General features: G+C 46.0%; 53 protein-coding genes (2 of these 53 running past the window's edge). 18 read left to right on the forward strand and 35 right to left on the reverse strand.

Features of this window, described 5'->3' with window-relative positions; all coding sequences use genetic code 11:
- The 11 genes from D104_RS32950 to nac all read right to left on the reverse strand — a co-directional run.
- Positions 1-589, reverse strand: partial view of an amino acid ABC transporter ATP-binding protein gene (locus D104_RS32950; protein ID WP_031215176.1) — the 5' portion only. Its footprint begins 137 nt before the window's first position; only the first 589 of its 726 coding nucleotides appear in the window; the start codon lies at positions 587-589; its stop codon lies beyond the left edge, outside the window.
- Positions 590-645: 56 nt separating this feature from the next.
- Complete coding sequence (locus D104_RS0119030) at positions 646-1,362, reverse strand: amino acid ABC transporter permease (protein ID WP_031215177.1); 717 nt, start codon at positions 1,360-1,362, stop codon at positions 646-648.
- Between the two features lie 6 nt (positions 1,363-1,368).
- The gene (locus D104_RS0119035; RefSeq protein WP_031215180.1) at positions 1,369-2,073 is read right to left on the reverse strand and encodes an amino acid ABC transporter permease; all 705 of its coding nucleotides are present in this window, start codon (positions 2,071-2,073) and stop codon (positions 1,369-1,371) included.
- An 82-nt stretch (positions 2,074-2,155) separates the two neighbouring features.
- On the reverse strand, positions 2,156-2,902 hold the full coding sequence (locus D104_RS32955; RefSeq protein WP_024024936.1) for an SDR family oxidoreductase: 747 nt from the start codon (positions 2,900-2,902) through the stop codon (positions 2,156-2,158).
- Between the two features lie 162 nt (positions 2,903-3,064).
- Positions 3,065-3,832 (reverse strand): LamB/YcsF family protein, encoded by a 768-nt coding sequence (locus D104_RS32960; protein WP_024024937.1) that lies wholly within the window; start codon positions 3,830-3,832, stop codon positions 3,065-3,067.
- Positions 3,829-4,293 carry a hypothetical protein gene (locus tag D104_RS32965; RefSeq protein ID WP_024024938.1) on the reverse strand — a complete coding sequence of 155 codons (465 nt, stop codon included), beginning with the start codon at positions 4,291-4,293 and terminating at the stop codon, positions 3,829-3,831. The genes D104_RS32960 and D104_RS32965 overlap by 4 nt, the downstream gene beginning before the upstream one ends.
- Positions 4,290-5,255, reverse strand: a complete 966-nt coding sequence (locus tag D104_RS32970; RefSeq protein ID WP_024024939.1) for a 5-oxoprolinase subunit C family protein — start codon at positions 5,253-5,255, stop codon at positions 4,290-4,292. The genes D104_RS32965 and D104_RS32970 overlap by 4 nt, the downstream gene beginning before the upstream one ends.
- Complete coding sequence (gene pxpB / locus D104_RS32975) at positions 5,252-5,920, reverse strand: 5-oxoprolinase subunit PxpB (RefSeq protein ID WP_024024940.1); 669 nt, start codon at positions 5,918-5,920, stop codon at positions 5,252-5,254. The genes D104_RS32970 and pxpB overlap by 4 nt, the downstream gene beginning before the upstream one ends.
- The gene (accC, locus tag D104_RS32980; protein WP_024024941.1) at positions 5,917-7,284 is read right to left on the reverse strand and encodes an acetyl-CoA carboxylase biotin carboxylase subunit; all 1,368 of its coding nucleotides are present in this window, start codon (positions 7,282-7,284) and stop codon (positions 5,917-5,919) included. Before accC ends, pxpB begins: the two co-directional genes overlap by 4 nt.
- 23 nt (positions 7,285-7,307) lie before the next feature.
- Positions 7,308-7,784, reverse strand: coding sequence for an acetyl-CoA carboxylase biotin carboxyl carrier protein (accB, locus tag D104_RS32985; protein ID WP_024024942.1), 477 nt, complete (start codon positions 7,782-7,784; stop codon positions 7,308-7,310).
- 114 nt (positions 7,785-7,898) lie between these two features.
- Positions 7,899-8,831, reverse strand: a complete 933-nt coding sequence (nac, locus tag D104_RS32990; protein WP_024024943.1) for a nitrogen assimilation transcriptional regulator NAC — start codon at positions 8,829-8,831, stop codon at positions 7,899-7,901.
- Between the two features lie 372 nt (positions 8,832-9,203).
- Here nac and D104_RS32995 point away from each other — a divergent pair, with 372 nt between their 5' ends.
- The 3 genes from D104_RS32995 (at position 9,204) to fdhA (ending at position 13,320) form a co-directional block, all read left to right on the forward strand.
- Positions 9,204-10,418: an aspartate transaminase gene (locus D104_RS32995; protein ID WP_024024944.1), complete on the forward strand. Its 1,215-nt coding sequence runs from the start codon at positions 9,204-9,206 to the stop codon at positions 10,416-10,418.
- Positions 10,419-10,455: 37 nt separating this feature from the next.
- Entirely contained in the window at positions 10,456-11,976 is a 1,521-nt protein-coding gene (locus D104_RS33000) for an MFS transporter (RefSeq protein WP_024024945.1), read from the forward strand.
- A gap of 150 nt (positions 11,977-12,126) precedes the next feature.
- On the forward strand, positions 12,127-13,320 hold the full coding sequence (fdhA, locus tag D104_RS33005) for a formaldehyde dehydrogenase, glutathione-independent (RefSeq protein ID WP_024024946.1): 1,194 nt from the start codon (positions 12,127-12,129) through the stop codon (positions 13,318-13,320).
- A 90-nt stretch (positions 13,321-13,410) separates the two neighbouring features.
- On the opposite strand, the gene D104_RS33010 is transcribed toward fdhA, so the two are convergent.
- A complete protein-coding gene (locus D104_RS33010) occupies positions 13,411-14,964 on the reverse strand; it encodes an NAD(P)H-hydrate dehydratase (protein WP_235075945.1) in 1,554 nt (517 codons plus the stop codon).
- A gap of 175 nt (positions 14,965-15,139) precedes the next feature.
- Here D104_RS33010 and D104_RS33015 point away from each other — a divergent pair, with 175 nt between their 5' ends.
- Positions 15,140-15,565 carry a VF530 family protein gene (locus tag D104_RS33015; RefSeq protein ID WP_024024948.1) on the forward strand — a complete coding sequence of 142 codons (426 nt, stop codon included), beginning with the start codon at positions 15,140-15,142 and terminating at the stop codon, positions 15,563-15,565.
- A 171-nt stretch (positions 15,566-15,736) separates the two neighbouring features.
- On the opposite strand, the gene mdoH is transcribed toward D104_RS33015, so the two are convergent.
- Both mdoH and D104_RS33025 read right to left on the reverse strand, forming a co-directional pair.
- Complete coding sequence (gene mdoH, locus D104_RS33020; RefSeq protein WP_024024949.1) at positions 15,737-17,890, reverse strand: glucans biosynthesis glucosyltransferase MdoH; 2,154 nt, start codon at positions 17,888-17,890, stop codon at positions 15,737-15,739.
- Positions 17,891-17,892: 2 nt separating this feature from the next.
- Positions 17,893-19,509 (reverse strand): glucan biosynthesis protein G, encoded by a 1,617-nt coding sequence (locus D104_RS33025; protein WP_024024950.1) that lies wholly within the window; start codon positions 19,507-19,509, stop codon positions 17,893-17,895.
- A gap of 288 nt (positions 19,510-19,797) precedes the next feature.
- Between D104_RS33025 and D104_RS33030 the strand changes: the two genes are divergently transcribed.
- Positions 19,798-20,565 carry a M90 family metallopeptidase gene (locus tag D104_RS33030; protein ID WP_024024951.1) on the forward strand — a complete coding sequence of 256 codons (768 nt, stop codon included), beginning with the start codon at positions 19,798-19,800 and terminating at the stop codon, positions 20,563-20,565.
- Between the two features lie 49 nt (positions 20,566-20,614).
- Here D104_RS33030 and D104_RS33035 read toward each other — a convergent pair whose 3' ends face one another.
- Positions 20,615-21,538 (reverse strand): LysR family transcriptional regulator, encoded by a 924-nt coding sequence (locus D104_RS33035; RefSeq protein WP_024024952.1) that lies wholly within the window; start codon positions 21,536-21,538, stop codon positions 20,615-20,617.
- Positions 21,539-21,675: 137 nt separating this feature from the next.
- On the opposite strand from D104_RS33035, the gene D104_RS33040 reads away from it, so the two are divergent.
- Positions 21,676-23,589, forward strand: coding sequence for an FAD-binding monooxygenase (locus D104_RS33040; RefSeq protein WP_024024953.1), 1,914 nt, complete (start codon positions 21,676-21,678; stop codon positions 23,587-23,589).
- A 113-nt stretch (positions 23,590-23,702) separates the two neighbouring features.
- Here D104_RS33040 and corA read toward each other — a convergent pair whose 3' ends face one another.
- From corA to D104_RS33115, 15 genes are all read right to left on the reverse strand, one after another.
- The gene (gene corA, locus D104_RS33045) at positions 23,703-24,944 is read right to left on the reverse strand and encodes a magnesium/cobalt transporter CorA (RefSeq protein ID WP_024024954.1); all 1,242 of its coding nucleotides are present in this window, start codon (positions 24,942-24,944) and stop codon (positions 23,703-23,705) included.
- Positions 24,945-25,015: 71 nt separating this feature from the next.
- Positions 25,016-25,945, reverse strand: a complete 930-nt coding sequence (gene arcC / locus D104_RS33050) for a carbamate kinase (protein WP_024024955.1) — start codon at positions 25,943-25,945, stop codon at positions 25,016-25,018.
- A 50-nt stretch (positions 25,946-25,995) separates the two neighbouring features.
- Positions 25,996-26,997 (reverse strand): ornithine carbamoyltransferase, encoded by a 1,002-nt coding sequence (argF, locus tag D104_RS33055; RefSeq protein ID WP_024024956.1) that lies wholly within the window; start codon positions 26,995-26,997, stop codon positions 25,996-25,998.
- A gap of 58 nt (positions 26,998-27,055) precedes the next feature.
- Positions 27,056-28,297 carry an arginine deiminase gene (locus D104_RS33060; protein ID WP_024024957.1) on the reverse strand — a complete coding sequence of 414 codons (1,242 nt, stop codon included), beginning with the start codon at positions 28,295-28,297 and terminating at the stop codon, positions 27,056-27,058.
- A gap of 91 nt (positions 28,298-28,388) precedes the next feature.
- On the reverse strand, positions 28,389-29,795 hold the full coding sequence (locus D104_RS33065) for a YfcC family protein (protein ID WP_024024958.1): 1,407 nt from the start codon (positions 29,793-29,795) through the stop codon (positions 28,389-28,391).
- A gap of 303 nt (positions 29,796-30,098) precedes the next feature.
- Positions 30,099-31,004 (reverse strand): F0F1 ATP synthase subunit gamma, encoded by a 906-nt coding sequence (locus D104_RS33070; protein WP_024024959.1) that lies wholly within the window; start codon positions 31,002-31,004, stop codon positions 30,099-30,101.
- Positions 31,001-32,548, reverse strand: coding sequence for an alternate F1F0 ATPase, F1 subunit alpha (locus D104_RS33075; RefSeq protein ID WP_024024960.1), 1,548 nt, complete (start codon positions 32,546-32,548; stop codon positions 31,001-31,003). Before D104_RS33075 ends, D104_RS33070 begins: the two co-directional genes overlap by 4 nt.
- Positions 32,532-33,356 carry a F0F1 ATP synthase subunit delta gene (locus D104_RS33080; RefSeq protein ID WP_024024961.1) on the reverse strand — a complete coding sequence of 275 codons (825 nt, stop codon included), beginning with the start codon at positions 33,354-33,356 and terminating at the stop codon, positions 32,532-32,534. Before D104_RS33080 ends, D104_RS33075 begins: the two co-directional genes overlap by 17 nt.
- A gap of 3 nt (positions 33,357-33,359) precedes the next feature.
- Positions 33,360-33,641 carry a F0F1 ATP synthase subunit C gene (locus tag D104_RS33085; RefSeq protein WP_024024962.1) on the reverse strand — a complete coding sequence of 94 codons (282 nt, stop codon included), beginning with the start codon at positions 33,639-33,641 and terminating at the stop codon, positions 33,360-33,362.
- A 58-nt stretch (positions 33,642-33,699) separates the two neighbouring features.
- Entirely contained in the window at positions 33,700-34,389 is a 690-nt protein-coding gene (locus D104_RS33090; RefSeq protein ID WP_024024963.1) for a F0F1 ATP synthase subunit A, read from the reverse strand.
- On the reverse strand, positions 34,386-34,742 hold the full coding sequence (locus D104_RS33095; RefSeq protein ID WP_024024964.1) for an ATP synthase subunit I: 357 nt from the start codon (positions 34,740-34,742) through the stop codon (positions 34,386-34,388). Before D104_RS33095 ends, D104_RS33090 begins: the two co-directional genes overlap by 4 nt.
- Positions 34,732-35,097 (reverse strand): AtpZ/AtpI family protein, encoded by a 366-nt coding sequence (locus D104_RS33100; RefSeq protein ID WP_024024965.1) that lies wholly within the window; start codon positions 35,095-35,097, stop codon positions 34,732-34,734. The genes D104_RS33095 and D104_RS33100 overlap by 11 nt, the downstream gene beginning before the upstream one ends.
- A complete protein-coding gene (locus D104_RS33105) occupies positions 35,094-35,510 on the reverse strand; it encodes a F0F1 ATP synthase subunit epsilon (protein ID WP_024024966.1) in 417 nt (138 codons plus the stop codon). Before D104_RS33105 ends, D104_RS33100 begins: the two co-directional genes overlap by 4 nt.
- A gap of 2 nt (positions 35,511-35,512) precedes the next feature.
- Complete coding sequence (gene atpD, locus D104_RS33110) at positions 35,513-36,928, reverse strand: F0F1 ATP synthase subunit beta (RefSeq protein WP_031215194.1); 1,416 nt, start codon at positions 36,926-36,928, stop codon at positions 35,513-35,515.
- Between the two features lie 203 nt (positions 36,929-37,131).
- Positions 37,132-38,508, reverse strand: a complete 1,377-nt coding sequence (locus D104_RS33115; RefSeq protein WP_024024968.1) for a sigma-54 interaction domain-containing protein — start codon at positions 38,506-38,508, stop codon at positions 37,132-37,134.
- A gap of 232 nt (positions 38,509-38,740) precedes the next feature.
- On the opposite strand from D104_RS33115, the gene D104_RS33120 reads away from it, so the two are divergent.
- Genes D104_RS33120 through D104_RS33130 form a run of 3 tightly spaced genes read left to right on the forward strand, consistent with a single transcriptional unit; the run spans position 38,741 to position 42,976 of the window.
- Complete coding sequence (locus tag D104_RS33120; RefSeq protein WP_024024969.1) at positions 38,741-39,619, forward strand: MBL fold metallo-hydrolase; 879 nt, start codon at positions 38,741-38,743, stop codon at positions 39,617-39,619.
- Between the two features lie 50 nt (positions 39,620-39,669).
- Complete coding sequence (locus D104_RS33125) at positions 39,670-41,244, forward strand: bifunctional protein tyrosine phosphatase family protein/NAD(P)/FAD-dependent oxidoreductase (protein WP_024024970.1); 1,575 nt, start codon at positions 39,670-39,672, stop codon at positions 41,242-41,244.
- Between the two features lie 13 nt (positions 41,245-41,257).
- Positions 41,258-42,976: a SulP family inorganic anion transporter gene (locus D104_RS33130; protein ID WP_024024971.1), complete on the forward strand. Its 1,719-nt coding sequence runs from the start codon at positions 41,258-41,260 to the stop codon at positions 42,974-42,976.
- Here D104_RS33130 and nagA read toward each other — a convergent pair.
- Genes nagA through nagB form a run of 3 tightly spaced genes read right to left on the reverse strand, consistent with a single transcriptional unit; the run spans position 42,973 to position 45,784 of the window.
- A complete protein-coding gene (gene nagA, locus D104_RS33135) occupies positions 42,973-44,109 on the reverse strand; it encodes an N-acetylglucosamine-6-phosphate deacetylase (RefSeq protein ID WP_024024972.1) in 1,137 nt (378 codons plus the stop codon). The two genes, D104_RS33130 and nagA, sit on opposite strands and share 4 nt — an antisense overlap.
- Positions 44,106-44,987: a BadF/BadG/BcrA/BcrD ATPase family protein gene (locus D104_RS33140; RefSeq protein ID WP_024024973.1), complete on the reverse strand. Its 882-nt coding sequence runs from the start codon at positions 44,985-44,987 to the stop codon at positions 44,106-44,108. The genes nagA and D104_RS33140 overlap by 4 nt, the downstream gene beginning before the upstream one ends.
- Complete coding sequence (nagB, locus tag D104_RS33145) at positions 44,984-45,784, reverse strand: glucosamine-6-phosphate deaminase (RefSeq protein ID WP_024024974.1); 801 nt, start codon at positions 45,782-45,784, stop codon at positions 44,984-44,986. Before nagB ends, D104_RS33140 begins: the two co-directional genes overlap by 4 nt.
- 302 nt (positions 45,785-46,086) lie before the next feature.
- On the opposite strand from nagB, the gene D104_RS33150 reads away from it, so the two are divergent.
- The 9 genes from D104_RS33150 to D104_RS33190 all read left to right on the forward strand — a co-directional run bounded on the left by D104_RS33150 (position 46,087) and on the right by D104_RS33190 (position 54,945).
- The gene (locus D104_RS33150; RefSeq protein WP_031215199.1) at positions 46,087-47,283 is read left to right on the forward strand and encodes an ABC transporter substrate-binding protein; all 1,197 of its coding nucleotides are present in this window, start codon (positions 46,087-46,089) and stop codon (positions 47,281-47,283) included.
- 94 nt (positions 47,284-47,377) lie between these two features.
- Positions 47,378-48,313, forward strand: coding sequence for a carbohydrate ABC transporter permease (locus D104_RS33155; RefSeq protein ID WP_024024976.1), 936 nt, complete (start codon positions 47,378-47,380; stop codon positions 48,311-48,313).
- Positions 48,314-48,322: 9 nt separating this feature from the next.
- Positions 48,323-49,183, forward strand: a complete 861-nt coding sequence (locus D104_RS33160) for a carbohydrate ABC transporter permease (protein WP_024024977.1) — start codon at positions 48,323-48,325, stop codon at positions 49,181-49,183.
- Between the two features lie 37 nt (positions 49,184-49,220).
- The gene (locus D104_RS33165; protein ID WP_024024978.1) at positions 49,221-50,318 is read left to right on the forward strand and encodes an ABC transporter ATP-binding protein; all 1,098 of its coding nucleotides are present in this window, start codon (positions 49,221-49,223) and stop codon (positions 50,316-50,318) included.
- A 64-nt stretch (positions 50,319-50,382) separates the two neighbouring features.
- Positions 50,383-51,138: a GntR family transcriptional regulator gene (locus D104_RS33170; protein ID WP_024024979.1), complete on the forward strand. Its 756-nt coding sequence runs from the start codon at positions 50,383-50,385 to the stop codon at positions 51,136-51,138.
- Between the two features lie 715 nt (positions 51,139-51,853).
- Positions 51,854-52,378, forward strand: a complete 525-nt coding sequence (gene abiEi / locus D104_RS33175) for a type IV toxin-antitoxin system AbiEi family antitoxin (RefSeq protein ID WP_024024980.1) — start codon at positions 51,854-51,856, stop codon at positions 52,376-52,378.
- Between the two features lies 1 nt (position 52,379).
- Positions 52,380-53,270 carry a nucleotidyl transferase AbiEii/AbiGii toxin family protein gene (locus D104_RS33180; RefSeq protein WP_024024981.1) on the forward strand — a complete coding sequence of 297 codons (891 nt, stop codon included), beginning with the start codon at positions 52,380-52,382 and terminating at the stop codon, positions 53,268-53,270.
- Between the two features lie 90 nt (positions 53,271-53,360).
- On the forward strand, positions 53,361-53,708 hold the full coding sequence (locus D104_RS33185; RefSeq protein ID WP_031215201.1) for a helix-turn-helix transcriptional regulator: 348 nt from the start codon (positions 53,361-53,363) through the stop codon (positions 53,706-53,708).
- Positions 53,692-54,945, forward strand: a complete 1,254-nt coding sequence (locus tag D104_RS33190; RefSeq protein WP_024024983.1) for a type II toxin-antitoxin system HipA family toxin — start codon at positions 53,692-53,694, stop codon at positions 54,943-54,945. Before D104_RS33185 ends, D104_RS33190 begins: the two co-directional genes overlap by 17 nt.
- A 216-nt stretch (positions 54,946-55,161) precedes the next feature.
- Here the strand turns inward: D104_RS33190 and D104_RS33195 are convergent, their stop codons facing one another.
- A complete protein-coding gene (locus D104_RS33195) occupies positions 55,162-55,605 on the reverse strand; it encodes a DUF411 domain-containing protein (protein ID WP_024024984.1) in 444 nt (147 codons plus the stop codon).
- A gap of 23 nt (positions 55,606-55,628) precedes the next feature.
- On the reverse strand, positions 55,629-57,671 hold the 3' portion of the coding sequence (locus D104_RS33200; RefSeq protein WP_024024985.1) for a heavy metal translocating P-type ATPase. Its footprint extends 306 nt past the window's final position; only the last 2,043 of its 2,349 coding nucleotides appear in the window; its start codon lies off the right edge, out of view; it ends in the stop codon at positions 55,629-55,631.

Genomic DNA, 57,671 nt, shown 5'->3' on the forward strand with positions numbered 1-57,671 from the left:
TCATCTCATGGGTGACGCACATCATGGTCATGCCTTCTTTTGCTAGCGACTTCATGACACTCAATACTTCACCGACCATTTCTGGATCAAGTGCACTGGTTGGTTCATCGAACAACATCGCAGGCGGCTCCATAGCCAGCGCTCTCGCAATCGCCACACGCTGTTGTTGGCCGCCTGATAGTTGATTCGGGTAGGCATTGGCCTTGTGAGACATACCCACCATGTCTAATAGCTCAAGGGCTTTGTTTTTAACATAAGAGGTGTTTAAGCCTTTTAATTTCAGTGGCGCTAACATGATGTTGTCCAACACCGACATGTGCGGGAATAAATTAAAATTCTGAAAGACAAAACCCACTCGACTACGCAAGCTATTCAAGTTTGCATCAACACCATAAACATCATGGCCATTGTATAGAATTTGCCCACCTTGAATTTCTTCCAACCGATTTACGGTTCTAATTAACGTCGATTTACCTGAGCCTGATGGACCACAAACAACCACTACTTCGCCCTTTTTCACCTCAGCGTTTACATCTGCCAACGCTTGGTATTCGCCGTACCATTTATTTACTTTTGAAAAAACAATCATATCGTTCACCAATGTCTATTAATGTTAAGAAGTCGTTAGAAAGAAAGTGATTCATCTTAGGTTGCCAGCAAATCACTGCCTTGCCGTTTCTTTTCGATACGACGTTCAAACCACTGAGCTAACTGAGTCAGACCAAAACACAAGATGTAATAGGTCACCGCCAAAATGAAATACACTTCAAAGGGTTTTACTAATAGCTGGTTATTGACTTGATTCGCAGCAAAGGTCATTTCTTGAGCATTAATAATGTAACCAAGCGAGGTTTCTTTAATAATCGAAATGAATTGACTGATTAAACTAGGTATCGAGTTATACAAAGCCTGAGGCAACAAGATAAAAAACATGGTTCGGAAGTAACCCAAACCCAACGCTCTGGAAGCCTCCACTTGGCCAGCTGGCAAAGATTGCAAGCCGCCTCTAACGATTTCACATAAATACGCGCTTTGATAAAGCACTAAAGTGCATAACATAGTGGTAAAACCACCAATATTTCGGCCAATTAACGATGGCACTAAAAAATACGTCCAAAAGATAATCATGATCAGCGGAATACCACGCATCACATACACCCAAACCGTAACGGGATGACGAAATATGCCAAAGGGAGACGTTCGTGCAATCGCTAACAGTACACTCAATGGAAAGGCAATAATTAACGCCAAAGAAGCCAAAATTAAGGTGTTAACTAACCCACCTAAAGGACCATGCGGGTATTGACCAATCAGGAACAGCTCCCAATATTGACTTAAAATATCAATTACATTTGCAAACATAGTGGATTACCTCGCATAAACTTTATTTAGTTTCTTCGCAAAAAGAGCCCCTGCAAACATAAGCAACAGCGAGAAAAACAGGTAAACCAAAGTAGCCACTAAATAGGACTGAAATGTGAGAAAAGTATAATTTTCGACTTCTCTCGTCGCATACGTGAGCTCAACTACTCCAATAGCCATTGCCAAACTGGTATTTTTGAACAACAACACAGTGTGATTAATCAGAGAAGGCAGCGAATTACGAATTCCTTGCGGCAATATGATGTAATACATAGAGCGTAAGTAACCAAACCCTAGTGCCCTAGATGCTTCTGTCTGACCACTGGATATGGCACGCATACCACTACGAATGTCTTCTGAAAAGTACGCCGCTTGACACAACCCTAGTGCAACAGCGGCAAAAATAAATTCCGCATTTTGATCAACCAGCCACATCTGTAGTTCAAAAGGGAACAATGATGAGATACCGAAGTACCACAGCATCAATTGCACAAGCGTTGGAATATTTCGGTGGTAAGACACATAGGCTGCCACCAAAGCAACCGCCACTTTATTATTGGTTAACCTGATAACCACCAAACTTAATGCTATGACCATTGCCAGTACCCAAGATAAAGCGGCAAGTTCGAGTGTCATCTTGATGCCGCGAATAATGATATCTAGGTAATCACCTTGAAGAACTTTTTCGAGACCTTGTGTAAACTGACTCATGTAGAATCCCTAATTATGTTTATCATTCTGCTGCTTCTAAACCTCTTTACTCAGCGTTTAAAAGCAGCGACTTCAGAATTAATTAAACATCGGTTGGTCGCGTCGTTTGCAACCCGCCAGGTACCTGCATGGTCGGCGTAATTTCCATATGACCGACGTTAACGGCAATGGGAGCATCAATCGCAAAAGCAATCGCATCGGCGATGTCTTTCGCAACAGGCAATTCATAGCCTTCAATGTAGTTTTTATAGGTGGCTTCTGAATCACCATGAACGTGAGCAAAAATATCGGTTGCCACCCGTCCTGGACAGATTTCTGTCACCCGCACTCGTTTACCAAATGCGTCAATTCGTAGTTGGCGAGAAAGCATGCTCACAGCGGATTTCGTCGCATGGTAAGTCGAGTTGCCGCCAAAGTTATAAGCGCCTGCGATAGAGCTGATGTTAATAATATGGCCACAATCGCGGGCAACCATACCTGGTAGGGTTAATCGACAAAGCTGTAAAACAGCGCGCAGGTTCACATCAATCAGAGCATCAATTCCCTCCGCATCGGCTTTTAAGATAGAACCAGGGCGATCCACACCAGCACTGTTAACCAAAATATCAAACTCGTGTTCAAGACAAAGTGCCGTTAACTTCTCTAAATCCGTCACATCAAAAGCATGAGCAATACAGCCGGTTTTTTTTGATAATTCCGCAAGCTTCTCTGCACTACGAGCAAGCGCATGCACTTCGATTCCTTCCTGAGTTAAACGCTCAACGGTAGCAGCACCAATGCCCGAAGATGCACCAGTAATTAAGGCTTTTTTGTAAGTTGAAAATGGCATGAAATGTTCCTTTTAAAATAAAGTATGAGTTGGCTGATTTAGGATGAATAGCCCATAATCCGCTCTTGTTAAATTCAATTTATAGGTAATTCAAAAAAATGGATAAGATGAATTGCGTGTCTAGCAATAAGGTTGCCTTATGTTTAAAAAACACCTTATAAATCAAATTCCTAATTTCGATAATGGCGTAATCACCCCACCATTTTCTTCAATATAATGGCGTATTTTTCCGGCTAAATTGACGGCACCATCCGTATCACCATGCACCAAAATAGATCGTGCTGGCATGACGACTATTTCACCGTCATAGCAAGTGACTGTACCGTCGTTGAGTAGCTGATCAATTCGTTGCAGGACCTGTTTTTCATCCTTAATAACCGAGTTCGGCTTGCTCCTTGGCACTAATAAGCCCGATGCCTCATAAGCTCGATCCGCTAAAAAAGTAGTTTCAATTCTAAGGTTATGACGCTGAGCGGCACGCTCCATTGCCACACTAGAGGAAGAACTAATAATCAACTCAGAATCAAATTTTGCGACGATTTTAAGAAGCGCATCGGCCAGTTCATGATCGGAGGCGACTTGATTTCCCAACGCACCATGAAAACTCATATGCGTCAGCTTATGACCCTCCGTCCGAGCAAAACCCGCGAGTGCGCCAAGCTGGTAAATCACCAGACTCTCTAATACCTCAAGCGGCAATGCTATTTTATTGCGACCAAAACCCTGAACATCATCAAACCCAACATGTGCACCTAAATCTACGCCAGATACTTTTGTTGATCTGACAGTATTACGCATGATTAATGGATCTCCAGCATGGAACCCACAAGCCAGATTAGCGGATGACAAAATGGGGATAAGTGCCGCGTCATCGCCCATGGTATAAGAGCCAAAGCCCTCCCCTAGGTCTGCATTTAAATCAATTTTCATAACATAAAACCTAAATTTTGAGAGTCGTATTGAAAAAGTTCCGTGCCGTATTCCACAACTTGACCGTCTTGGATTTCTGCCAATTCAATGACCGATTTATTAACCGCACGTACCGGTAACTGCAGTAAACCAACATGAATCGTGGCCAATAATTCTTCTGCTTCAACTTGTCTGGGGAAGCCTAACTCGCTATTAAAAAAGTGCAGTATCCCAACGGTTGGCGACACGATGGTCTCTTTAGCACGTTGGGATTTAAGGAGGTTATCTTGCTCAAAAACGGACATTTGCAACTCGGCTGGCAGTGTTTTTTCTGCAGCCATACGTTCGTTCTGATCACGTTTTAAATGAATGGACGTTAAACCATTCTCTAGCCGCAACTCAGTCAGATCAGAGCGGTTTAATAATGAACTCAAGGTTGTGATGAATTCGACATCAAGTTCCGAGGTATTTTTATCCATCATACGAATGCCTCCTGTAGTGAAATCATCTGCTTAACATCATCAAGATATCGTTTGTTTTGTTGCATGGCTGCCGCCGCGTCTTTAAGCGAAACCTCTTTAAAAACAATATGTTTCCCTATCGCTGCTTGCCCTATTCGCCAAAGATCAGCTTCAATTACCGTGCCAAACTTCGGATAGCCGCCTGAAGGTTGAGCATCACGCAGCTGAATAATAGGCTGGCCTCCCGGCGGAATCTGAATCACCCCCGGAACGATACCGTGAGAAAGGGTTTCAATCGGCTTCTCAGGACGAATTTCCGTGCCGTGAAGACGATAGCCATAGCGGTTGCTCTGCGGCGTAACCTTCCAACGATTGTTCCAAAAGAGTTCTTTCGCTTCCGTAGCGTATTCGTCGTATTCTGCTGCAGTAACAACACGCAGCTCGATGGTATTTTCCTGTTCAAAAGCCAGCGCGGATAACGGAGATGTCATACCAAAATCTAATGGGCGATTATCCGTTGCTTGGATGGCGGGTAAGCAATCACCTTTTTGCAACATACGCCCTTCCAATCCACCAAATTCACCACGTAACTGCGTGCTTCTGGAACCTAAAACAATAGGTACATCAATCCCGCCACCTAATGCCAAATAGGCTCGACACCCTTTTTTTGGTTGATGAATGGTGAGCACTTGTCCGGCCTTAGCAGAGTACGCCCACCAAGTCGGTAACCTACTGTTATCTAGAGAAACCTCTCCTTCTGTTCCTGTAACGGAAAAGTCGCAGTCCTGCGTAAAACGCACTTTAAAAGGAAAAATAGGAATTTCAATGCTCGCTGAATTTTCAGGATTCCCCAACATGATATTAGCGGCGGCTAAGGAAAGCTGATCCATCGCACCAGCCGTACCCACGCCATACTGGCGCGACGTTAAGCGCCCAAAATCTTGCACAGTACAGAGTGCGGCAGAAGACATAATTTCAATCATTGAATGATCTCCTCGACACAAAAACGGATATAGTCACCAGGACGGCATAAAGCAGGCGGCATTTTATTGACATCAAAAAACTGCATTTTGGTACGACCTATGGTGTTCCAACCACTTGGCCCTTGTGACGCGGAAACCCCGGTCTGTACACCACCGATAGACACAGCCCCACCAGGAAGATCAGTAATCGGTACTTGCCTTCTTGGCGTGGCCAAGGTTGAGTCCATCCCACCGAGATAACAAAAGCCGGGGTGACTCCCTAACGCATAAACTGGGTATAACGGAGCGGTATGACGACGCACAATTTCTTCTATCGATAAACCGGTATGCGTCACCACATCTTGCATGTGTGGCCCACACTCAGTTCCGCCATAAATCACCGGCAAATCAATTACCTTGCCATCTTTTTGAATGCCTTCCACATGACGCCAAGCGTCAAGCAATTTGGCTTTTATCGGTTCAATGTCCTCTGGCAATTCAAGATAGGTAATCATGATGTTGTTCATACCGGGAATCGCTTCTAATACATTCGGCCAACTTTCGACTTGCTCCGCTAACCCCCAGATTTTTTGCTGGGTTTCAAGCTGCAATGGCGCAGGGGCTTGCAGCAAAATGCCAGACGTTCCTAACAAGCTAATGAAAGGCTGTTCTTCATTGGCAATCATGATGTGACCTCCTTGGCATCACCCGATGGGCTCAAAAGTTTTTCTAAATAATGGATATCCACACTACTCGACCGTATCGAAGGGTCATCCAACAATGTTTGGTGCAACGGAATATTGGATAGAATGCCACTTAAGTGTGTTTCTCTTAATGCTAAGCGCATTTTGGCAAACGCCTCGTCACGGTCTTTGCCATGGGTAATGATTTTCGCCACCATAGAATCGTAATAAGGTGAAATCACTGCACCGCTATGAATGTGTGTATCAACCCGCACACCCAAACCACCCGGCGCCTCCCAACCCGTAATCTTGCCAGGTGTTGGCACAAAGGAATCGGGATCTTCGGCGTTGATTCGACACTCCAGCGAGTGACCTTTGCATTCAACATCGGCTTGCTCTAATGGCAGTTTTTCACCTTGAGCGATTTGAATTTGTAATTGGACAATGTCTAGTCCTGTGGTCATTTCCGTCACCGGATGTTCAACCTGTATACGGGTATTCATTTCGATGAAATAGAACTCGTCATCTTCATAAAGAAATTCAAAGGTTCCCGCACCTTGATAACCGATTGCCATACAAGCCTGTGCACATCGGTCACCTACTCTTGCTAACAGTTCACTGTCTACATTCGGAGCAGGCGCTTCTTCTAACACCTTTTGATGACGACGCTGTAATGAACAATCACGACTTCCAAGCCAAATGGCGTTGCCATGAGAATCACTCACTACCTGAATTTCGATGTGCCTTGGGTGTTGTAAGAACTTTTCCAGATACACTTCCGGATTACCGAAGGTTTTACGGGCTTCTTCTTGTGTGAGCTTCACCGCTGACAGCAATTCACTAGAGTCATGAACGATTCGCATACCACGGCCACCACCACCTGCGGAGGCTTTTATAATGACAGGAAAGCCGATGTTTTCTGCGATTGTCTGTAAACTCGATTCGTCTGAGCCTAGTGCACCTTTTGAACCGGGTACACAGGGAACGTTGCTCGCCAACATGGCATTACGTGCGGCAATTTTGTCACCCATAACACGGATATTTTCTGGCGAAGGACCAATAAAAATCAGTCCGGCTTGCATCACTTTTTCTGCGAACCCTGCATTTTCGGACAAAAAACCATAACCAGGATGAATTGCTTGCGCGCCAGAAACCTTGGCAACACCCAATAAAGCCGCTTGATTCATGTAACTCTTGGTCGAATTCGCAGGACCAATACAATAAGCTTCATCTGCCAACGCCACGTAACTGGCGTCTTTATCGGCCGTTGAATACACAACCACCGTGGCTAGATCGAGCGCCTTACAAGCCCGCAAAACCCTTAACGCAATCTCGCCTCGGTTCGCTATTAGCACTTTGTTAAACATATAACCCCCTTAAAAATATCGACCTAACCAATCACAAATAGCACTTGACCGGATTCCACTTCATCACCTGATGCCACACGAATCTCTCGCACGGTACCGGACGCTTCCGCTTCAATAGGGTGAAACATCTTCATCGCTTCTAACAAACACAAAGTTTGACCTTCGATAACAGAATCACCGACCGATACATAAGCTTTTTCATCTTCTGATGGTGACAAATACACCACACCATAAAGCGGTGATTGCACTGATACATCGCTATTGTCATGAGTTGATAAAACGATTTCAGCTTGAGGTAGATGATGGTCAGACTCGGATACGTCAGTCGGTTCACTAACCGTGTCCGATGGCAAAGAGAAATTGCTTGAAGAGGTCACCCCAGCGGTATTTTGTTTACTGCGATGCAATGTCAAACTGACCTCACCCTCTTGGTAAGTCAGTTCTGACAATCCCGATGAGCTCATAAGCTCTACTAATGACGTAATTTTTTGAGAATCCATAGGCGTGCTTCCAGTCGCTAAAACATTGTCTAAATGCGTTAGCAACTACTCTAAACACCTAATTTGACGATGACTAAGAGGGTTTTTGATTGGTGAGATAAGAGACTCTTATGGTTACGAAGCAAGCGCCGTTTTATCGGTTAACACGTCCCCCGCTAACAACTCGCCAACTAATTCCAATAAAATATCTTTTACCGCTTGTGCAGGAATAGAAAGAGGCAAATGATCAGAAAGACACAACGCCAGTGGCGCTTCGACTATTGGTGATATAATTCGACACAATTTCGCCTCTGTTTGATCCGACAAAGCAATCGCGGCCGACTCAGGTAAAATCGTTACCCCAAGATCATTTTCGATCGCCGCCGTCAATGTGGTGGTGGATTCAATCTCGGCAATAATATTAGGGGTCACACCAATACTGAGGCACGCCTGATCCACCAATTTACGCACCACGTTGTACTTTCTTGGCATTAATAAATTCCATTGCGCTACCTCTTTTAAAGGCACGTCGGAGTGAGGTAAATCTCGGTTAGGAGAACTCACTAGATACAAGGGCTCTTTAACTAAAGGCACAAAACTCAATCCATGAATCACCTTATCACCGTATAAAACCCCCATATCCATACGACCGCTCATGATCAGCTCACTCAAGGTGGTGCCGAAATTTTCATTAAGATACAAAATAATGCCGGGATGCTTTTCTCTTACACGTTTTAACAAGGGCCAAGACAAAGTTGAGGCAGCGGTACCCGGTGCAAGGCCAACAGACACATTACCGGTCAAAGCTTTGCTAGAGGCCAACACATCGCCCATAGCTTGCTCGCATTGACGCAAAATCACCTGAGCATGGGCATACAAGATTTTGCCCGCTTCCGTCGGTGTCACGCCTCGTTTCGTGCGAATCAACAGTTGCTGTTTTAATTCACCTTCTAACGTGGCCAATTGCTGGCTTAACGCTGGTTGAGCGATAAAGAGCACTTCAGCGGCTTGAGTCAGACTGCCGATATCGACAATTTTTACAAAGTATTTTAATCGAGTCAGATTCATTGGTTTGACCTATCGTTTGTTATGACACATCACCACCAATACGCACAATTCGTACCAAAGCACCAAAATTAAATCTAAAATCTCACACAACGCTACAAAACCACAGGATTCATGCAGCCTTTTACGTAACAACCAACATAAGAAAAAGTGATAGCAACTTACAAAAATAAGAAAAAATGCACTGAAAAGGGACAAAACACACCAGTAAATTGATTTTACAATCATCATTCACACAACGCATAAGGCTTGCTTATATAACCAGAACAAAGTCGTTTTGTTCTTCTTTTCTGATCACCGTTAGGCTAGCTCTACTTTGACACTATTTACTTAATGTCTCTTTAACTCAGTACCAATTTATAATGGTGACCCTTCATGCAAACACAAAGAATTGCCTCTCGCGTAGCTAACATAAAACCATCCCCTAGCAGCAGCGCGGCAGATCGAGCCAATGAACTTCGCCAACAGGGTCGAGACATTATCAGTCTCGTGGTTGGGGAACCCGACTTCGATACGCCATCTAATGTTGGTAAAGCCGCTTGGGAAGCCATTCAACGAGGCGAAACACGCTACACCGCCAACAGCGGCAGCCAAGCCATGCGCCAAGCCATTAAATCGAAGCTAGAGCGCGAAAACAATTTGCACTATAACGAGAACGAAATCGTTGTCACCAATGGAGCTAAAGCCGCTATTTTCACCGCCTTTTTAGCCACCATTGAAGCCGGTGACGAAGTGGTTATACCAGCACCTTACTGGGTTTCCTATCCTGATATGGTGATTGCTTGTGAAGGCACACCAGTGATTGCACAATGTTCTGAAGCAGAGGGGTTCAAATTAACCGCTGAGCGATTGCGCTCTGTTCTTACCGATAAAACCCGCTGGTTAATCATCAATTCTCCTAGCAATCCAACAGGAGCAAGTTACCACCATGACGACTATGTTGCCTTAGCTGAGGTGTTAGCCGATTACCCTGATGTATTGATTATGACCGATGACATTTACGAGCATATCCGTTACGACAATCAGGAAAACGTCCATTTGCTAAATGCCGCTCCTCAATTGAAAGATCAAACTGTACTGATTAATGGCGTCTCTAAAACCTATGCCATGACGGGGTGGCGAATTGGTTTTGCAGTGGGTCCGTTTTATCTTATTGATGCCTTCCAAAAATTACAGTCCCAATCCGCTGGTAATGCTTGTTCAGTCAGCCAAGCCGCGGCGATTGAAGCCTATAACGGAGACCAATCTTTCGTCAAAACGAGCCAAGCAGTTTATCAACAGCGTCGTAACGACACCCTCGCTCTCATCAACAACATTGACGGTCTACATTGCTCGCCACCAGACGGCGCTTTTTATCTTTATGTTGGCTGTGAAAAATTGATTGGCATGCAAACGGAAGACGGCACTGTCCTTGAAACAGACAACGACCTTGTACTTTATCTATTGGAAAAAGCCAATGTCGCCGTGGTTGCTGGCAGCGCGTATGGTTTGTCGCCTTACTTCCGCATGTCGATTGCGACGTCACAAACACAATTACATACCGCCTGTGAACGTATTACGACCGCACTAGCAAAATTAAAACAGGGCTAACTTTTCTTCAATCGATCATTAAGAGACATCAATCAATATGGACCCTGTCCAAAACCCACAAGGGTTAACCACCAAACAAGCCATCCTTGCCATGATCGGCATTTCAGCTGGTCTGATGCTGTCCGCACTAGACCAGACGGTCATCGGCAATGCGTTACCCAGCATTGTCGCTGATTTGGGTGGTTTTAATCTTTATGCTTGGATTGCCACTGGCTACCTTTTAATGTCGATCGTCACCATTCCCATTTTTGGACGGTTGGGGGATTATTATGGCCGCAAGCCATTCATTGTCGCGGCTTGTGCCATTTTCACCCTTGCTTCTTTAGGCTGTGCTCTCGCCTCGAACATCTATGTCTTAATTATTGGTAGAGCACTGCAAGGGCTGGGTGGCGGCATGTTAATTGGGACAGCGTTTGCCAGCATTCCTGACTTATTCCCTGATAACAAAGAACGCTTGAAATGGCAGATTTTTCTGAGTACCGCCTTCAGTATTGTGAATGCATTGGGCGCCCCTTTGGGTGGTTTTTTAACCGACGCTTTTGGTTGGCGTTCCATCTTCTACTTAAATTTGCCACTTGGTTGTTTAGCAGTCTTCTGTGCTTGGAAATACATTCCTTGGGTTCGACATACGCAATCGAATGATGTCTCACTAGATTGGATCGGCGCACTGCTTATCGCCTTGGCACTGTCTTCTTTTCAACTCTTTGTTGAGCAATTTCCAAAAGACGGCTTGAGTTCATGGGTAATTTGGTTGGCCTCTATACTAATGGGTGCCATTGTCTTCTTGATTTACCGAGAGCGAAAAATCAAGCACCCTCTGCTACCACCAGCCCTGTTTGTTGCCGGTACCGTCAGAACGTTCTTTTTGCTTTCTACTCTAGCGGGCTCTGTGATGTTTTCTCTGCTCTATTACACACCACTTATGTTCCAAGGGGCGCTAGGGTTTTCTTCGCAACAAGCTGGCATTCTAATTACTCCCATGGTACTCAGCATTACCTTGGGCGCGATTATAAACAGTAAGGTAATCAGACACTTAGATAACCCAAACTGGTTGCCGAGGTGCGGTTTCCTACTGCTGGCCATCGCGTGTTTTTGCCTAGCTTGTAGTACGCTACATACCCACTTTTACCTACTGTTGTTTTTTATGCTGCTGTCTGGCTGCGGGTTGGGGTTCATTCTCATTAATTTGACGCTGTTTACCCAGAATTCCGTCACAAAAAACCACTTAGGCATTGCGACAGCCCTGCTGCAATCTCTTCGCTTGGTTGGTGGTATGTTGGGCACAGCAGTCACTGGATCATTTATTAATTTTCTCTATAAGCAGAACTTAGAAAAAACGCTAATAAATGTAGATCAACAGCAATATATCACTGAGTTAAGCAACCCAAATATTCTGATACAAACAAGTCACTCAGCGTCAAATGAATTACCAATAGGTCTGGCACAACAGGTTTTATTAGACACCTTGAGTTTAGGGCTTTTGGCTTCTGCTGGTATCTGCCTGATCGCTCTATTCATCCTTTGGAGAATTCCTCCAATACCTTTGTTTAAAAAATAACACTTTTCAGAACTTAAATAATTTATTCATATAAGTCGTTTTCAGCCCCTATTTCTGTCGTACCAAGACTTATCCTTTTTATTACTGGTGACAAAATAACCAGTCAGACGCAATAACAAAAACAACAATTGCAATAAAAAGGATGTCGTTATGAGTAATCATGCAAATCGCGGTGTTATTTACCAAGGCAATGGCACGGTAAAAGTCGAAGCCATTGCCTTTCCTGAGTTGGCCATTGGCAAACGCCGATGCGACCACGGCGTTATTCTGAAAGTTGTCACAACAAATATTTGTGGCAGTGATCAACACATGGTGCGTGGTCGAACGACAGCTCCAAGCGGCTTGGTGCTCGGTCATGAAATCACGGGCGAAGTCATTGAATGCGGCCGCGATGTGGAATTTATTAAGGTTGGCGATTTGGTGTCTGTGCCTTTTAACATTGCTTGCGGCCGTTGCCGTAATTGTAAAGAAGGCAAAACCGGCATTTGTTTAAACGTAAACCCTGCTCGTCCCGGCGCGGCGTATGGCTACGTGGACATGGGCGGTTGGGTTGGCGGACAAGCCGATTACGTTATGGTGCCTTACGCTGATTTTAACTTATTGAAATTCCCCGACGCCGACCAAGCCCGTGAAAAAATCCAAAGCCTCACGCTGCTGTCTGATATTTTCCCCACCGGTTTCCACGGCTGCGTAACCGCGGGCGTTGGGCCGGGTTCTACCGTTTACATCGCGGGCGCTGGCCCTGTTGGTTTGGCCGCCGCGGCGTCTGCGCATTTGCTTGGCGCCGCCTGTGTCATCGTTGGCGATATGGTCCAAGATCGACTTGATCAAGCACGCTCTTTCGGCTGCGAAACCATCGATTTAACACAAGACGGTGACATTCAAGACAAAATCGAAGCCATTTTGGGCGATCGAGAAGTCGATGCGTTTGTGGATTGCGTAGGTTTTGAAGCCCATGCATGCGGCTGCAATCATCATCAAGAATCCCCTGCAGTGGTTTTAAACTCAGCCATGCAAATGACACGAGCGGGCGGACAAATTGGTATTCCTGGTTTGTATGTAACTGAAGATCCTGGTGCAACCGATGAGGCAGCAAAACAAGGCAGCCTAAGCATGCGCTTTGGCCTTGGTTGGGCGAAATCACACTCGCTTCACACCGGCCAATGTCCAGTGATGAAATACCACAGACAACTCATGCAAGCCATTTTGTTTGATAAAATCGACATCGCCAAAGCGGTCAACGTACAGATGATTTCATTGGATGAAGCGCCACAAGGTTATGCAGATTTCGATGGCGGCGCGGCGAAGAAGTTCGTTATCGATCCACACAAAATGGTGAGTTGATAAATCAAAAAGCTGAATAACTAGACAAAAAAAGACCTTGCCCCGCGAACGCTTAAAATTCCGTTAGCAAGACAAGGTCTTTTATTTATTTTACTGATGTGATGAAAAATATTGCGCCTTAAATGCCGACAACACCTTAGGTAGATGATCTGGCAAATCTTCGGCAATCAGACCCGAACCAATCTCATTTCCCACTTCACCATGCATCCAAACAGCGGCTGATGCCGCATCAAATGGTGCCATACCTTGCGCGAGCAGACCGACAATAAACCCTGCCAACACATCACCCGAACCACCGGTTGCCAAATCCGCTGGGGCATTTGAATTGATGATGGCTCGGCCATCGGGAGACGCAATCACGGTATCCGCGCCTTTTAGCACCACAACAGCACCACTTTGTTTGGCAGCGAGCCGAGCACGCGTTAATTTGTCATCAAGGTGGCTTTTATTGATTTCTGGGCTTTTATTAATCTCTGGAAACAGACGCGCAAACTCGCCATCGTGAGGCGTCATCACACAAGGCCCATTAATCGCATCAAAAAGTATTTGAGGGTCGTCCGAAAACGCGCTGAGCGCATCCGCATCCAATACCGTTGCTCGACCGGTTGCCAGTGCTTTAAGAACAATCTTACGGGTGCGAATACGTTCAAAACCTGCCAAACCCGCGCCTGGCCCCACTACAATGGCATTGTGACGAGGGTCTAATAACAACACGTCAAAATCTTCTGACTCTTGGCTAACTTCTAACTTCGCCACCATCACGCCAGTCAATGCCGTAGCATACACAGCCCAAGCCTTAATAGGAGCCGCCAAAGTAACCAATCCTGCACCGACCCGCATTGCACCACGGGCGGTTAATCGGCTCGCGCCTGTCATCGTTTCGCCACCGTATACCACGGCATGCCCACGATGATATTTGTGTCCATCCAGTCGCGGCCAAGGATAATATTGACACCAAAGTTCAGGACGGTTTTCCCATGTTTGAAGTGTTAACTCGTCCAGCACCGACTCTGGAATACCGATGTCTGCAACGACCAAGTGACCGCACAAGCCTCGACCGGGGAATAATAAATGCCCCGGTTTTTTACGAAAGAACGTCACGGTCAATTCCGCTGGCGCCACTTTTCCTAGTGCTGCGCCCGTTGTGCCATCGACACCACTCGGCACATCAATGGCACACACAGTGATATTGCGAGTAATCATGGCGTCCACCATGTCGCGAGCGTTGCCTTCCAAAGGACGAGCCAAACCAGCGCCGAACATGGCATCGATGACCAATTTTGTTTGATCGAGTAAGTCTGTTGAAAAGGGTTCAATGTCGCCCTGCCAAGCCCGATAAAAATGCGCCGCCTCTGTTGATAGCCCATCAACAGAACCTAAAAAAGCGAGACGAACTGGCCAATCCATTGAACGCAAATGCTGAGCGACGACAAAACCATCGCCGCCATTATTGCCCGGACCGCACAACACCAAGGTAGGTCGTTCTGACCAGCGTTCCACCACCGCATCAGCGACTGCTTTGCCCGCCGCCGCCATCAAATCCATCGCCGGTACACCTGCAACCACTGCGGCTTGATCCGCTTTGCCCATTTCGTTTGCCGTCAAAAGAAATGGGGGATATTGCTTCCGAATGTGCTCCATCATCTTCCTACCTTTGTTTTTTTGGCTTTATCTCTCTACTTTATAAGGAATGCCGTCATTAGAAACAACCGATGTTAACCGCTGTACGGTGAGATCTCGTTTACTTTAAATACATCACAGGTATGATGACGCATTCAGAGACCTTTTCAACTTTTCGACTTATTTACCGGACATTTTTATGAACGACGAGATCAACTACACAAACAATCCCCTACACGGTCTGGGCTTACAAGAGCTACTCACCCAGATAGTTGATCATTACGGTTTTGAGCTTCTCTACGCCTACTTAAACATCAACTGTTTCAAGACGAATCCGAGCATTGAATCCAGTGTGAAATTTCTTAAGAAAACGGAGTGGGCTCGGGAAAAAGTGGAGGTTTTCTATCTGTATAAATTTAAGAACCTGCCGCGCGTTTCCTCTGAGCAGTTTGAACTGCCTCCCAGAAAGCGGATTGTTCCTGAAGGTCAAACACCCCGCGAACCAGTAGAGCTAAGTTTCGAAGACGCTGAACGCGTGCGAGAAAAGCAGGCCCAGAAAGCCGCGGAACATGGTAAGACGAAAAGATATGGCAACGGAAAATCTGACGGCTATTCCAGAAGGTAGCGATGTCTGACTGAAACGAAATTCGTGGGCGCAACAAGAAGCATGTAACCGTTTCTTATTGCGCCACAATCAAGCTCTATTCAATTCAAGCTTTATTCAATTCAAGCTCTATTCAATTCAAGCTCTATTCAATTCAAACTCTATACAATTCAAGCCCAATACAAGAGCAATCTAAACCAACGCGAAAGCCTCGGATTCTGTATTCACCCGCTCATCTTCCGGTAAATATTTCTGCATGGCCACCATGAGTGTTCGATGCTGCAAAATCGCAATGCATTCGTCTTCACGAAGATGACTCAGTAATCCCTCTATGCTCTCACTGTTTAGAATTTGCCATTCAGCACAGATCCACGCCCGACAAAATTCTTTATCCGACTGAGGCTCTGGCATTTGAGCAAGGTGCCAATAAAACAAAGCGGGATCCGCGATTAACCGAATTAAAGAGGGCAACGCGGCATCAAAGCGAGGTTGATTCGTGTCCGTACTGTAACGATGTTGCAAGGCCACAATCTCATGTGGACGCTTTTCTTCTGGCGCACGTAAAAGGCCAAAATGATGAATCACGTTGCCGCGCTTTGTGCCGCCACTCAGCCAAGACAGCGGAATAGACAAGACCAAACCAAAGCTAATGGGCAATGACCAGTAAAATAATTGTGGACTTAGAAAGAGCGCGCCGCCCGCAAGAGCGACACCAAACACCGTGTGGCTAAAATGCGCTCGTGCTGCCACTTTCCATGGTGTTGCACCATCGTCACGGGACTGAGGTTTCCAGCCGCTGTCGGCGCCTTTAAAAACGCTGTACACCACTTGAAACTGTGACAACATCAAAATGGGCGCGTACAAAGCCGACAGCAAGGTTTCCATCAAAATGCTCAACGTAAGCAAAATCGGGCCGCCAAATTGCATGCAACGACGAATGTTCAACATTGCCGCGAGCCAACCATACGCTTTCGGTGCCAACACAAGTATCATGGATAAAATAAACAAGGCTCGCGCTTTTTCAAAATCAAACACCGGCCATGTCGGAAACAACGACGGGTTAGAAAAATACTCAGGACGAACAAAATACGCCTGAACCGCCAAAGCAAAACCCACCACAATCAGCATCAACCAGAAGACCGCACTCAAATACGACATGATGCCGGAAAACAAATGCAGACGCGTCGCAAAGTGAAAACCTTTGGCAAATACGAACGCTTTATGCTGTAGGTTTCCCTGACACCAACGACGATCTCGGACAATTACATCCACCAGCGACGGTGGCGCTTCTTCATATGACGCTTTTAAATCCGTATCAAAGCGCACTCCCCAACCGGCACGACGCAGTAACGCGGCTTCCATAAAGTCATGGCTCATGACATGGCCACCGAACGGCGCTTTGCCCTCTAATACTGGCAAACCACAGGCTTGTGCAAAAGCCTTGGTACGAATAATGGCGTTGTGCCCCCAGAAGTTGGAAGCGCTCCCATGCCACGCCGCCAATCCAGACGCATAAATAGGACCAAAACAATGATTCGCAAATTGCTGAATGCGACTGTACAAGGTATCTGCACGGATAATGGTCGGTAACGTTTGGATCAAGCCAAGGCTTGAATCGGCGCTCATTCGACGCGTCAGTGACACCAAACACTCTGCGCCCATTAGGCTGTCGGCATCCAGCACAATCATGCACTCGTAATCACCACCAAAGTTCGTTACCCATTCGGCTATGTTTCCGGCTTTGCGCTCGACATTGTCATAACGTCGACGATAAAAAATAGGACACGCGTTCGCCTCATCGTTCAGCAAGGAAAGGAAAGCTTGCTCCTCGGCAATCCAAGCGTCGGCTTTATTGGTATCGCTCAGAATAAAAAAGGCGAACTTGCCTGCCGCTTGCTTCACGATGTCTGCGTGCATGGCTTGGATATTGGCTCGAATCCGCGCTGGGTCTTCGTTGTAAACGGGCAATAAGATCGCCGTAACGCCCTCGACGTCTCGTTCTTTTCGTCGGCCAGAAAATGGCCATAACTGATACAGCAAGCCAAGCGTCGCTTGTGAAAAAGCAAACGAAATCCACGTGAAGTTGATGCAGAATAAAACCAGAAACAGCCACTGTAAGCCTGCGATCGCATTGGTGCTTAGTACGCTGTACATTTCTGTAGCGCCATACCAAGACAAACCGCCGGTGCAGACCAAAACAAACACTCGCGCCAACCATGTGACAAAATCTTTAGGGATTAATTTGGCTTTGTTCGGGCGAGAGGCTTCATTCACCGCATGTCTTGGCATATCCAAGGGCGACGTGATGGGGAGCGCACGTTTTGCGACAATGTCTTCACTTAACATGATTATTCCTTTATCCAGCGGTACAACCATGTCGGCGCGACCGAGCTTTCACCTTGTTTAAGTTGCACTCTTAATTCGGCCAAATTCGCGTCTTGTGGGTCAAACGTCACGTAAACACGCACACCGTTATTGTGTGGGTTCTTCACCGCCAAGGTTTCCAGTATTTTACCTTTGCTAATACTCGCATCGACCGTCAAGTCATCCACATTCACGCCTGACATTTTATTGTAATCGATCACCACTTCAGGGCGATCGGTAAACAACTTCAGCCCTTTAGCGCTGCGAACAGTACGCGGTAAATCCATCGAAACTGGTGTGTTATTCGACCACGTCATCAAATATTGATAGGTATAAGATTGGTCTTTTTTCAGACCCTCTTTTGGCTGCCAAAACGTGACAATGTTGTCGTTGGTTTCTGAATCAGAAGGAATCTCGACCAACTCGACATGCCCTTCCCCCCAATCATTCAATGGTTTAATCCAAGCCGATGGACGCGTATGGTAGTTCGCTTCCAAATCCTGATAATCTTCAAAATTACGATGACGCTGAATCAAACCGAAGCCTTTTGGATAATTGTCGCTGAATGCACTGACTTGTAAGGTTTTTGGGTTATTCAAAGGACGCCAAATCATTTCGTCCTGACCCGTCAGTATTTGCAAACCATCCGAATCATGAACCGCTGGCCGATAATCAGGAAAGTCAGACGCATCCAGCGAACGGTTGTGCATAAACATGGACGTCAGTGGCGCGATACCAACGTGTTTTAAATCGACTCGGGGGAACAGTGTTTCTTTAACATCAATACGAGTTGGTTTACCCGGATAAATGCCAAAACGATACGCGCCCGTGATGCTTTTACTGTCCAACAAGGCATGAACAACAATGGCATCTTGGCTTGAAGAAGGTCGTTCAATCCAGAATTGCTTGAACATAGGAAACTCTTCGCCTTTTGGCTGTGCCACATCAACAGCTAAACCTCGTGCTGACAAGCCATAGGTCTGACCTTTCGAGACAGCGCGGAAATAGCTCGCGCCTTGAAAAACAACAAACTCATCACTGTGATCGGCTCGATTGATTGGGTAATGCAAACGCAATCCGGCGTATTTCCCAACTTTCGCGATCAGCTCGGCAATGTCAGCGTTTGGCGTCTTAAAAGAGTCGGCAGAGACATTAAGCGGATACGCTCGACCACTTTCGACCACATCAATGGTCACTAAATCTTTGAATAAAAAACCGGGCGCAAACAATTGCACAGAAAATTTAGTCGGGGTGTTTCCCCAAACCGCTTGGTTTTGCTGATAATTGATTTGTCGATACATGGAATAATCCATATCGATTAACGCCTTCGGCGCTTTTTCAGCGGGTTGCATTGGTGACTGAGCCAATGTTTTCGCTAGGTCTATTACGGTTTGATGGGAAAATACATACCCTTTCTCTGTCAAATTCTGTGCGGCTTCTTCTACCACTGGTGGCGTTTCTTGCGAGGTATTGTCAATTGCCACATCGGCATCAGCACCATGACTCGTGGAACTCATCAAGACGGAAGCCAATACCGATAATTTGATCAATAAAAATGACTGTGAACGAATGTGTAATCGGAAAATAGGTAATAATTTCAAAAAGAATTCTCTTGTAGCTCAATTAGTCTCAGCTGAGTGTCATCATATGAATGGCGCCATAATGTGGCCGCGTATGGTATATCATAAAGCCAATCAAAAATGAGATTAAGGCAGGAAAGTTGGAGGAATTCACAAACATTAAGGAGAGATTGTCTTTAAAGAAACGCTGCCTTTATTTTTGCTCTCCCTATCGCCATTTCTCCTCAACGTATACGATGACATACCGTGTTACGCGCTTTATATCGCACAACCTCTATAAAATCTACGTTTTAAATCGAGATAGATAATATGTTCAAAATACTTGATAACTGGCTAGAAAATCGACGCATCAAGAGCATGGGGTTCACGGTAGAACAATGGGAATCGGCGGTGGCCGATTGGTCGGTTATGGAACGCTTTCAAGGCATTGAACGCGATGCATTACGTGACATGAGTTTTCGTTTTATTGCTCGAAAAGGGATCGCCCCAGGCGCAGAATTTGAATTTACCAATGCCATGTGTCTAAAGCTTGCGACCATGGCGTGCGTGCCTATTTTGCACCTTGGTTTAGATTGGTACGACCATTGTCAGACCATTATTCTATACGAAGGGGATTTCATCGCCGATCACCCATATCAGAGTGAAGACGGTGTCGTTCATGCTGGCGGCCGAGGTTTAAGCGGGGAAGCATGGCAACGTGGTCCGTTGATCTTGTCGTGGGAATCCATACTAGCAACTGGCGCTCATGCGCGTCATGGCAAAGCCAGTAACGTGGTCATCCATGAATTCGCCCATAAATTAGACATGTTGCGTGATGGCGCCAATGGCGCGCCACCCATTCACCCTGATATGAAACCCGGAGAATGGCATGACGTTTTCACCGACACCTTTCTTCGCCTTGAAAACGACTGGCAACATCACAAACACCTTCCGCTGGATGAATACGCGCTCACCAATCCCGCCGAATTTTTCGCAGTATGCAGTGAAACCTTTTTTGAAGCGCCTAAAATGATGAAGCGAGAAATGCCCCAGATTTATCGGTTACTCAGTCAGTTTTACCGACAAGATCCGTCTTAGTTTGATGCAACGTGTGCTTTTCATTGCGCCTTTTTATCATGGCCAGCCATCATAATTCCAAGTCAAAAGTAGGCACAGTTTCATCCAGTGTCTGCATAAAATCATGAATAAATGCATGAACTTTCATGTATTCAAGTCGTTCCAAATTATCGATTTTTGACCAAAGCGCAATGTCTCGTCTTGGCCCGTTTTGACCGTCCACCTGAATCCTTTGTTCGACGTCGATTTCCCCCGTCATTAACGTCATGCGCGCGGGTAATCGAACCAACATATCGGTGGTGTTTAATAGATGCAGAACCGAACGAATACTGCCCGTAAACGCCATGCTGGCGGCTTTCAAGCCGATCAATTCACTAGGGCGATCTAAGAAACCCGCGTTCGCGCCCGCCACCATCCAATTTTGTTTTTCTAGGACGGTTTTCGAAATCGGTTTATCCGCTCCCAAAAGCGCGGACTTTTTACCGACAAACACACCAGATCGATCACGGAACAACAATTGACGATCCAATGAACCTTGTTTTACCGACAAATGCGCGGGCGCCAAGAGAAAGTCCAGTTCGCCTTTTTGCAATAGCGCAATCTGAGCCGCCGCCGACCCCGTTCTAAAATGAAAAACGTAGCGCTTTTCTTGCATAAAATACGCCGTCATTTGTTCCACCGTGGCGAACTCCCAAAGCGGATCAATGCCAATCACAAACTCATTGTGATAACCGCTGTGGAACTGGCGAATCACTTCTTCCCCCTGCTCTGTTTCCGCCAAAATTCGTTCGCCAATTTGCGCTAAGCGAGCGCCAATTTCTGTGGCTTCGACACCATAACGATGACGAACCAACACGGGCGCGCCAACCTTCATTTCCAGTTGCTGAATGCTGCGCGTTAATGTCGGCTGTGTGATGAACAACTGCTCACAGGCGCGACTCAGGGAACCTTGTTTGACGACGATGGCCAATTGCTTCAATACGTTAGGATTCATCTATGCGTTTTCTATTAGTCTGCCATTAAAAATCTATTTTTACTCATACCTTGAATGCATTAAAGTCATTTCTATTCCAGACAGCAAATTGCTTTCAAACCAGACAGACATCACTAACAAAAATAAGAGGATGAACCATGCAGTTTTATAATCAAGGCTTTCACCCAGGCGACCCAAGAATTACCGACCCAGCGGACCGCGTCATCGCGCCACCGCTCAAGCATCCTTTGCCAACCCAAGTCGATGTGATGATCGTCGGTTGCGGCCCCGCTGGGTTAAACCTTGCGGCGCAATTATCAAAATTCGCCTCTATTTCCACCTGTATTGTCGAGCAAAAAGACGACCGTTTACTCGTTGGCCAAGCCGATGGCATCGCTTGTCGAACCATGGAAATGTTTGAAGCTTACGACTTTGCGGACCAAATCAAACAAGAAGCTTATTGGGTTAACGAAACCGCTTTTTGGAAACCCGACGGAAAACAACCACAACACATTGCACGTAGTGGACGCATTCAAGACGTAGAAGACGATTTGTCTGAAATGCCCCACGTCATCATTAACCAAGCACGCGTTCACGATGCGTTTCTGGATGTCATGCGTCATGGCGCGGGAAAAATCGTCCCACATTATTCGCGTAAGCTGCTGAATCTTGAAGTAAGCCCAGAGAAAACAGACTACCCAGTGACGCTGACGTTTGAACGTTTGGATTCCCAGCACCTTGGTGTCATTGAAACGGTGGAAGCCAAATACGTGGTCGGCTGTGATGGCGCCCGCAGTACAGTGCGACAATCCATCGGCCGAGAATTGGTCGGCGATTCGATCAACCAAGCGTGGGGGGTCATGGATGTACTCGCGACAACCAACTTTCCTGATATTCGTCTGAAGTCAGCCATTCATTCGACTCACGAAGGCAACATGCTGATTATCCCGCGTGAAGGCGGTTACATGGTGCGTTTGTACATCGAATTGGACAAACTCAAAGACAATGAACGGCTGACGAAGCAGTCAATCACGACCGACTATTTAATCGCGGCGGCGAACCGCATCATGCAGCCTTACTCCATAGACGTGAAAGAAGTGGCGTGGTGGAGTGTTTATGAAATCGGCCAGCGCTTAACAACCGCTTTTGATGACGCCGAAGAAGGCCGATTGCCCCATGTGTTTCTCGCGGGTGATGCGTGCCACACTCACAGCCCAAAAGCCGGACAAGGGCTGAACACTTCGGTGAACGACACCTGGAATTTAGGCTGGAAATTGGCTCACGTTTTAACCGGAAGAGCGAACGCCGAACTGCTGCAAAGCTATTCTTTTGAACGACAAACCGTGGCGCAGCAACTCATCGATTTTGATCGTGAATTTTCCAAGATGTTCAGCGCCAAACCCAAATCTATCAGCAATCCAGACGGTGTCGACCCGGCCGCTTTCCAACAATATTTTGTGCAATTTGGTCGTTTCACTGCGGGCACAGCCATTCATTACCCTGAATCCGACTTAGTGAAATCTGGTCAGCACCAATTTCTCGCCACCGGACAAACCATCGGCATGCGTTTTCATTCCGCGAAAGTCACTCGCCTTGCCGACGCCAAACCCGTCCACCTTGGTCACAGCATGAAAGCCGATGGTCGCTGGCACATTCTCGCCTTTGCAGGAAAACACCCTTTTATGGGAGATGATTGCCAAGTAAACGCCCTATGTGACTTTTTGCAGAATGACATGGCATCACCCATCGCTCGCTTTACGCCAAAAGACGCAGACATCGATGCGATCATCAATCTACAAGCTGTTTTTCAAGTCTCTCATCGCGAGGTGGAAATGACCGACGTTCATTCGCTTTTGCAGCCTGCAAAAGGCCGCTACGGGCTACGAGACTATGAAAAAGTCTACAGCGCACTGTCTGCAGACGGCTGTTTCTATGAAAAACGTGGTATCAATAAAGACCAAGGCGGCATCCTTATTGTTCGACCTGATCAATACGTCGCGGAGGTGTTGCCGCTCAATGATCACCAAGGCATAGTCGACTTTTTTGAAAAAGTATTAATTGTAGTAAGCTAAAGCAGGCATGTAACTCAGACACCAACGGTGAATACACTTTTAAGAATAAATAACCTTTTGGTGTCTGCTATACAAACAATAAAAAGCGCTTGTACTTTTAAAAATGAAAAAAATTACTGGCCACCGCCCAACCACCCACGCCGTCTAAAAAAGAACACCATTCCTAAGGTAATACCAACGAAAACACACCAAATAGCAGGATACGCCCAACGCTTGGTGAGCTCTGGCATGTACTCAAAGTTCATCCCGTAAACACCCGCAATAAAGGTTAAAGGAATAAATACTGATGACATGATCGTTAACACTTTCATGATTTCGTTCGTGCGAACAGACACCGCGGACATGTAAAGGTCCGTCAGGCCACTGATCATTTCTCGATAAGATTCAATGATTTCAACAATTTGGATTGTATGTTCATAGACATCACGAAGGTAAGGTTTCGTTGCTTCGCCCATGCGACCTTCTTCTTCACGGTAAAGCTGATCAATCACTTCTCGCATTGGCCAAACAATACGTCGCAACAACGACAGCTCGCGCTTAACCGCATGAATTCGATGTAAAACGGCAGGTGTGGGTTTTTCTAACGTAACGACTTCAAGCTCTTCTAGAAGGTCGCCATATTGTTCTAAGACAGGAAAGCAATGGTCAACCATGGCATCGAGCAAGGCGTAGAGCAAATAATCCGCGCCATTTTTCCTAATTCGCACATTGTCTTTTTGCAGCCGTTCTAAAATGGGTTGCCAGACATCACCCGGCTTCTCTTGGAAAGTAATAAGCACTTTATCGTAAAGTAAGAGGCTCACTTGTTCCGCATCCAATAAACCACTCACCGACGAATTGTCTGTGGTCGCAACCAACTTCAGCATGCGCAGTACGACAAACACATGATCATCAAAGAACTCCACGCGGGGTCGCTGAGGAACATGCATGACGTCTTCTGCTGTTAACGTATGGTAATCAAAATGATGACGAAATTGATTGATCACATATGGATGAGGATGACTGACGTTAAACCACCTTGAGTTCACCCATTCCGGCACTGGTTTAGCAAGAAATTCAGCAAGATCAGTCACCTCGCCCATTTCAATTTTTGTCGCCGAGTAATCAATATAACTCACGCTCACACTGCCGGGATTAGGCGGGACAGACGCATCAGCAAGATGATCGATACCCGCTAATTCGCCAGGTGTGACACGATAAGGCGTACTTTGCCTAGCGCCCGATAAACCCAACGTCGAGCCCAGCAAATTTGCACTGTTTCCTACGGTGCCTATCTCCACCCCTACGGCTCGATCATTCGCAGCATTGTTACTTTTATCGGTTGATGAACCTAAAACGCTGTCGTCAGTTGTCATAATTACTCCGTAATGAACTCATAATCGGCCCAAGAAGGTTCTTTATGAGAAAAACATCTACGGAGATACTATTAATAACACTCCAATTGCGCAACGTGTTTACTGACCCTTGTTCCCGCCGTCCCAGCAACGATGTGTTCTAAATCCGTCAGAGCTCCGATCGCGGCGACTTTACCGGTCTTCTCAGCGAATTGACGGGCGGCATTGACCTTTGGCCCCATGGAACCTGCGGCAAAGGCGTATTCGGCTAAAGCTGCCGGATTCACCGATTTAATGCCTCTTTGTTCCGGTGTGCTCCAGTCCAAAAACACGGCTTCGGCGTCGGTCGCCATAATATATAAGTCCGCCCCCAACTCACGCGCCAGTAATTCGCTCGACAAGTCTTTATCAATCACTGCTTCGACGCCTAAAAGATAATTATCCGCGTCGTACATGGTCGGAATACCACCACCGCCGCTGGCGATCACTATGGTATTTTTTTCCAGTAACCAACGAATCGGACGTATTTCAAAAATACGTTTTGGCAGAGGCGAAGGCACCACTCGACGCCATTTCTGACCGTCAGGTTTAATGCTCCAGTTGTTCTCTTTGGCCAGTTTTTTGGCTTCTGCTTCCTCATATACAGGGCCAATGAACTTAGATGGATCCTTAAACGCAGGGTCTTTTGGATCCACTTCCACCATGGTCAACAAGGTGGCCAATGGTCGTTCAAATGGCACCAGGTTGCCCATCTCTTGCTCGATCATGTAACCAATCATGCCCTCTGTTTCTGCGCCGAGCACATCCAAAGGGTACAATTCATCGGGCTTATAAGCATTGCCTTGCAATGACAGCAAGCCGACTTGCGGACCATTACCATGAGTAATAATCAACTCATTATTCATGGCAATTTTTGCCAGTGCTTTCGCAGCAATTTTAATATTTTCTCGCTGCGCTTGAGCGGTTAAGGGCTGGCCTCGCCTAAGTAAGGCGTTGCCACCGAGAGCAACTAATATTCGCATTTAGTTATTCCTTCTACCAAGGTGAGTGAATGGGCCAGCGTCTATTTTGGCTAGCTTCCAAGTGTCGCCACCAACATGGCTTTGATGGTGTGCAACCGATTTTCTGCCTGATCAAATTGAATGCCCGCAACGGATTCAAACACCTCATCGGACACTTCCATTTCGCTGATACCAAACTTCTGATAAATCTCTTCGCCAACATGCGTGTCGCGATTATGGAACGCGGGCAAACAATGCATGAATTTGGTTGCGCTGTTGCCTGTTGCGTCCATCAAGGCTTGGTCGACGCGATAAGGCGTGAGTAACTTGATTCGCTCTTCCCAAACAGAATCTGGCTCGCCCATAGAAACCCACACATCGGTATGAATAAAGTCACAATCCTTAACCGCTTCTTTTGGGTCTTCCGTGATGGTCAATTTGCCGCCGTAGCGTTTTTCTAATTCCCGTGCTGGTTTTAAGAATTCGTCACTTGGCCATAAGGACTTAGGCGCCGCAATGCGCACATCCATTCCCATTAAACACCCAGCAATCATCAATGAATGCCCCATATTGGAATGAGCGTCTCCCACATAGGCGTAACGTATTTCACTCAATGGTTTGCCACAGTTCTCGCGCATGGTTAATAAATCAGCCAGCATTTGTGTCGGGTGAAATTCATCCGTTAAGCCGTTATAAACAGGCACGCCTGCGTATTGAGCCAGTTCTTCTACCACCTTCTGACCAAAACCACGGTATTCAATTGCATCGAACATTCGCCCCAATACACGAGCGGTGTCTTTCATCGATTCTTTCTTACCAATTTGAGAACCAGAAGGCCCTAGATAAGTCACTTGCGCGCCCTGGTCAAATGAAGCGACTTCGAACGCACACATAGTACGAGTTGAGGATTTTTCAAAAATCAGACAAATGTTTTTGCCCTTTAATCCCTGCTGTTCCATTCCGGTGTATTTCGCTCGCTTAAGGTCACGAGATAAATCCAATAAAAAGTTCACGTCGCGTTGCGTAAAATCCAATAACTTAAGAAAATTTCTATTACGTAAATTAAATGACATGGTTGCATTCCTTTATAAATTCAAACGTTTGCTCAATGTAGCGAGCACCGCAATACGATTAATAATCCACAGGATCGCGCCACACAGGACACGTCATACAATGACCGCCGCCACGACCTCGACCCAATTCAGCACCGCTGACGGTAATCACTTCCACGCCGGCTTTTCTCAACAAGGTATTGGTATAAGTATTACGGTCATAAGCGACAACCACGCCGGGTTCCAACGCCACCACGTTATTGCCGTCGTCCCATTGTTCGCGCTCTTTCTGATAACTGTCTCCGCCGGTTTGCACTACGTTGAGTTTTTTAATGTCTAAACATTCCGCCGCGATATCAAACAGGTGTTTCTTTTCTTTACGGAAATCGATTTTTTCAGCGTTATCACCTGGTCTCAGGCTGTAACATTGAATCTCATCACACACGTCGACAAAGGCCGTGACCACGTCGCGATCACAATGACTAAACACCGTGTCTAAATGCATCGCGGAACGGGATCGTGGCATTTGGCACGCCACGACGCGAGTCGCTGCGCCTTCATCAAACAGTCTTTGGGCAATCTGCCCTACGGCTTGTGGCGAGGTGCGCTCGCCCATTCCGATCAATACACTGCCATTGCCCCACGCCATCACATCACCGCCTTCCACGGTTGCTGGTCCGTGGTCTTTGTCTGGGTCGCCCCACCAAATTTTGAAATCGCCATTATTAAATGCAGGCGTAAAAGCCGGATGAAACCGATAAATTGCGGTAACTAATAAGGTTTCAGGTCGGCGCGCTGGCCAATACATCGGATTCACCGTGACGCCGTTGTAAATCCAACTGCTGTTATCGCGAGTGAATTGCGTATTCGGTAACGGAGGAATCACAAAACCGTCTTCGCCTAAATAATTGCCAAACATGCCATGAGGCTTAAAGGGCAATTCATGCGACGCAATACCGCCAATCAAATACATGGCTAACTGTTCGGCCGGCATACCATCAAGCCAGCTGCGTAATTCGTTTAGCATGCCAACGCCGACTTGGTTTTCGTTAATGCGACGATCAAGAATCCACGCCTTGGCTTTTTTATTGCGCACGGTTTCTTTTAATAGCTGACCAAACTCAAGCACTTGTACACCACGACTTTCCATTTTCATGCAGAAGTCCATGTGGTCTGTTCGTGCCTGCTGAACCCATAAAACATCGTCGTACAGTAGTTCTGCGGCGTTGGCCGGAGTCAGTCGTGAATGGGCAAGGCCCGGCTGACACACAATCACTTTACGTAACTTACCAATTTCAGAATGAACACCAAATTCGATCATTTTCTTGTCCTATAAAGTAGGTAAAAAACACATGGCTAGACAAAATTTCGACTCATAAAGGCCTAGCGAAAAAAGACGCCAATATCATGACTTAAGCGCTCAACGCGACCACACTCAGCCCGCCCATAATGATGACGCAAAGGATCAACAGCAGTGGCCAAACAAAACGCAACCAGCGTTCATACGGCACCTTGGCAATGGCTAATCCACCCATCACCACCGCAAACGTAGGATTAAACAAATTCACCAAACCATTGGCAGACTGAAACGCCGTTACCACCAACTCTCGGCCTACACCAGAAAAGTCCGCCAACGGCGCCATAATAGGCATGCTTAATACGGCCAAACCGGAGGAAGAAGGAACAAAGAACGACATAAGAATTTCAATGCCAAACATTGCATTGATAAAGACGACAGAGGACAAGCCACTCAGTGTGTCTTCACCCAAATGCAGAATGGTGTCTGTCATATGACCGGCGTCCATAATCACAACAATACCGCGCGCAATACCGATAATAATGGCCACGCCCAATAGGTCGCGTGCACCATCGATAAAGACTTCAGTAAAGGTCTTCTCTCCCATTCGAGTGACAAAACCAATCAAAATGGCCGATGCAATAAAGAGTGCGCCCATTTTCGCCATCCACCAGCCTTGGCTGGATACCCCCCAGATCATCACAGCAAACGTCAAAGCAAAAATAACCAGCACAATCTTCTGGGCAATCGTCAGTTTTTCGACACTTTCAGCGTCTGTTTTTTTACCAAATTGCGCTTCAATGTCCGCACGATGATCGGCAACAATAGACAGTTCAGGGTTCGCTCGGACCTTCGCCGCATAACGCATCACATAAATAACGCACGCCAACCAACCGCTAAACAAAATGAAAAAGCGCAAACCAATCCCTTGGGTAAACGGAATATCTGCAGCGTTGGCCGCAATAACCGTTGCAAAAGGATTAATGGTTGAACCGAGCGTACCGATTCCCGCACCTAATAGAATGATGCCGACCACCACCACCGCGTCGTAACCGACGGCAATCATAACGGGAATAAGCAAAGCATAAAAAGCCAGTGACTCCTCTGCCATGCCATAAGTCGTTCCGCCAACGGCAAAGAGTGCCATCAGAATCGGTATCATCCATTTTTCATGGCCTTTCAGTGTCACCATTTCACGGGATATGGCGGTATCAATCGCCCCGGTTTTTTTCACCACACCCAAAAAACCGCCAATAATGATGACAAACAAAGCGACATCTATCGCAGCAGCTTCATAACTATCAGGATCATAAAAGCCAGCGATGGGCGCGAGAAACACATCCACAACGCCTTGAGGGTTCGAATCAACTTGCTGATACGTGCCAGGGACTGGGATTTCCTTTCCTAATGCCTCGCTTTGAATACGGTCATATTGCCCAGCAGGAACCAGCCAAGTACCGGCGGCGACTAAAGCAATGAGCAAAAAAAGAATGGTGTACGCGGTTGGAAATTTAAAAGTCATAATGAACGCCCTTTCCAAATAGAGAGGTTTTTATTTTTGTTTTTAAAAAACATCTATTCATCGTTTATTTCCATAAGTGGTAGCGCCGAAACAGCTTCGTGACCATCGAAAACAAAGTGAAAGAATAAAATAAAAAACGCGTTAAATATTTTTGTTAAATATTTAATAGGGTTTCATCATGCATCATCAGGTTTTGGTTAACATTGCGCCAAATCAATCTTTCATGGGGAAGTAAGAGGATGAGAACGCATTTGAAATATTGATGGCACTGAGGTAAACGGTAAGAGGAAAAGAAAGGAGGATTTAGTCGAGAATTTCAAAACCTGACAAGACGTCAAACAATTCGGCATCGATGCCACTTTGGCGCAAACGGTGAAATGTACGGTTTAAGTCTTCTTGTAACTCATCGATGTTTTTTTCAGCCCGTTGCATGGCGGCTAATCGGCTGGCATTTTCGCTGGCCAATGATTCTGCACACGCTCTAAAAAGGCTCACAAAAAGGTATTCACGTACAAACGCACGCAATGTTTTATCTTGGTCAGGCATCACTTCAGCAAGGTTATTCGTCGGCCAATGAAAATCGGCAAGATTGTTTTGCCAAGCCGCATCCAAGGGCAACAACTGATGGCTCACTGGACGATAAACAGAACCTTGCTCAGGCCGATGATAAAACAGGTACACTTTATCCACGACACCTTGTTCCCGCTGTGCTTCTACCTCGGTCAACACTTTTCCCACCAGCTCTGAAATGGTATGGATCGAACCGGGCAGCGAGAAGCTTTTTCCAGTTTTAAGAGAGGTATCGAGTAAACGTGATTGGATTCGTTCGCCAACCGCCCAGACAATTTTTTCACCTGAGATACTGGCCAATGATGCCTCAAGAAACTCAACCATGACGTCATTGAATTGCCCAACTAACCCTTGATCTGACCCGAAAACAATGACCCCCACGGAAGGTGCCTTTGTTTGTGATCGATTTATCGCCACAGGTGGCAAATCCAACGCTGGCGCCTTCGCTTGCTTACCACTGGCCGACAAACAGGCCACCAATCCTAACTGGACAGTTTGATAATAATCGTCCAGCGAATGCACGGCTTTTTCGTATTGCCCAATACTCGAGGACGCAATGGTTTTCATACTGCGAACGACCGATTGAAGGTCTTGAGCACTCGAGATTTTATGACGTAAGCTGGCAATGCTGTCTCTCATGAATGCTCACTCGACTCAGACTCTTTCCCCTTAACCGTGGTAAAAAAACCATGTAGCGCGCCACGAGCAAGCGTAAGAATGACACTCTTATCTTCATCACTTAATTTCTTTGCGCTGTTCAACCGCTCAATCAGATCATCTGAAAGGTTGACCGCCGCCTTGCGAACCACTTGCTCCGCCTCGGGCATGTTTTCTAAAGAAACGTCATCAAACAAGTCCGCCGTCAACGCCACCAATACAATGATTTGCTCCGCCATTGATACAGGGGCGAATTCAGGCTGCATTAAGCACGCTCGAATGCGTCGACCATGCTCAATCGATTTAAGTGTTGTGTCGTCTAACCTTGCTCCAAAACGCGCAAAGGTTTCTAGTTCTTCAAACTGAGCATAGGCCAATTTCAAGTCCACCGTTACGCCTCGATAGGCCGCACGCTGTGCTTTACCACCCACACGAGAAACGGATTTACCCACATCGACAGCGGGCAAAACGCCCAACTCAAACAACGCTGGTGAAAGGTAAATTTGGCCATCGGTGATGGAAATCAGGTTGGTCGGAATGTACGCGGAGATGTCTTGCGCCTCGGTTTCAATAATCGGCAGTGCCGTCAAAGAACCGCCACCCAGCGCGGCACTCAGATGAGTTGCTCGTTCTAAAAGCCGCGAGTGAATATAAAAAATATCGCCAGGAAAGGCTTCTCGACCCGGTGGTCGACGCAGCAATAACGACAATTCACGATACGCGCGAGCATGGTGCGTCAGGTCATCATAGACGATTAAAACATCTCGACCTTTCTCCATGAAAAACTCAGCGATACTGGTGGCCGCATACGGCGCAACGTACGCTAATCCCGGCGGATCATTCCCTTCCGTTACCACCACAATGGTGTATTCCAATGCGCCTTGTTCTTGCAATGTTGCCACCACTTTGGCGACACCAGAAGCACGCTGACCAATGGCACAATAAACACAAATAACGTCTTTGCCACGTTGGTTTAATATCGTATCAAGAGCAATGGCTGTCTTGCCCGTTTGTCGATCACCCAGTATCAATTCTCGCTGCCCTAAACCAACTGGAATCAAAGCATCAATGACTTTTATACCCGTTTGCAAAGGCACACTAACGGCAGAACGATCCATGATAGCAGGCGATGGACGTTCCACTGGGCGACGCTCGGTGGTAACAATGGCGCCTTTTCCGTCCAACGGCTCACCAATTGGGTTGATAATTCGCCCCATCAGGCTGTCTCCCACTGGGACATCCACTACGTGACCGAGGCGTTCAACCTCGTCTCCTGCTTGAAGATGCCAATAATCACCCAGTAGCACAACGCCGATTTCATTTTCGTCTACATTAAAGGCAATGCCATAAATGTCACCGGGAAACTTCAACAACTCTTCATAGCCAACACCCGGCAAGCCAGATACTTTGGCAATACCCGTAGCAATACTGGTAATAATGCCCACTTCTCGTGGCTTCAATTCCGCTTCAAAGGATTCTCGCGCTTGCGAAAGACCTGAGAACATTTCATCAAACATGGATTTCATGGCCACCCTGCCCTTCGCCGTCAATGGCTTGATCCTTGTCGCGGCTTTCATCATGAAGCTGCATCACTTGGTTGACATGTTTTGTCAGTATCGCCAGATAATCGGCAATACTCCATGCGATTTTTTGACCGCCGACATTCACTTCTATGCCGCTTATTACATTGGGATCACTCGCAAAATCTATGTCTGCAGATGCCCCTAACATGTCTTGTAACGCGGCTTTTATCAGCGAACGTTCCGCTTCTGGAAAATCAAACGCGGTATGAACTATTAAAGGCTGACTTGCGCTTTCAAAGGTCGATGTTAAGCTGACTTTGTCTTCGTCTTTTAGGGCCGCTAATCGTGCGATAAAAACACGTGCCATGCTCGACTCCAAACTGGTTTCAGCAAGATCTTTCAGCGCCTTACGAACGATCAAAAACACTTCCTCTTGCGTTTTCTGAGTCAGCGAATCCTGCAAAGTAAGTTGCTCACTTTTAAGCGCCAAGGACAGCTTGCTTCGCAACGCATCGGATTCTTGTCGAACAAGATCAAGCAAGCGTATTTTTTCTGCTTTCGCTTCTGCCGTGACATTTGCCATGCTGGTTGCTCGGTGCGCAATGAAGTCTGCATTTTTTTGCTGAAATGCCTCACGCTGCTTTTCTGCCTCGGCTCTTTTTTCATACGCGTCCGCCAGTTCATCCGCAATGCGTTTTTCACGAGCATCGATTGCATCCAAAATAGGATGATACAAAAAACGCTTCAGCAACCAAACGAGAACCAGAAAGTTGATGAGTTGTGCTATGACGGTAAACCAATCAATCAACATAATTTATTGGCCTGTCGCTTGGGCAATACCGTAATTCCAAAAAGGGTTAGCAAACAGCAAAATCATCGACACCACAAAACAGTAAATCGCGGTGGACTCAATCATCGCCAAGCCCACAAACAAGGTTCGTGTAATTGTCGCAGATGCATCGGGTTGCTGAGCCAAAGAAGACAAGGCGACCGCCACGGCTTTACCTTCACCCAACGATGGGCCAATAACGCCAATGGCAATGGTCAGTCCCGCTGTAATAATCGATACCACTGCAATAATTGTCATGCTGTCCATAGTTACTCCATAAATGTTCATATAGTTAAATGTTCATATAGTTAAATCGTGATTAGGATTAATTGACCGAAGCGGCCGATGTTTTTTGCGTACTCGTGGCCGCTGCGATGTACACGGTTGCCAAAACGAAAAAGATATAGGCTTGCACTATGCCGGTGAGCAACCCCAGCAAGGTCATCACAATAGGAAATAAAAACGGTGTAATGGTGAGCAATATGGCGATGATCATGGCGCCACTCATCATGTTGCCAAACAAACGCACAGCGAGGGCCAAGGTACGAGATATCTCACTGATAATATTAAACGGCAACATAATAATGGTCGGCTTCGTGTAGGTAGAAAGGTAACGCGCCAGCCCTTGATCTTGAATACCAAACATCGGCACAGCCACCAACACACATAACGCCAACACCGCTGTCGTAGAAAGCGACCCCGTTGGCGGTTCAAAGCCGGGGATGATCGTACCGAGCGCAGAAAGCGCGATAAACAAAAACAGCGAACCTAAAAAGCCGAGGTACTTGTGAGGTTGATTCAGTCCCACTTCTTCGATTTGTTGATTAATAGTGATCACCACCACTTCCAACAAATTCTGCCAGCGGGAGCGCTGCAAATGGGTCGACAATTTTCGAGTAATCAAGATTGAACTCAACACCAGAACCAACATCACCAACCAGGTAAATACGATGGTAGCATTGAGTTTGATAAAGCCCATTTGCCAATAAATAAGTTGATCGGGACTAAGGTTCATTCCTGCTCCTCTGTTTGAATCGGGCTGTCTTTTCCAACCAGCGCAGGCAGGATTAACACCGTATCTTCTTTTGATTTAATGTAACGCGTCACAAACACTCGCATCACCATAAACCCAAACAGCCCCAGTAATAATTGACGCCAATCGTTGCTTAAAAAAACATAAAAACCGGCGACGACTACCCCCATTCTAAGCAACAGACTGAGTAAAAATAAGGGGGCCACATTTCGACGAGAATCCAACTGACGTACCGTCCACCAAAGCCCAGTAAAATAAAAAGCCCCCAGCAACACACCAATAAATGCAGCAAACGCCCCACTCGCCCACACGTTGTCACCAAAGTTAATTAACATCGCTTTCATCCTCATCTTGGTGAATGTCTTTGTCTTCTTTTTCGACCCAATGCCACGCGTTAAAACAACCAAGGCAAAGACCAACAACCAGCAGCGCCAATGTCCACGAACGGCCACCCGGATATTCATCATCCAACCAAATGCCCAGTGCGGCGCCGAGCAACGTGGGGATTGCTACGGACCAACCAACCAATCCCATCATACCCAAACCCGACCACACGGTTTTTGTCACATGACGTTGCGCTTTGAGTTTTCGTTGCGCCATATCACCGACGTGTTGGCTGTAGTTCTGTTGACTGTCGCTCGCAGACGGTTTTTGTGTCGACTTTTTGTCCGTGCTTGGCTCATCTTTCATAACAAGGTTGTGTCCTGTTTAAACGCCGCCAAACGCTGCACAAAACCGCCTTCCATCTTGGTTAATACCGAGCGCAATTTTTGTTCTTGTTCGTTAAGCTGCATAAATTCTTCTTCGACCGCCACACGTAATTCATCCAATCCCATGCCGCTCATGGCATTACGCACAGACACTCGAACATCCAACCCTGTTTTCACTAAAACACCTTCATCGACGGCCAGATACACTTCGTCTTTGCCTTCGGTTTCAAATACCAGAATTCCCGCAGACAACGACGCAACGCAGTCCAAGCGATGAGGCAAAATACCAAACGCACCTTGATGCGTCATCGCCACAATGCGTACGACGTTTTGCGCCTCAGCAAACACTTTATAAGGCAACAAAACCTTCAATGTCATCTGCGCATCTGACATGTCTATTTTTCCTCGGCACTGGGCTGTTTGTGCTTCGCATGTGCTTCGTCGATGGCACCAATCATATACAGTGCGTTTTCTGGGTAATCTTCAAATTCATCTTTCAAGATGCGCTCACAACCGTCTAATGCATCCTCAAGGCTGACTAACTTGCCTGATAAACCAGTAAACTGCTCGGTCGTGAAAAAAGGCTGTGTTAAAAAGCGCTCTAGTCGTCGCGCACGCCCAACCACCTTGTGATCTTCTTGTGACAATTGCTCCATGCCCAACATGGCGATGATGTCTTTGAGTTCGCCGTATTGTGCCAACGTACGACGAATATCTTGCGCCAGATCATAGTGGCGTCGACCAATAATGCTCGGCGTCGCCATTTTAGAACTGGACTGCAATGGATCGATGGCCGGATAAAGCCCTTCACTGGCGCGTTTTCGAGACAGCACAATAGAAGCAGAAAGGTGAGAAAAGGTGTGTACCGCCGCCGGGTCAGTAAAATCATCGGCGGGCACATACACGGCTTGAATCGAGGTAATCGCACCACTACCAGTATTGGCAATGCGTTCTTCTAATTGAGACAGTTCGGTCCCCATGGTGGGTTGATAGCCAAGTCGAGCTGGCATCTGCCCCATTAAACCGGACACTTCCATGCCAGCCTGAATAAACCGAAAAATATTATCGACCAATAACAGCACATCACGGTGTTCGTCATCGCGAAAATATTCCGCCATGGTCAACGCCGCATGGCCAATTCGAAAACGTGCGCCGGGTGGTTCATTCATTTGGCCGAACATCATGACCATGTTATCCAGCACGCCCGCGTCTCTCATTTCTCGATACAGCTCTTCGCCTTCACGACAACGCTCGCCAATACCACAAAAGATACTCACGCCCGCATGCTGGCCAACCATGTTATGGATCATTTCTGTCAGCAACACGGTTTTCCCCACACCCGCACCGCCAAATAAACCCGCTTTTCCACCTCTTTCCAGCGGCATGAGCACATCAATGACCTTGATGCCGGTTTCAAACACTTGAGTCTTGGTGGAACGTCTTTCGAGGGCAGGAGGTTCATTGTGAACGGAGCGCCATTGAACGTCTTTCGGCGCGGATTTCTGATCAATCGCGTTGCCAAACACATCAAACATACGCGATAAAATGTCTTTTCCAACAGGGATTTGTAATGGTTTACCAGTGTCTTTCACTGGCATGCCGCGGGCGAGACCTTGGGTTGGCGTGAGCGCAATACCGCGAATTCGATGGGCGTCTAATTGGGAAAAAACTTCAATGGAAATCTGATTATTGGCGCCTGTTTGTAATAAAGATCGTATTGGCGGCAACTGATGATCAAAGCGAACATCTACAACACTTCCACGTATTGAAACGACGGTACCTATATTTAGTACCGTGTTGTCTGATGTCATGTCTTTTGCTTCGTCTACACTAACCTGCAAGTCTGTCATGACTTATCCCTTTATTTACATCTCATCAGCAATGCCGAATACCTAACATTCCCTCGCTGTATTCAACCACTGGTACGCGGTATTTTTTCCTATGCTTACCACACTACCCTAATGACGAGAGTACAAACAATGACCTACATCAGATATATAAGAATAATTATCACTTACTCATTAAATCGTAACGCCTCTAATTTTCGATACAAAGAGCGAAGGCTTATTCCCGCCATTTCCGCCACTTTTTCCTTGTCATTACCATGAAATGCCATCAAGTCTGATAAATAACGGCTTTCCACTGTTTTTAAATCCACCCAAGTTTCATCGTCTGCCCCCCTGACATCTGTCCTCGAATCCAAATGAAGCGCTGACCCGCTGTCACTCTGTTGGCTGAGTTCATTGTCGATATTCAAACACTCCTGAATAGTGCTTCGCTCAATCAAATTAGTGTCTGTCAAAATAACCGCGCGATTGAGGATGTTGCTCAGCTCTCGAATGTTACCGGGGAAATCGTATCGTTTTAGTGTCTGTAAGGCGGAATCGGTCAGATGATATTCTTTTCGTTTGCTAATGCGTTTCAGCAAGGTGGCGATCATTAGGGGCAAGTCGTCTTGTCGCTCTCGTAAGGAAGGCACATAAATAGGAAAAACATTAATTCGATAATACAGATCCTGACGAAATTCGCCTGTTTTGACCATTTGAGCCAAGTTTTTGTGTGTTGCACAAATCAAACGGAAATCACTGTGCTTGATGGCAGATGAACCCACGGGGCGAAAAGACCCAGTTTCAATCAAGCGCAGCAGTTTTACTTGCATGGAAAGCGGCACGTCGCCGATTTCATCCAGAAACAAGGTGCCACCATTGGCCAACTCGACCAAACCGGTGCGATTATTATGCGCTCCGGTAAAAGACCCCTTCACATGGCCAAACAATTCGCTTTCTATCAATGAATCGGTCAGGCCCGAACACTCTAATGTTACTAAGGAATGGTTTGCTCGCTGGCTTCCCTGATGAACCGCTGTCGCCACGAGCTCTTTACCGCTGCCAGATTCTCCCAGCAAAAGTACAGACGCATCGCTTCGGCTCACCCGAGTGACTTTTTCCAACATCTGATTGAAGCGTTTGCTTGCGCCCACCAACTTGTTACTCATGTTTTCAGCACTGGCAACGGAAATACTACGCAGCAGTTCGACAAAGAAAAGCAACTGACCTTGATCATCGTGTATCGGCAACATTTCTACATCGACGTGCTCTTTCCCACGCGGTGTTTGATGTATATGAAGCACACGTTCTTTATGGCCACTTTGGAGGACGGAAGACAAAGGGCAGTCTTCCCCCGCTTCATCACACGGCACAGTGTAACCATGAGACACTTCGTAACAGCGGGATTGATTCGCCACAGGAACTTCGCCGAACTCATTCCGATAATGCTGATTGATCGCTAAAATTTGATAATCAACAGACACCAAAATCGCAGGGCAATCATAACCCTCTAACATACTCGCTAACCCGCTGTGTGACACCGAGTCCGACACAATCATATCCATAGACATCCCCACAAATATTGTCATTTTTGACAAAACATAAAGCCAAATATGGCAATCATCACTATATTAGTCAAAGTTAATTTAATGAAAAAAACGCCATAAACACTATAAATTCATAAAATTCAAAGAGTTAAAATAAATAAAATAGATTGGCACGTATTCTGCTCTATCAAAGTAATGAAACCATTTAACGGTTATCCATTATTTAAAAGCGATAACGAGGGGAAACATAATGACGAATACAATTGCAAAACCCACTGTAGCGGCTTTTTTTGATAAAGATTCCAATACATTTTCTTACGTGGTTAAAGATCCAGACTCTTCGAGCTGCGCCATCATTGATAGCGTATTGGACTTTGACTACGCCTCAGGCAGCACCTCTCACACCAGTGCAGACGAAATTATTGACTACGTCAAATCGCACCAATTGAATGTAGAGTGGCTGATTGAAACCCACGTTCACGCCGATCACATTTCCGCCGCGCCTTATTTGCAAGAAAAGCTGGGCGGCCAAATCGGCATAGGCAAACACATCACCACCGTACAAGACACCTTTGCAACCGTCTTCCATGAAGGAGACAACTTTAAGCATGACGGCTCTCAGTTTGATCATTTATTCAGTGATGGCGAAGCATACAAAGTGGGTTCACTGCAATGCACAGCCATGCATACACCCGGCCATACGCCTGCGTGCTTCACACACACATTAGGTGACGCGGTATTTGTTGGCGACACGCTATTCATGCCAGATGCCGGCACCGCTCGCGCGGATTTCCCCGGCGGCAACGCTGGAACACTGTTCGATTCGATTCAAAAAATCTTAGCACTGCCCGATGATCATCGTATTTTCATGTGTCATGACTATTGCCCAAATGGCCGTGCGTTAGAGTTTCAAACGACAGTAAAAGCACAACGCGAAGGCAACATTCACGTTAAGAGCGACATGACTAAATCGGTCTTTGTCGAGTTACGTGAAACGCGCGACAAAACACTGGGGATGCCACGACTTATTTTGCCTTCGCTGCAGATCAATATGCGAGCAGGACACATGCCAGAAGCGGAAGAGAACGGCTTGGCGTACTTAAAAATCCCATTGAATGCTTTCAAATAACTCAACCGAAGTCATGACATAAAGCGAACAATAAAAATAGAGAGAACAACATGTTACGCAAACACATAACAGATCATTATTCGGTGTCTGAGCAAATCAACTTGGACGACGTAGAAACCTTATCGCAGTCAGGTGTCACGCTTATTGTGTGTAATCGACCTGACAATGAAGAAGAAGGCCAACTGCCTTTTGCGGAAATTGAAGCCGCCGCCAAAGCAAAAAACATGAACGCGGTGCACATTCCGTTCGTGGGTGGACAACTGCAGCCAGCGGATGTGGACGCCTTCAAAAGCGCCATCAAGGGCAATGATAAAATTCATGCTTACTGCCGAACAGGTAACCGCTCTAGCGTCATCTGGGACGCGGCCAATGAAGTATCAGCAGAAACGCCATCAGACATGGCGTTTGATGTGGTCATTGTTGGCGCGGGCACAGCGGGTATTTCCACTGCCGCCAGCTTATTGAAACGCAAACCCAACATGAAGATTTGCCTCATAGACCCAGCGACCAATCATTTCTACCAACCGGGTTGGACGCTCGTCGGCGGCGGCGTTTTTAAAGCAGAAAGCACTCGAAGAAACATGTCAGATGTGATCCCAAAAAACACTGAATGGATCAAAAACTCGGTCAAAACATTTCATCCCAATGACAACAAAGTCACGCTAGAAAACGGCAAACAAATCGCCTATCAATATTTGGTGGTTGCCGCGGGAATTAAACTCAACTGGGACGCCATAGAAGGATTGTCGGAGACCTTAGGGCGCAATGGCGTCACGTCGAATTATCGTTACGATTTGGCCCCTTATACTTGGGAATTAGCACAAAATTTAAAAGGCGGCAAAGCGATTTTCACTCAACCCCCCATGCCAATTAAATGCGCTGGCGCACCACAAAAAGCCATGTATTTATCCTGTGACCACTGGTTCAAACACGACAAATTATACGAAATCAATGTCTCTTTTTACAATGCTGGCGGCGTTTTATTTGGCGTACCCAACTATGTTCCCGCGCTTGAAAGCTACATTGAAAAATATCAGATCGAAACACGCTTCAGCCATAACCTTGTCAAAGTAGATGGCCCAAACAAACGCGCCTATTTCGCCACGAAAGATGAAAACGAACAGCCCATCATCGTCGAAACTACGTTCGATATGTTGCACGTTTGCCCACCGCAAAGTGCACCAGATTTTATTCGGAACAGCCCGCTGGTCGATGAAGCCGGCTGGGTCGATGTCGACAACGAAACATTGCAGCACAAGTCATTTGGTAATATTTGGTCACTTGGCGACGTGTCCAATACCCCGAACGCCAAAACCATGGCCGCCGCACGCAAACAGGCCCCCGTTGTCGCTCAAAACATTGTCGATGCATTCGAAGGCCGAAGCATTAGGGCGATGTACGATGGCTATGGTTCATGCCCTCTGACCGTTGAAAAAGGAAAAATTGTCTTAGCCGAATTTGGCTACGGCGGCACGTTAATGCCCACTTTCCCAAATTGGCTCAATGACGGTACGAAAGCCACACGATTGGCTTGGATATTAAAAGAAGATCTGCTGCCTCCTTTCTATTGGCACGGCATGCTAAAAGGCTATGAATGGTTTGTAAAACCTAAAATGCGCAAATAACGAGAGTCTAAACATGATGCTTGAACGCTTATTCCCCGCACTGACTTGGCTGAAAAGCTATAACCGTGTGCAATTTGGCCAAGACGCCACCGCCGCCTTTATTGTCACTATGCTGCTGATCCCTCAGTCTTTGGCGTATGCCATGTTGGCTGGTGTTCCGCCAGAAGTCGGATTGTATTCAAGCATTTTGCCTTTGGTGCTGTACGCTCTATTTGGGACAAGTACGTCTTTGTCCGTTGGCCCCGTTGCGGTCGCATCATTAATGACTGCGACGTCGCTGGCGGCCATTGCGGAACAAGGCACCGCGAGTTACTTAACTGGTGCGGTGACATTGGCATTACTTTCTGGCGCCATGCTGGTCATTATGGGAGCCATGAAGCTTGGTATGATCACCAATCTTTTGTCGCATTCGGTGATTTCCGGCTTTATTTCTGCCTCCGGTATTATTATTGCCCTTAGCCAACTCAAACATATTTTTGGCATTCAGGCTCACGGCGATAATGTGATTACGCAATTTGTCAGTATGTTTGACAGCATGAGTGATTTCAAACCCGTCACCTTCTTAGTGGGACTCTCTGTCTTGGCTTTTTTACTGCTTGCCAGACGCTATGCCAAGGCGTTCTTTCTCAGCTTAAAACTACCCGATGCCACCGCGTCGTCTTTGGCGAAAACCGCCCCAATTATTGGTGTGCTCTCCAGTTTAGCAATCGTTTACGCTTTTGACCTACAGGCGCATGGTGTCGCCATTACCGGCACTGTTCCAGCTGGCTTACCGCATTTCGGTTTGTCGCTACCGTCGTTTGAACTGGTGAAAAGCTTGGCACTGCCAGCGCTGATGATTTCTATTATTGGCTATGTGGAGTCCATTTCTGTGGGTAAAACCTTAGGCGCCAAACGCCGAGAAAAAGTCAAACCCAATCAAGAACTCATCGGTTTAGGCGCGGCCAACATTGCTTCTGGTGTGTCTGGTGGTTTTCCTGTGACAGGCGGATTCTCCCGTTCTGTTGTTAACTTTGATGCTGGCGCAGTGACTCAACTTGCCGGTGTAATGACCGCCATTGGCATTATGATCGCCTCCCTCGTTTTAACACCGGTTCTGTTCTTTCTCCCTAAAGCGACACTAGCGGCGACCATTATTGTGGCGGTAACCACCTTGATCGACTTCTCTATTCTGAAAAAAACGTGGGTATTTTCCCGTGGGGATTTTTACGCCGTCTTAGCGACGATTATCGTAACGTTATTGTTGGGCGTGGAAGTTGGCGTGGCGTCTGGCGTGGGACTTTCTATCTTGCTGCATTTATCGCGCACTTCACGTCCGCACGTCGCAGAAGTTGGCTTGATTGAAGGCACTGAGCATTTTCGCAATGTAAAACGCTACGACGTAAAAACATCGCCGCATTTATTGTGTTTACGCCCAGACGAAAGTTTGTTCTTTGTGAATGCGGCGTTTCTTGAAGACTGCATACTGGACAACATCAATCGTCGTCGAGAAATCACCAATGTGGTCATCCAATGCAGCGCGGTGAATGAAATTGATTTTAGCGCCTTAGAAATGCTCGAATCGCTAAATAGCCAGTTAATTGCGCTCGGCATCAGACTGTCACTGTCTGAGGTAAAAGGCCCAGTCATGGACCACTTAGAATGCAGTGGTTTTCTGCAACACCTAAGTGGCCGCGTGTATTTATCCCAGTATCAAGCGTTTACAGAGATAGTGAAAAATATCGAAGATTAGCCCCACACGACCTTGCCATCGATCCACGTTTTGGTCACGCGGTAATCGTCATTCAGTGCGACCAAACTGGCTCGATAGTGTGCTTTGATACGCCCAAATTCGTCGTCAATGCTTAGAAATTCGGCCGGCCTTAACGATGCCATTTGAAAGGCTTCCGCTGGTGTTCGTCCAATCAGAAAAATCGTGTTGCGAACGGCGGTGGCCATGTCCAAATCGGATCCCGCCAAGGTGCCATCTTCGGTGGTCACCTTGCCTTCGCTGCGCCGTACTTTTTTCCCTAAAAATGCCATCTCGTTTTCACTCGAGCCAACACTTTGAATCGCGTCAGTCACCAACATCATGTGTTCACAGCCTTTTGCGGCAATGGCGATGCGCATGGAAGCAGGATGAACATGATGGCCATCGGCAATCAGACCACACCATGTCGGTGTCTTGGTTTGCAATGCGGCCCCAACCACACCAGGTTCACGGCTCGCTAACGGTGTCATGGCGTTATACAAGTGAGTAAAACCACGCGCGCCACTGTCGACGGCCTTCATCGCTTCGTCATAGGTGGCTGCTGAATGACCAATGCAAACAATGGCTTTTTCCGCCACCAGCCATTCGATAAAACCTTCTCTAACCTGTTCTGGGGCTAACGTCACCATCAGTTTTCCGCGCCGACTCATATCCAACAAGGTCGCTAAAATGCCTTCATTGGGCTGACGAAGTTGGAATTCATTATGCACGCCTTTGCGCACAGGGTTGAGATATGGCCCTTCATAATGCAAGCCTAAAATGCCGCCCATATTTTGCTTGAGTGCATCACAAACCGCATGATGCGCCTGAGACATAATCTCGTAATCATCAGAAATGAGGGTTGGCATCATCGCTACCGTGCCAAATTGGGCGTGAATCTGAACGATGTTTTTCAATGCCGATAACGTCGGCGTGTGGTTAAACAAGGTGCCGCCACCGCCATTAACATGCACATCAATAAAACCGGGCGCAAGAATGTCGACGACATCCTTCTCGGTATCTTCAGGTATTTCTGCATCAAGAACAGAAACAATTCGATCGCCATCAAAGGTAACTTCTTGATTACTCAACCAATGCTCGCCATCAAATAGGCGTTTTGCAAATATCGTTGTCATATCGCCATTCTTCCTATTTGTTGTTTGGCCATTAAAATCGCGCCTGCCATCGCGTCGCCTTTTGGCTCACATAAATACCGACAAAAACGTTCCGGTAAATAAGGCCGAATAACCTCTGACACACCGCCAACCAACACAATTTTTTCTGCGCCTTTGGCGATTAAACAATCCAAATATTGACTGACCCAGTGCACCTGCTCAGCGACAATTTTCAGCGCAACAGGGTCTTTTTGTTGTGCAAATTCAAACACCTGAATGGCAAAAGCGCCGAATTCTTTAGGTAAGGGTTGGCGGTTTTGAAACAACACATACTGTTCGGGCGACAAAGAAAACTCAGCATTAATGCTGTCTGTCATGGGTGACGCGGGGGAAATACCATCCAGCGCGGCTAAAGAATATTCCAACGCAGACAAGCCAATACGAGCACCGCTGCCCTGATCTGACAAGGGGAACCCCCAACCACCAACAATATGAAATTGCTCTTGCTGATAGAAAACGCCACAACTGCCTGTTCCTAAAATAAGCAAGGCGCCATCCTGACCATCAAACGCCCCCAAACAGGCAGAATGCGCGTCCGTTAATAAATAACGCCGACCAAATAACGATGATTGGGACATGACCAAATCTTGCTCAAGCGGTTGATTCGCCCCAGCAAGCCCAAGCCCGAGTGTGATTTTGGCGTAGTCTTTTGCATCAATATTGCCTTGATGACACGCCTCTAAACACGCATTCATGATGTTTTGCCACGCGGCGTCGATACCAATTCGTGGGTTTCCAGATCCGGCAACCGCTTCTCCAAGTGTGTTTCCCTCGCCGTCAACCAGTCGAGCGCGACAAAAGGTTCCGCCACCGTCAACGCCAATAAACAGCCCTGTCATATTAACTTTCCTTCTTGCAACTGAAGACGTTTTTCTTCGCACCACACATAGTACTCATGTAAAGCCAATAAACTGGCTGCCTCTTCATCCAATATTACAATGGCTTTTTCATGTTGCTGTAAAACAGACGCTGGACACATGGACGTTAGTGGCCCTTCTATCATGTCTTTTACCGCTTGCGCTTTGCCCTTTCCTGTGGCCATTAGCACGATTGATTTGCTCGACAAAATAGTACCAATGCCCATCGTAATGGCCAAATGCGGTTGAAACTCGCCTTCCGCAAAAAAGCGTTTGTTGGCTTCCACGGTGGATTTTGACAAGGTCTTAATTCGTGTTCGAGAAGCAAAACTCGACGTAGGCTCATTAAAGCCAATATGTCCATTCACACCAATGCCCAAAATTTGTAGGTCGACACCGCCCGTCCAAAGGATTTCTGACTCATAACACTCTGCATTACGCGCCAGTACATCTGGGTCCAAACTGTCGGCCAAAGGCACATAGGTATTACTAAGGTCTATGTCGACAAGGTCAAATAAATGCCGATTCATAAAGGTTCGATAACTCTGTGGGTGACTTTCAGCAATGCCGATATACTCATCCAAATTAAAGGTTTTTGTATTTTGAAAAGAAAACTCACCCGCTCGATGTCGACTGACCAATTCATTATAAAGCGCAATCGGTGTTGACCCCGTTGCCAGTCCCAGCACTGGATTGGTATTTTTTGTCACCACCTCTACCACACGATTCGCCGCGTACAAAGCCACGTCTTTAGGCGTCGGAAGTATAATAACCTGCATAAATATTGACCCTTTGAAGCGTTACCATAAAAACAAAATAATAATACCAATATAGAACCTTTAAACCAATCAGGTCAAAATATTTTCCTTAAATTTCACTTAACCGTTTGCCTGAGTGCATAATTGGTGCTAATTTCTAAAAATAAACAATACCTAAAAAATACCAATTTTAGTTATTGAATAATAAAAACCAAGTCACATCACAAATACACAAACGGAGAACAACCATGTTGAATGCACATTCTATCTTGTCCGTATCAAAGTATGCCCTCGCGACTGCCGTTGTTTTAGGCAGTGCAAGCATGACCCATGCGGCAGGAACGCTAAATATAGAAAGTTGGCGCAGTGACGACGCAAATATCTGGTCTGACGTCATCATCCCCGCTTTCAATAAAAGTCACCCCGACACAAAAGTAAATTTCACCCCCACTCCACCAACGCAATATAACTCTGCATTACAAGCCAAACTGCAAGCTGGCACTGCGGGAGATTTAATTACTTGCCGCCCTTTTGATACTTCATTAACCCTGTATTCCAATGGTTACCTAGACAAGCTCAATGACCTAAAAGGTCTCAGTGAGTTTTCGAGCGTAGCAAAAAGCGCTTGGGTAACCGACGACGGTAAAAATCAATTCTGCTTACCGATGGCATCTGTTATTCACGGCTTCATTTACAACAAAGAAATCTTTAAAGAGCTGAATCTTTCGGTGCCGAAAACCCAAGGTGAATTCTTTAAAGTGCTCGACACCATCAAATCTGAAAGCCGCTACACGCCATTGGTTATGGGCACCGCCGACCAATGGGAAAGCGCAACCATGGGCTTTCAAAACATTGGACCAAATTATTGGAAAGGCGAAGCGGGTCGTAAAGCATTACTTGAAGGCAAAGCCAAACTGACCGACAAGCCGTATGTCGATACTTGGAAAGAGCTGGCGAAATGGAAGCCGTATCTTGGCCGTGGTTTTGAAGCACAAAAATACTCCGATTCCCAAAACCTCTTCACACTAGGTCGTGGAGCGATATATCCAGCGGGTTCGTGGGACATTCAAACCTTCAACAACCAAGCCGACTTTGAATTTGGGGCTTTCCCACCACTGGTCGCAAAATCTGGTGACACTTGTTATATCAGCGATCACACGGACATTGGGATTGGCATCAATGCCAGCTCAAAAAACAAAGCCGCCGCACGTGAATTACTCAACTGGATGGCGAGCCAAGAGTTTGCAGAATTATTCGCGAATGCTGTACCGGGCTTCTTCCCTTTGTCTAATCACAAAATTTCGATCAAAGACCCTGTCGCTCAAGAATTCATTAGCTGGCGTGACGATTGCGAATCGACGATTCGTAATTCCTACCAGATCCTTTCTCGCGGTACGCCTAATTTAGAAAATCAACTTTGGAATGTCAGCGCACAAGTAATCAACGGCACCATGACACCCAAAGCGGCTGCCGAAGAAACTCAAAAAGGCTTAGAGCAATGGTACGCACCGCAACAATAAAATGAGTAATACGAGGGAGGACGCACGTCCTCCCTACTTTGATGATTCAAGACGTGACTACTATTGATACCGTACGATTATTCGAGACAGCGTTATGATCCAACCCAAACACCAAGATGAAAAAAAGCCTTTTCCTTGGCACCTTATTGTTTTTCTGACGCCAGCACTGCTGATTTACGGCACGTTTAGCGTTTATCCTTTGCTCGACACGCTATTTTTAAGCTTGTTTGGTACTCAACAAGGACAAAGCACCTTTGTTGGGTTGCAGAACTTCATCACCCTAGTCACAGACGACAATTGGTCTCAGGCTTTTTGGAATGCCTTGATTAACAATTTTAAGTTTTTCGCCATTCATATGCTGATCCAGAACCCTATTGGGCTCTTGCTTGCCGTCTTATTGAGCTCACCAAAACTGCGCTTGTCTGGCACGTATCGCACCTTAATTTTCATGCCTACCATGTTATCTGTGGTGATCATTGGCTTTGTTTGGCAACTACTTCTCAGCCCTATTTGGGGTATTTCGGAAAACTTCCTCTATAGCATTGGCCTTGGCCATTACTTTGATGCGTGGTTAGGCAAGGAAGGCAGCGCCTTAATTACTCTCAGCTTTATTTCAGTTTGGCAGTTTGTGGGCATCCCAATGATGTTGATTTACGCCACTTTACTGAACATACCTGACGACATTGTCGACGCAGGCGTGGTGGATGGCGCCAACCCTTTACAGACTTTTTGGTACATTAAATTACCATTGATCTTACCAACCATTGCCATGGTATCGATATTGACCTTTGTGGCGAACTTCAATGCATTCGAATTGATCTACGCGGTAAAAGGCGCCTTGGCAGGGCCAAACTTTTCAACGGATTTAATGGGAACCTTCTTCTACCGAACCTTCTTTGGATTCCAGCTACAACAAGGCAGTGCCAGCATGGGCGCCGCGGTTGCCACACTGATGTTTTTGATTATTTTAGTGGGCGTTATGTTGTTCCTTTTCTTTATTCAACGTCGCATTCAGCGATTCCAATTTTAAGGAGGCATGATGACGTTTCTAAAGGGCTTTTTACCCTCATCGCCACGCCATGTTTCAAAAAGTGTCACAGTGCATGCGATTTTATTGGCTTATACCGTGATTGCGCTGTTTCCCATAATCATCGTGATCATCAATGCATTTAAAACTCGAAAAGCCATTTTCAAAGACCCTTTGGGCTTACCTGACAGCGACTCTTTTACCCTAGCGGGTTTCCAAGAAGTGTTGCTACGCTCTGACTTTGGCTTGTATTCATGGAACAGTTTAGTGGTCACGCTGATTGCCGTTGGGTTGGTTTTATTACTGGGCGCCATGGCAGCTTGGGCATTAACCGAATACAAGTTTCGCGGCAATTTCATTATCACCTTCTTATTCGCCATGGGCATCATGATTCCAATTCGACTCGGTACTGTGAGCATTCTTAGCTTGATGGTCGAGCTCAACCTCGCCAACACACTCACCGCTTTGGTTTTAGTGTATATCGCGCAAGGTTTGCCACTCGCTGTGTACATATTGTCGGAATTTGTTCGCACTATTCCGAAAGAGCTGACGGAAGCCGCGCGATGCGATGCGGTAAGCGAATACAAAATTTTCTTCTGCATCATCTTGCCACTTCTAAAACCCGCCATGGCCACTGTGGCGGTGTTTACCATGATTCCTATTTGGAATGATTTATGGTTTCCGCTGATTCTGGCACCGGGAGAAGACACTCGCACCATTACCTTAGGCGTTCAGCAATTTGTTGGCCAATACGTGACGAACTGGAACTCAGTACTGTCTGCGCTCACTTTAGCCATTGTGCCAGTACTGATTCTCTACACGATCTTCTCAAGACAATTGATCCGCGGCTTAACCAGCGGAGCGGTCAAATAAATTTAACTTTTGTATTTCGACCCTTGGGGACTGAATAATGGCAAGTGTAAAACTCAATAACATTAAAAAACGTTTTGGCGATGTGGATGTATTGCATGGTATTGATCTCGACATCAAAGACGGTGAATTCGTTGTGCTGATCGGTGAATCTGGCTGCGGTAAATCCACCTTATTACGTTTACTTTCTGGCTTGGAAGACATAACAGAAGGCGACTTATACATCGATGAAGAACGCGTCAATGGCCGCTCGCCAGCGAAGCGCGGCATCGCCATGGTGTTTCAATCCTACGCGTTATACCCGCACATGAACGTGTTTAAAAACATGGCATTCGGGTTGAAAATTGCCGGTAAAGACAAAGCCTTTGTGAAAAACAAAGTCATTGAGGCCGCAAAAAAATTAAAAATAGACCATTTGCTTGAGCGTTTGCCTCGAGAATTATCGGGTGGTCAACGTCAACGCGTGGCCATTGGTCGTGCGATTGTGCGTGACCCAAAAGTTTTCTTATTTGATGAGCCCTTGTCGAATCTTGATGCATCGCTTCGTGTACAAACGCGCGTCGAACTTGGCAAGCTGCACCAAGAGCTCAAAGCCACGGTAATTTATGTCACCCACGACCAAGTTGAAGCCATGACATTGGGCGATAAAATCGTCGTCATGAACAAGGGTCGAGTTGAACAAGTCGGTTCGCCTTTGCATTTGTATCATCACCCTAAAACGCAATTTGTCGCCGGCTTTATTGGCTCACCTAAAATGAACTTTCTCTCCGCCAAAATCACAGAAGTAGGCACGGAGAATACACAAATTGTGTTAGAATCCGGCCGCGTAATTTCTGTCGCCGTAGACACTTCAGGATTCGAAAAAGGCGCAACCGTTCAACTGGGATTGCGCCCTGAGCACATATCGTTACGCTGTGACACCAATACCGTAGAAGGCAAAATCACGTTAATTGAACACCTTGGCGAGCAATCTTATTTGTATGTCGACATTCCGCAGGAAGGTGAATTAGTGCTTAAAGTCGATGGTGATAACCAATATCACGCCGGCGACAACGTGACCTTCGGCATAAAACCAAACCGCCTGTATTTGTTTGCTAAAGATGGTGACGCCTTACCGAGGATTACAGCCAGCTCATAAACAGCAAAGCGCCCTGCGGGGAGAAGATTAAGACGACATGGGGAACATCCCCTTAGGATAAAAAATGAGTCAGAATCGGGTTAATACACTTTTTGGTGCGCCTGATACCTTGCGAGAAAAAGGCATCCCACTTTACATACAAGTAAAGAAATCCATTCTATCGGCCATTGCGGAAGGCCGTGTTACAGGCGGAGACACCTTACCGCCAGAACGCGATCTTGCAACCTATTTGGATGTCTCTCGAGTCACGGTTCGACGTGCCATTGATGAACTTATTAAAGACGAAGTGCTAACCCAACGCCAAGGCGCTGGAACCTTTGTGAGCGAGCGTGTTGAGCAACCATTGAACCATTTGCGTAGCTTTACCGAAGTCATGGAAGCGCGCGGCAAGACCATCACCTCCAAGTGGTTAGACCGTTCGCTGGGCATGCCTCATGAAGAAGAATGCAAAGCACTAAAACTCGCACCAGACCAAGAAGTGGTGCGTTTTTACCGTTTGCGTTTTGCTGATGGCAAACCCATGGCATTAGAGTTAGCGACTATTCCAAGTTGCTATATTATCAATCCCTTCGCGATGGAAGGCTCTCTTTACGATTTATTGGAGCAACAAGGTTGTCGCCCTGTTCGCGCCTTACAGCGGCTTCGCGCCGTGAGCATTGACGAACAACGAGCCAATTTATTAGACATTCCGCAACTCAGCGCCGCATTATACATAGAACGAACCGGAATTAATCACGAAGGCACACACGTTGAATTTACACGTTCGTGGTTTCCTGGAGATTCCTATGACTTTGTTGCGGAGATCCGCGATACACTTTAATAGTACTTACACAAAAACCATTAAATTCGAAAAAAACAGCCAAGAAAACAAACCCTTCTTAGCCTTAAATCAGACAATACTTAATATGAATAAAAGCCGCGAAAAACAGTAAAAACACAAAAATTAGCCAAAATCAGATACAAAAAAGCCGAACACTGGGTTCGGCTTTCGTAACTTACGCTCTCTAATTCAGGAAAGTAGTAAGTGTAACTTTTATGTTTTAAAAAGAGTGGTAGGACTAAGCAGATTCGAACTGCTGACCTCTACCATGTCAAGGTTACTCTGAATATTCTCTTACATGGCGTTCAACGACTTTATATAACGTATTCAATACCTTAGTAAACTCACATCCTTTGAATCAAAGCAATATAAGGCAATAAAACTCTATATCAGGGGATTTTGGCCCATTTTGATCCCATCTTGGCCCATGACCTCTACACTTCGAATCAAAGCATCTCAAATTAGCCTATACCTTAAAAGCAAAAATCCCCATAAATACATGATTTCAATTGCTTTGAATCAAAGCATACTTTTGGACATTTTTTTGACTTTGATTCGAAGTAAAATAGAGCTTTATAGCATTAAAAGCTTATCCCATCATAAGAGGTCTACAAAAAAACACCTTAAACGTAATGTTTTGTAGACCTAAATCTTGTCTACTTAACTCATTAGGTCTACAATTTAACACCAATAAAGTAATAATTCGTAGACCATTATGAGAAAAAAAGAAAAATTACTGTCCGCACTATCTCATGCTACTAAAGCCGGTGGAGGTGTTCATACGGCTACGGAGATAGCATTTATGCTAGGCGAAAAACATACACCTGCTTTTACAAAGTTTCTTACAGATTGCGTACGAAAAGGTGTGTTACGAAGAGTTGCAGCGGGTATTTTTGAAAGTACCATTACTCCTCCAGATGGATCCACGGCAATTTACAAGGTTGTAAATAAGCTCAGAGGAGACGTACTTAACTATATCAGCCTAGAGAGCCAACTTAGCTATACAGGCGATATTTCACAAATTGTTATGGACAGACTCACTGTGATGACAAAAGGTAGAAGTGGTATTTTTCCGACACCTTATGGCCTCATTGAGTTTACACATACAAAAAAAACGATCGAGACAATCGCTCCTAATATTTATTTCGATTCAGATATAAAAATGTATCGGGCCAAAACAACCCAAGCTCTTATTGATTTAAAAAACTGTAATCGAAATCTGCACATGCTGGAGGCATAACATGCTAAAAGAAGTCATAAAGCAAATTGTTAACACCAATCCTGAGTATGCAGGGATAACACCTGTTATAGAAAAAGAAATATTGCACCATGATATTATGGCGGTCATGGTAAAACAGGGGGTTATGCAATCACTGACTTTTATTGGCGGCACATCACTTCGCTTATGTCACAACAGCTCTCGATTGTCTGAGGATTTAGACTTTAATGGAGGGCATGACTTTAAACCTGATGATTTTGATGGTCTGGAAGTCGAGATTCAAAAGTACATACAAAAAAAATATGAAACAGAAGTCTGGGTAAATAAGCCGAACCAAGACAAACAAGGAGACACATCTTCTTGGAAAATTAGTATCGAAAAAGAAGCCAACCGCCCTGATCTACCACGTCAAAAAATGCATATCGACATTTGTGCTATCCCTTCTTTCGACATTGAGAGAAGACCACTGATAAATCATTACGATGTCGTCGTTCCAACAGAAGGACTTTTGATCCCAGTACAGTCGTTAGAAGAAACCTTGGCAGATAAATTCATTGCTCTAGCATACCGTTCCAGACGTATTAAACCTCGTGATGTTTGGGATATTCTTTGGATCAAGCAAAGAGGTATTGACGTATCCATAGAGCTGATCAGCAAAAAACTTGCAGCAAGAGAAAAAACAAAATCTCACCTCATAGAATCGCTTAGCCTTCAGGTCGAAAAATTACTCAACGAAGAAGAGGTAAAAGCCGACTTCAACAACGAAATGAGCCGTTTCATTCCAAGCCAAATTAAAGCTCGAACAATTGATAACCCAGAATATTGGCAATACGTGCAACTTGAAATTAAAAGCATGACAGACCTGATACTCAAACCTGATTTACAGACAAAGAAATTTGATATGGGACTTTAAACGCCGAAAAAAGAAACTCTTAAGTTGCCTTAAATAAAAATAGCAACTAATATGTTTCTATATATTAAAAAACAACTTATTAGTTTCCTTATGATAAACCTACTACAGCAAATCAAACATCGCCGTTTAGCACTGAAACTCAAGCAGAATGACATGCTAATGCGTGTTGGCATTTCTAGGCAGCAGTACCAACGGCTTGAAGCAAAAGGCAATCCAAGACTCGATACGCTTGAACTGATTGCCAAGGGTCTCAATAGCGACGTCATGCTGATTCCAAAAGAAAAGCTGAATGCTGTTTTAGCTGTTCTTGAAAGTGGTGGTAACAACGCATCTTTCCCGCACAAACAGCCTGATCATTCTGATGAACAAAAAAAACTATCGGATGATCCATGGAAAGGGTTATTAGAAGATGGAGACGAAAATGACAACAGAAATTAGTGTTCTTAAGTTGACATTACATGGCCATCTAGTGGGGTATTTGGCAGGGGCAAAGAATGGACGTAATCTTCTTCATTTTGCTGAAAGCTTTCAATCTAGTACAGCTCGCCCTACTTTTAGCTTAACCACCCATCCAAATTTTCCACGTGCCGATAAAATGCTATCTGAGCCATGGGCGACAAACCAACGTCTGCACCCTATTTTGTCCAATCTATTGCCTGAAGGTTCTTTGCGAGAGCTGATCGCTCAAGGACTCAAAACCCATGTTGATAATGAGTTTCATATTTTGTCTTATCTGGGCATGGATTTACCGGGCGCATTAGTCGCTGAACCGATGGAGCCTGAAGATGTTCCTCTACATTTATTCTCATCTCATGGCCAACTAAAAGCGGTTAAATTCGACAAACTAAGCCAAGAGAACAAGTTTTCCTTGGCTGGTGTTCAAATGAAGTTTTCCATGACGGAAAAAGACGGTCGATATAATTTGTCGAAAGACAATGTGCTTGGCGATTGGATTGTGAAAACACCCTCCACTAAACACAAAGAAGTGCCCGCCAATGAGTTTACTGCCATGACTCTCGCTTCTCTCATTGGCGTGGATATTCCTGAAATAAAATTGGTCGAGATAGACCAATTAGACAACCTTCCTCAAATCAACCTTCCGGATGAAAAATTAGCTTTCGCCATAAAACGGTTTGATCGGCGTGACGACCAACGCATTCACATGGAAGACTTTGCTCAAGTTCTTGTGAAGTACCCACATGAAAAATACAGTTCTGGCAACTACGAACAAATAGCAAAAATCCTGTATCAGTTTTCTGGTAATGGTTTAAGTGATGTCCAGCAACTTGCTCGTCGTATACTCACCAACATCCTATTAGCAAACGGCGACGCCCATTTGAAAAACTGGAGCTTACTGTATACAGATCAAGTCACACCCAGACTTTCCCCCGCTTACGACATAGTCACCACCAGTGTTTATATTAAAAGCGAGCAACACTTTGCCCTTAATCTAGCTAAGACAAAAGCTTGGTACGATGTCTCATATAAGCACTTTGAACATTGGGCTACTAAATCAGATATTCCATGGCGAGCGATCAAACCGCATCTGGATGATGTGATGAAAAAAGCGAGAAGCCTTTGGCCTGAGGCTTTAAAAAACCTACCGATGAATGAAGAGCACAAACAACAGCTAAAAGCGCATTGGCAGAAACTTCATAAAGATTTTCGAGTTTAATACTGTATAGCAAAGTCTAATAAATCCAGATTAATCATATTCTTTATAGACATATAGATAGGGATATATACCGAAGTATGAGAATTGAACGTCTATTGTACTTAGACATAAAAAGACCCCCAGTAATTGGATAGTCCAACTATTGGGGGTCACTTCATAGCTCGGCTTTTTCCTTTCAGCTTGATAACCTGTTGGATTTGATGGATTTATCGTTTATCAATATTGTTGATAAACTGTCATCGTTCCTTTTTGGCTAAACTGAATCACATTAAAATCTTTGTATTGCTGACCTTTTTCAGCCATGCCAGGAGAATACCTTGGCATTCCAGACACAGCCAACCCTGATACATTTTCAGGTTTCTCAAGTATTAAACGTGCCACATCTTGTTCTGGCACATGCCCTTCAATTAAGTAACCGTCGATAACAGCGGTGTGACACGATTGTAGTTGCATGGGCAGACCCGCATCTTTCTTTAAAGAGGACCAGTCTTCTGTGTGATGATAATTAACGGTATACCCTTCTGCCTCCATTAGCTCACCCCATTTAACACAACAACCACATGCCGGAGACTTATAGAGATCTATTATAGGTTGTGCAAACACGCTAGCACTTACTAACGTTAAGATTGAAGTTGCAATGATTTTATTGAATACCTTCATATTTTCACCTCTTTCAAAATTAGCTATTTACTATTAATTTGGCTATCTGATAATTTTACCGCACGCAACCTTAAAGCATTTAGTATGACACTCACCGAGGAGAGCGACATAGCTACAGCGGCAAAAATAGGCGATAAAAGAATACCTGTAAATGGATAAAGTACCCCTGCCGCAATCGGTACACCTGCCATGTTATAAACGAATGCGAAGAACAGATTCTGTCGAATATTACGCATGGTTGCCAGGGATAATCGCCGTGCCTCCACGATGCCCATCAGATCGCCACGTAATAGAGTAATACCCGCACTTTCGATAGCCACGTCGGTTCCTGTCCCCATGGCAATACCTACATCTGCGGTTGCCAAGGCTGGCGCATCATTAACACCATCACCAGCCATAACAACAACACGACCCTCATTTTTAAGCTGTTGAATAACATTGCCTTTATCTTCCGGCAATACTTCTGCCTTCACTTCATCAATGTGGAGTTTTCGAGCTACAGCTTCGGCAGAGGTACGATTATCTCCGGTCAGCATCACCACACGAATCCCTTCATTCTGCAGAGCGGCTATTGCCGCTTTAGTGGTGTCCTTGATCGGGTCTGCAATCGCCAGCAAACCACAAACCTTTCCATCAACTGCGGCAAAAATTACTGTTGCACCGTCCTCTCGAAGTTGATTGGCTTCTTCCTCAAAGGCGGATGTATCAACATTTTCTGACTGCATTAACAATCGATTACCAAGCAGAACCCTTTTTCCATCGACTTCACCAGTAACGCCTTTGCCGTTTGGAGAGTCGAAATCTATGGCGTCTGGTAATGTTAGGTTCATTGTTTTAGCTTTATCCAAAATAGCATGTGCCAAAGGGTGCTCGCTGCCCTTTTCAAGGCTACCGGAATAACGCATCAAGTCCTCATCGCTGAAACCATTTGCCGAGACCAGCTTTGTCACCTGAGGTTTACCCTCTGTTAAAGTCCCGGTTTTATCCACTACCACTGTGTCTACTTTCTCCATCCGCTCTAACGCCTCGGCATCTCGTATCAAGACACCAACCTGAGCACCACGACCGACACCGACCATGATAGACATAGGCGTCGCCAGACCAAGCGCACAGGGACATGCAATAATCAGCACACTCACAGCGGCAATCAGACCAAAGGCCATGGGCGGCGTTGGACCGACGATAGACCAGACCCCGAACGCAATGATAGAGACCAGCAGAACAACTGGGACGAACCAACCAGCCATTTTGTCAGCCATTCCCTGAATAGGCGCACGACTTCGCTGCGCACTGGCGACCATCTGGACGATCTGAGATAGCATTGTGTCTCGTCCGACTTTGTCGGCTCGTAAAATAAAACTGCCTTGCTGATTTATGCTACCACCAATTACCTGATCTCCAGTTTTCTTAGTAATAGCCAAGGGTTCACCAGTGACCATGGATTCATCAACGTTGGAACTACCCTCAAGCACTTCGCCATCTAGAGGCACCTTATCGCCTGGCCGAACTCGCAATCGATCACCAACCTTTATTTGATCGAGCGACACATCAGACTCACTACCGTCATCGTCCAGTTTTCTTGCCGTGGCTGGAGCCAGATCTAATAGGGCTTTGATAGCCCCAGAGGTTTTTTCTCGAGCTTGGAGTTCAAGTACCTGTCCCAGCAACACTAGTACAACAATGACAGCGGACGCCTCGAAGTACACTGCGACCGAGCCATCGTCCGCGTGAAAAGCGTCAGGAAATATCTGCGGAGCCAAGGTCGCGACAAGACTGTACAACAGAGAGACGCCCGTACCGATGGCAATAAGTGTGAACATATTAAGATTGCGACTGAGTACTGATTTCCAACCACGTACAAAGAATGGAAGACCACACCAAACGACCACTGGCGTCGCTAAAACTAACTGAATCCAGTTGGATGTTTGTGGCGACACAATGTGGTCAATATTAAAAAGATGACCTCCCATTTCGATCAAAAAAACCGGAAGAGCAAGGGCCAAACCAATCCAGAATCGACGAGTCATGTAAGCAAGTTCTTCGGAAGGGCCGTCGTCGAGGCTTAC

The sequence above is a fragment of the Marinomonas profundimaris genome (assembly GCF_000508165.1).
Lineage (GTDB): Bacteria > Pseudomonadota > Gammaproteobacteria > Pseudomonadales > Marinomonadaceae > Marinomonas > Marinomonas profundimaris.

Excerpts from the sequence above, each read along its gene's own strand:
- corA (WP_024024954.1), bottom strand. The coding sequence starts at position 24,944 with ATGACAACTGACGACAGCGTTTTAGGTTCATCAACCGATAAAAGTAAC.
- nagB (WP_024024974.1), bottom strand. The coding sequence starts at position 45,784 with ATGCAGGTTATTATACTTCCGACGCCTAAAGACGTGGCTTTGTACGCG.
- D104_RS33010 (WP_235075945.1), bottom strand. The coding sequence starts at position 14,964 with ATGATGGAGCACATTCGGAAGCAATATCCCCCATTTCTTTTGACGGCA.
- D104_RS33065 (WP_024024958.1), bottom strand. The coding sequence starts at position 29,795 with ATGACTTTTAAATTTCCAACCGCGTACACCATTCTTTTTTTGCTCATT.
- D104_RS33080 (WP_024024961.1), bottom strand. The coding sequence starts at position 33,356 with ATGTTGATTGATTGGTTTACCGTCATAGCACAACTCATCAACTTTCTG.
- D104_RS33150 (WP_031215199.1), top strand. The coding sequence starts at position 46,087 with ATGACCCATGCGGCAGGAACGCTAAATATAGAAAGTTGGCGCAGTGAC.
- D104_RS33165 (WP_024024978.1), top strand. The coding sequence starts at position 49,221 with ATGGCAAGTGTAAAACTCAATAACATTAAAAAACGTTTTGGCGATGTG.
- nagA (WP_024024972.1), bottom strand. The coding sequence starts at position 44,109 with ATGACAACGATATTTGCAAAACGCCTATTTGATGGCGAGCATTGGTTG.
- D104_RS33180 (WP_024024981.1), top strand. The coding sequence starts at position 52,380 with ATGCTAAAAGAAGTCATAAAGCAAATTGTTAACACCAATCCTGAGTAT.
- D104_RS0119030 (WP_031215177.1), bottom strand. The coding sequence starts at position 1,362 with ATGTTTGCAAATGTAATTGATATTTTAAGTCAATATTGGGAGCTGTTC.
- D104_RS32960 (WP_024024937.1), bottom strand. The coding sequence starts at position 3,832 with ATGAAAATTGATTTAAATGCAGACCTAGGGGAGGGCTTTGGCTCTTAT.
- D104_RS32970 (WP_024024939.1), bottom strand. The coding sequence starts at position 5,255 with ATGATTGAAATTATGTCTTCTGCCGCACTCTGTACTGTGCAAGATTTT.
- D104_RS33060 (WP_024024957.1), bottom strand. The coding sequence starts at position 28,297 with ATGATCGAATTTGGTGTTCATTCTGAAATTGGTAAGTTACGTAAAGTG.
- nac (WP_024024943.1), bottom strand. The coding sequence starts at position 8,831 with ATGAATCTGACTCGATTAAAATACTTTGTAAAAATTGTCGATATCGGC.
- mdoH (WP_024024949.1), bottom strand. The coding sequence starts at position 17,890 with ATGTTAAGTGAAGACATTGTCGCAAAACGTGCGCTCCCCATCACGTCG.
- D104_RS33085 (WP_024024962.1), bottom strand. The coding sequence starts at position 33,641 with ATGGACAGCATGACAATTATTGCAGTGGTATCGATTATTACAGCGGGA.
- D104_RS33040 (WP_024024953.1), top strand. The coding sequence starts at position 21,676 with ATGCAGTTTTATAATCAAGGCTTTCACCCAGGCGACCCAAGAATTACC.
- D104_RS33090 (WP_024024963.1), bottom strand. The coding sequence starts at position 34,389 with ATGAACCTTAGTCCCGATCAACTTATTTATTGGCAAATGGGCTTTATC.
- D104_RS33140 (WP_024024973.1), bottom strand. The coding sequence starts at position 44,987 with ATGACAGGGCTGTTTATTGGCGTTGACGGTGGCGGAACCTTTTGTCGC.
- D104_RS33000 (WP_024024945.1), top strand. The coding sequence starts at position 10,456 with ATGGACCCTGTCCAAAACCCACAAGGGTTAACCACCAAACAAGCCATC.
- D104_RS0119035 (WP_031215180.1), bottom strand. The coding sequence starts at position 2,073 with ATGAGTCAGTTTACACAAGGTCTCGAAAAAGTTCTTCAAGGTGATTAC.
- D104_RS33015 (WP_024024948.1), top strand. The coding sequence starts at position 15,140 with ATGAACGACGAGATCAACTACACAAACAATCCCCTACACGGTCTGGGC.
- D104_RS33095 (WP_024024964.1), bottom strand. The coding sequence starts at position 34,742 with ATGTTAATTAACTTTGGTGACAACGTGTGGGCGAGTGGGGCGTTTGCT.
- D104_RS33185 (WP_031215201.1), top strand. The coding sequence starts at position 53,361 with ATGATAAACCTACTACAGCAAATCAAACATCGCCGTTTAGCACTGAAA.
- D104_RS33130 (WP_024024971.1), top strand. The coding sequence starts at position 41,258 with ATGATGCTTGAACGCTTATTCCCCGCACTGACTTGGCTGAAAAGCTAT.
- accB (WP_024024942.1), bottom strand. The coding sequence starts at position 7,784 with ATGGATTCTCAAAAAATTACGTCATTAGTAGAGCTTATGAGCTCATCG.
- D104_RS32955 (WP_024024936.1), bottom strand. The coding sequence starts at position 2,902 with ATGCCATTTTCAACTTACAAAAAAGCCTTAATTACTGGTGCATCTTCG.
- D104_RS33195 (WP_024024984.1), bottom strand. The coding sequence starts at position 55,605 with ATGAAGGTATTCAATAAAATCATTGCAACTTCAATCTTAACGTTAGTA.
- arcC (WP_024024955.1), bottom strand. The coding sequence starts at position 25,945 with ATGCGAATATTAGTTGCTCTCGGTGGCAACGCCTTACTTAGGCGAGGC.
- D104_RS33075 (WP_024024960.1), bottom strand. The coding sequence starts at position 32,548 with ATGAAATCCATGTTTGATGAAATGTTCTCAGGTCTTTCGCAAGCGCGA.
- fdhA (WP_024024946.1), top strand. The coding sequence starts at position 12,127 with ATGAGTAATCATGCAAATCGCGGTGTTATTTACCAAGGCAATGGCACG.
- pxpB (WP_024024940.1), bottom strand. The coding sequence starts at position 5,920 with ATGATTGCCAATGAAGAACAGCCTTTCATTAGCTTGTTAGGAACGTCT.
- D104_RS33035 (WP_024024952.1), bottom strand. The coding sequence starts at position 21,538 with ATGAATCCTAACGTATTGAAGCAATTGGCCATCGTCGTCAAACAAGGT.
- D104_RS33105 (WP_024024966.1), bottom strand. The coding sequence starts at position 35,510 with ATGTCAGATGCGCAGATGACATTGAAGGTTTTGTTGCCTTATAAAGTG.
- D104_RS33100 (WP_024024965.1), bottom strand. The coding sequence starts at position 35,097 with ATGAAAGATGAGCCAAGCACGGACAAAAAGTCGACACAAAAACCGTCT.
- abiEi (WP_024024980.1), top strand. The coding sequence starts at position 51,854 with ATGAGAAAAAAAGAAAAATTACTGTCCGCACTATCTCATGCTACTAAA.
- D104_RS33190 (WP_024024983.1), top strand. The coding sequence starts at position 53,692 with ATGACAACAGAAATTAGTGTTCTTAAGTTGACATTACATGGCCATCTA.
- D104_RS33115 (WP_024024968.1), bottom strand. The coding sequence starts at position 38,508 with ATGGATATGATTGTGTCGGACTCGGTGTCACACAGCGGGTTAGCGAGT.
- D104_RS33120 (WP_024024969.1), top strand. The coding sequence starts at position 38,741 with ATGACGAATACAATTGCAAAACCCACTGTAGCGGCTTTTTTTGATAAA.
- D104_RS33155 (WP_024024976.1), top strand. The coding sequence starts at position 47,378 with ATGATCCAACCCAAACACCAAGATGAAAAAAAGCCTTTTCCTTGGCAC.
- D104_RS32995 (WP_024024944.1), top strand. The coding sequence starts at position 9,204 with ATGCAAACACAAAGAATTGCCTCTCGCGTAGCTAACATAAAACCATCC.
- D104_RS33170 (WP_024024979.1), top strand. The coding sequence starts at position 50,383 with ATGAGTCAGAATCGGGTTAATACACTTTTTGGTGCGCCTGATACCTTG.
- atpD (WP_031215194.1), bottom strand. The coding sequence starts at position 36,928 with ATGACATCAGACAACACGGTACTAAATATAGGTACCGTCGTTTCAATA.
- D104_RS33030 (WP_024024951.1), top strand. The coding sequence starts at position 19,798 with ATGTTCAAAATACTTGATAACTGGCTAGAAAATCGACGCATCAAGAGC.
- D104_RS33160 (WP_024024977.1), top strand. The coding sequence starts at position 48,323 with ATGACGTTTCTAAAGGGCTTTTTACCCTCATCGCCACGCCATGTTTCA.
- argF (WP_024024956.1), bottom strand. The coding sequence starts at position 26,997 with ATGTCATTTAATTTACGTAATAGAAATTTTCTTAAGTTATTGGATTTT.
- D104_RS33070 (WP_024024959.1), bottom strand. The coding sequence starts at position 31,004 with ATGAGAGACAGCATTGCCAGCTTACGTCATAAAATCTCGAGTGCTCAA.
- D104_RS33125 (WP_024024970.1), top strand. The coding sequence starts at position 39,670 with ATGTTACGCAAACACATAACAGATCATTATTCGGTGTCTGAGCAAATC.
- accC (WP_024024941.1), bottom strand. The coding sequence starts at position 7,284 with ATGTTTAACAAAGTGCTAATAGCGAACCGAGGCGAGATTGCGTTAAGG.
- D104_RS32965 (WP_024024938.1), bottom strand. The coding sequence starts at position 4,293 with ATGATGGATAAAAATACCTCGGAACTTGATGTCGAATTCATCACAACC.